This window comes from Aeribacillus composti (assembly GCF_007827555.1).
Taxonomy (GTDB): domain Bacteria; phylum Bacillota; class Bacilli; order Bacillales; family Aeribacillaceae; genus Aeribacillus; species Aeribacillus composti.
Genome location: NZ_VISS01000005.1, coordinates 51,813 through 109,483, shown reverse-complemented (window position 1 = coordinate 109,483; position 57,671 = coordinate 51,813). Strand labels below are relative to the sequence as shown.

The following is a 57,671-nucleotide window of genomic DNA, read 5'->3' as shown; positions in this document are numbered from 1 at the left end:
TTCGGCTTCTTCAAAAAACAAATTAGATATTAACTGAAGAGGCCGCATAAAACGTTCATCATTTATGCCGCTGATTTGAATGCGCATGTGATCACCTTGTCGAATAGAATAAAACTCCTTATAGTGTACTAAAGGGGATTTTTTCAGTCAATACGAAAAAAACATCCTAAGAAGCGGATGTTTTTTATCTGTTTTTAATTTTATTTAAAAATTTAATTGGGTATTGTTTTCGGAAATGCTCTTTTACCATATATGAAACGCCTTGTTCATCATTCGACCTCGTGATCCAGTCTGCTGCCCGTTTTACTTCAAACGGAGCATTCCCCATCGCAACCCCCAAACCTGTCTGCTGGATCATATCCAAGTCGTCAAGGCCGTCGCCGATTGCGACCATTTCATCCAGCTTAATGCCTAAATGATTGCCAAGTACCTGCAAGCCATTCAGTTTAGATATTCCCTTTGGAACAATTTCAATTTTTCCGTCATGAACCTTGATCACATCTACATCATAAAAAGAATCAAGTATCGTTTTTTCCGCCTCTTTCAATTCCTCCTTCGTATCAAAATATACATCAATTTTTGGGGCAGCTACTGGCTCATCAATTAACGCATCAGCAAGAGATTCTACAAATTGTATTGGATAAAAAAGCGGATCTGACGAATTCAATAGCATTTTGCTTACAAGATTTGAAGAGATTTTTTTCCGGTTGCCGATCGAAAAACGCTCATGAATGATTCGAATATTACAATTAAAATATTCGAGCACTTGCACAATATTAAATGTTTTTTCTTCTGAAATTCGCTTCACATATAGAGGTTCATCTAAACGGTTTCCGATGAACGCTCCCCCATGAGTAATTAAGTGGCTGTCTATTTTGAGCGCCTTTGCAACTTTTTTTGCCGATTGAAAATGGCGGTTCGTCACCAAAGTAATATATACATCCTTTTTTTGAACAAATTCTATCGCATCCTTCGTAGAATGCTGAAGGCGTCCATTTGAACGGAGGAGCGTTCCGTCGATATTTAAGGCAAGCAAGCGGTAGAGCATGTGTTGTCCCCCTTCTCTTGTTGTTAAATTCTATTATGAAAATATGTCCTTGTGAGACAAATTAGAACTTTTGTGTACTAAAGGAAGGGGAAACATTATGACACCGATTCGTATTGAACAGAAAACATTTCATTTAGCACTAGGGCAACAGCGCCAATGACCGTCGCTTGATCTCCCAGCTTTGACAACACAATTTCTGTTTTTTTCGCTTGCTCTGTCAAAGCTCTTTGTTCAACCACTTCTTGAATCGGAGTTAAAATAAAATTCTTTGCCTTTGCCAATCCGCCCCCAATAATAATCCGCTCTGGATTGAATAAATGGATAATGTTCATGATGGCAATTCCTAAATACCTGCCAGTCTCCTCTAATATGTCTTTAGCAAGCAGGTCTCCTTCTAATGCAGCCTCATAAATCAGTTGTCCGTTCACATTTTCTATCATTCCGTTTGTCCGTTCTATTAATTTCGTTTTATACCCAAGCGATATTTTGTTTAATGTACGCTGTTTAATCCCTTCAGACCCAACAAGCGCCTCTAAACATCCGTCATTCCCACACGAACATTTCAAACCGCTGCTTTCTATAAACATATGGCCGATTTCACCCGCTAGTCCGTTCGTTCCATGAAACAGCTTCTTATTTAAAATAAAACCTGCCCCAACTCCATGACTGATCTTAATGCATACAAGATTGCTAATTCCCACCCCGCTGCCAAACCAGTTTTCGCCTATTGCCATGGCACGAACATCATTTTCAATTTTGACAGGAAGACGAAATTCTTTTTCAAGCTCTTTTTTTAACGGTACATTTCGATGCTGCAATTGGGGAGCAAAACCGCTTGAACATTCATCTGCGTCAATCCTGCCATGAATACCGATGCCAATTCCTACAAATTTTTTTAATTCTATACAAGCTTCATCCATCATAATGTAAAGCTGTTTAGCAATCATTTGGAACAAACGTGAACTCGTCATCTCTTCTTTCATCGTGATTGTTTTATATAAAAGTGTTTGAGCGTTTAAATCCGTGATGGCAAATCGGATTTCCCTCGGGCTGATATCAATACCGAAAACATAAAAATTTGATGAGTTGATTTTCAGCAAAATGGGTTTTCTTCCCCCGCTGGAAGATCCGGTCTGCCACTCTTTTACCAATCCTTCTTCCAACAATTCATTTACAATATTTGTGACTGTCGGAGGTGTTAATTTTGTTTCTTTCGCAATGTCAGATCTTGAAATCGATCCGTGTGTCCGAATTGTATTAAGAATTAAAGATTTATTCAATGATTTCATTAATTGGAAACTGCCGACAATTTTTTCATCTTTCATGACAACCACCCCGAAATATACAGAGGCTCGTAATGTAAACCCTTACATTTTAGTATCTCAATGAATCAAGGTTTTCGCAAGTAATATTTTATTAGAAATTCCTACAGCTCGATGCTGAAAGAGGAAATGAATTAAGAGTATGAAAGGGGATTTTTCCCCTTTCATTTTTTCATAATTTATTTTTCTAAATAATGGATTTCAGAAATTTTAACAGCTGTTTTTCCTCCAGGTATGTCTAAATCAATCGAATTTCCTCTCATTTCAAGCAGCAGCTGATTACCGATGGGAGATAAAAATGAAATTTTCCCTTGGTCAGGATCAGCTTCTTCAGGAAAACAGATTGTATATGTTTCTTCATCCTCTTCTTCCAAATATACAATTTTCACTGTCGCCCCAATAAAAACTTTTGTGAAAATATCTTCATCTTCTTGATTAAAAAGCTGTTCCAATTCCCTTACATATTGCAAAAACTTTTTTTGATTATTCATATAAAATCGGCCGATTGGAGAAGTTCTGTCATTTTGTTGTTTCTGAAAAAGCGTTAATTGTTCTCGCAATGCCGTTTTTAAGCTGGATAGCGTACTATGGCTCATAAAATATGCCACCTCCTTTTTCTTTAATAAAAAAATGGAAAATGAGTCTTTGATTCATGATCTGTTCCCTCCAATTTTGAAAATGAAAAAAGAGATGCACAAAAAGTACATCTCACTCTAGACTACCAAATATTTTACTTTTTTCAATAAAATCCTTGATTTGATATTCTTTTCTTTTACTATTCACTTTTTTTATAAAGCTCATCAAGCGGCTCCAAAATAATGCTGGTTATCCTCTGTAAAAGCATATTCATGCTTTCCTCTGCTTTCAACAATGCAGCAATCTTGCCGTTTTGCTGTACTAATTGAACGCATTTTTCTGCATGAATAATTTCTTCTTCAGTAATTTCTTTTCCGGTTACTTGTTTTTCATGCAGGTTTAATTGAGTGCTGCGAAAGTTGTGGAAAATGTTTTTCGCTGATTCATCGTGTTGGACATCATCATACAATTTTTTTAATTGAATATATTCCTTGCTTTGTTCTAATGCTTTTTTCAAATCGTACGCGGAATTATATAAAATATTAGACACTCCTAATCCCTCCTCGCTCCGCGAGCCCTTTTAGCTAATATAAAGGATGACAAGGCCGCCTGTCAAAAAAGTTTTAAAATTCCCTTACACCCTGAGGAATTTTTTAGAAGTTCGGGAAGCTACGGTTTCATTTCATGAAGAGGAGAGTTATTAATTGTGCCGATTCTCCTTAGCTTTACGTCAACATCCACATGAACCTGTATATCTTTAAAATGAGAGTGCCAATCTTTTTTAACTTTATGCCAAATCGACGGATGGCTGCGATGAAGGGCTTCTCCAAATCCAAAAATATCTACTTCATATTTTTTCTGGGAAGCTTGAATAGCTGTCAGAATATCTTTTTTAACCTTTTCCTCAGCTTTTTTCTGCAAAAGGTTTATCGTTTCTATTTTCTCCAAATCCATTCGTTCGCATTGAACCTCGGCTACCGCCCCATCTATATGCAGCTGAACGGTGCCTTTAAACTGATGACCGTCAACTTTTGTTTGAATCTTGCTGTTTGTTCGGATCGTTTCAATTGCCACCTTCTTCTCTTTGCATGGCACATTAATGACTGCTCTTTGCACTTTTCCTAATGCATAATGGAGACCATTGCTTTCCTTCTCCGTTAACCAGTCAACTAACTTATCTTTTCTCATGATAGCTACACTGCCAAATTTGAGATACGCATCAGCTTTTGTTTTTTCAACATTTTCTATTTTTTCTCCAGCTTCAGGATTGCCTATTATTTCTACACCTATCACATGAGGTTCAATGCCTTTATAAACTAACTCGTTGACAAATTGATTGATTTCTATTGTTTCGATAGGCCCCCATGATTTTTCAGATAACTTTAATGAAGAACTTAATTTATGTGCGGGAATTGTCTCCAGCTGGCTAAGTACTTTTAAAATGTTTTCAGCTCTAGTGTTTTTAGCGATAGAGAGATAAAAATCTGTCCGAAATTCTTTCCCCCTTACTACATAATCAATAATTTCCCCCATTCCTTCTTTTGCTAAATCCTCTCCAATAATCAACATGCGGAGATGACTTGAATAAACGGCTCTTGGCGAGAAAGTTGTCACTTTTCTCATCGCCTCAGACAATGTACGCGCTTTCGACTGGAATGTTCTAACAGGAGCTTTTGTTATTCCCCCTTGTTTTACAGTTGCTACCTGTCCCGGGTTGATCACTTGTATCGTTACAAGTAATTCATCATCTACTTTGTCTATTCCTAATGCTGAAACGATTGCGATGTCATTTAACTCCCTCCGATCCCAGCAGCCTGCCAGCAACATGATGGACGCCAATATGAATAAAAGACTTGTCAACCGCTTATTCATCTATTTCCCCTCACATGACGCTGACGTTTTTTCATTAGAGCTGTACCCAACAGGATGAGAGGAAAAAGAAACCCGATCGTTAAAGAGTACAAAGGCCAAATATTATGTACAAACTCAAAAAAGTGAACGATGTTCGGATGGAAGGCGATCGCATACACAATCAGCATCATAGAAATAGGAAGAGTAATCGAACGATAATCTTTTATTTTAAATAGTTGAGAGAGACCTAAAACAAAAGCATAAAAACTGATGGTTAGCTTATAAAAAATAGATAAAAACCAAATTCCCGCCATAATAACCTCTACGCGTTGAAAAAATTTTCCTATTTCAATTTTTCTTGCCAGGGCATAGCTCGGATATATTTGTCTGGCTGTATTTTCGACACCTAAAACAAGAATAGAAAACATGACAACAAATGTAAGCAGGATTCCTCCAATTATAACGCCTACTAAAAATCCTTTTTCTGCTCCTTTTTGATGATTGACAAAGGGAGCAATCATTAAAAAAACGATTAATTCTAAATACGGCAGACTAATAAAATGATAAAACCCAAATAAAATCGGTTTCATTCCTTCTCCCAATATCGGTTGCAGGTTTCCTATTTTGATTTGAGGCAAAATCGCGATGAAATAGATTGCTAAAAGGATGAATAGCCATAATGAAATGATTTCTGAAGAACGTCCAATCACTTCTAATCCTAAAAGGGTTGCCATAACAACGACTCCCATAAAAACAATATGGATAGCATCGATCGGTGTATCAGGCATCATTTGAGTAGTTGTAAAATCGCCGATTTCCCTGAGCAATTCACCGGATAAAATAAAAGCATACATGAGAAATAATGCAACCGCGAATTTTCCAATCCATTTTCCGAGCAAAAGCTCGCATATTTCTACAAGAGTCATATTTGGAAAAATTGAATATATTTTAATGTACATAAGCACTAAAAGAATGGAGATGATGACCGTAAAAATGATTGCTATCCAAGCATCCTGTTTCGCATCATTCACTAATGCAGTAGGAGCAACGAGAATTGAACTTCCAATCGTAAATAATAAAACTAACATTTTATATTGATTTGCTGTTATTTTCCCGTTGTCTAACATACCTTCACCAACCTCTTATTGAAATATTTTGTTCACTGCTTCGCTTAGCGGCTGGTAGATCCATGTGAGCAATTCAATCGGATTTGGAATAGGAAAATTAATGCATCTGGCAATACTTAATCCTGTTCCTAAAAAAAGAAAAATGATAAACACAATAAAATCCTTCCAGAGCTTATGTTTTAATAGCAGCAGAGCTTCGATTATAAAAATACATGCAGAAACGAAAAGAATGCCGATTATGTTCCACATTCATTTAATACCCCTTTAGGTAATCTATTTCTTCTTTCGTTGATTTTCGTTTTGAAAAAGTGATTTCTCTCTTTTCGTATTTTGCTGTGAACTAAAAACTCGTGGTCGAAAAATAAGCAGACGGCGGGGCAGACGAATAAAAACGTCCTTTTGATCTGCCAGCGTAAACGGAGCCATTGGACTTAAATAAGGGACGCCAAATGAACGAAGACTGCTCAAATGAAGAACAAGCGCCACCAATCCAAGGATAATTCCGAACAAACCGAAAGATGCGGCAAGCCCCATAAAAACAAATCGTAACATCCGCACGGTGATCGCTAGGTCATACGAGCTGACCATAAAACTTGAGATAGCTGTAAATGCTACAACAATTACCATTGCGGCGGAAACAATTCCCGCGTCTACTGCTGCCGTCCCGACAACTAATGTTCCAACAATTGAAACGGCTTGTCCGATAGCTCTTGGCATTCGAAGTCCTGCTTCCCTTAAAATTTCAAGCATAATTTCCATTAGAAATGCTTCAATAAATGCGGGAAACGGAACGCCTTCCCTTTGGGCGGCAAGACTGATCAAAAGCTGTGTCGGCAGCATTTCCTGATGAAAAGTTGTAATAGCAACATAAAGAGACGGTGCAAGGAGCGCAGTGAAAAAACCGAAAAAACGGAGAAAACGAATTAATGAACTTATATCTGCGCGTTGATAATAATCTTCAGGGGATTGCAGAAATTGCACAAAAATTGACGGTACAGTTAAAACGAAAGGAGTGCCGTCCACTAAAATGGCTACGCGGCCTTCGAGAAGATGTCCTGCCACGATATCAGGACGTTCCGTATTATAAATAGTTGGAAATGGCGTGTATGAGTCATCTTGAATCAGCTCTTCGATATAACCGCTCTCTAATATTCCATCAATATCAATTTGTTCAATTCTGCTTCTGACCTCCTGCACCACTTCTTCTCTCACAATCCCTTTAATATACATAATGCTGACTTCCGTTTTTGTTACTTTTCCGACTTTTTTTGATTCAATCCATAAACGATGGTCTTTTATCTTTCTGCGAATAAGGGAAGTATTGACACGCAAATTTTCCGTAAATCCTTCCCGAGGACCGCGAATAGTTGTTTCAGTTGTTGTCTCTTGGACTCCCCTCTCCTTTCCGCCTTTCATTTCAACGGCAAAGCCTTGTTCGTATCCATCGAATAATAAAACAACTTTTCCAGACAGAACAGCATTCGTGATAACGTTGAAATCATGCACATCTTCAATCGAACCGACGGTCAAGACCATTTCTTTTATATAATTGAGCAGCGTCAAACCTGCCAGATCTTTCAGATCCACTTCATTTCTTCTCAATTCAAACATTAACGATTCCATAACAAAATTATGATTCGCTTCACTGTTAATCAAACCGTCCGTATAAATAATCCCGACGCGGATTTCCCCTTGTCTTCCTATTCTTATTTCCCTTGTAACAATGTCGCTGCTGTTGCCAAATGCTTCTCTAATTTTTTTTAAGTTTTCATGCAAGCTGCGTTTGATCGTTTCTTTGCTTTGCGGTTGCTCGCTGCTATCTTGCTTTTCCTTGTCTGCTAATAGCTGTTCAAATGACTTTTTATCGATCGATTTCTTAAAAAATTTTAAAAAACTCATGCCGAATCCCCCTAACGGTTTTTGAACCTTTTACTTGTAAAGTGCCCAATTGTTCTTTTAATATGTAAAAAATCCCATGAAGCAGGCGGTTTGCCTGTTTTCATGGGATTAAATAAACAGAATGATAATCGATTGTACGAACCCGATTATACCACCAAGGAGAGCGCCTAAGTAGGTAATCATTTTAAATTCCCTTTTGGAAATAGTCAGTACAACTTCTTCGAGACGTTCAACCGAGAAGGATTCTACCTGTTCCGTCACAATTTCATCGATATCGAAAGCTTTCATAATCTGTTCCACACTGTTTTGCAAATAAAGAACAGAGCTGGAAATGACAGCTGGCAGCATTTTTTCCGTAATTGCTTGTTTATACGGCTGGATAAGCTCTGAAATTGGTTTATCCAATGTTTCGTAGATACGTATTTTTTCCGAAATAAGTTTTGCAATGGACAAGCTTGTCTTGTCTTTGTCCATCCTGCTTGTAACCTCAGAAACCGGCATATCAAGCAATCGGCTCCATTCTTTAAAAAGAATGGAAGCAATCAGATCAATCGTTCCTTGATGACGAAAAAACTTTGCTGCTTCTAATTGAATTTTATCTGCGATATTCAAGTTCCCTAAAAACATTTGAATCATGCCGCCAAACGTTCCTTTTTGTTGAAGAAAGTCATCGATCATTCTTTGCAGCGCTTGTTTCCCTTCATCACTTTCAACATATTGAACGCCTTTCATTGCAATCCATTCTGCAAGATTAGGAATTTGCAATTCGATGTTCTTCTTCCATTCTTGCGGCAAAAACTGACTGACTTTTTGATCTGTATTGAAAAAATGAAGTATGCTTTTTTCAATCGCTCGTTCAAGTCGGGTGGTAATCATTTCCTTGCTGTTGGACACTCCATACTCTTCCAGTAATTCCGTTAAAGTTTTTTGTTTGGCAAGCCAAGCATCTATCGATTGAAGCAGGAATGATTGTATTTTCTGCTGGAAGGAGACCTCCTCCATTTTCTTTTTGATTCCTTCTGGTGTAACTAAATGCTCGATCACCATTTTTCCTAGCTGCCTAGCCAGCTCATCCCGGCGTTTCGGAATAAGGCCTGGCGTAAAGGGAAGCTTTTTTCCAAACAAATAGATTGGTCTATATGGGCGAAAAAGCATTTTAATGGCAATGTAATTCGTAACACCGCCAATAAATGCACTAATTACGACCATCATAGCTGATGTTAATATAAATTCCATTTGCATCTTCCTCACTGTTTATTCACAAGATCAACTGCCAGACATACGATATCATAGCATGATTTACCTAAGTTAATATTATAAATCGGTTAACATTTGTAAGCAAACGGGGTAATTCAAATGGCAGAAACAAAAATTTTGATGCTTCCACTCGAAGAAAAAAACGGTTTCTATATGGAAATAAGCGATTCTTTGCAAAAAGCTTTGACCCTTCCACTGATCCAAACGTTTTCCTTACATTGCGGCCAAGAAACAGTTAAAACAAAAGCCTCCTTCATCCGAAACGAAAAAATCGTTCTTTATGCCAGTGAAGAGATTTACAACGCTCTTCATCTTCCTATAAAATCTTTAACGCTTCGTCTTCAGTATGATAAATTCACCAACACCTTCAAACTCGGACCGGTCATTTGTGTATTGATTGATTCTATTCAGGACGATGAAAAAATCCTGTTTGGAAATATTGATGATTTTTGTAAAGAGATGGCGAATTACTGTGCGGAAATTGGCGCATTTTTTTGTATTTCAACATTAACTGATCTGCAGCAAAATCAGAAGAAAGGGTTTCATTTATCTCATCAAAATTGGAAAAAGGAAACCATTCCTTGTCCTGACGTGATTTATAATCGGATTCGATCAAGAAAATTAGAGTATTCTCAAAAATATTTGAAGTTTTTGCAATTTGCAGCTGCAAACGATATACCGGTGTTTAACCACCGCTACTTAAACAAATGGGAAATTCATAAAATTTTTGCGTCCAACCAGCATCTTCTTCCCTATCTTCCAAAAACGATGCTTTTAACAAAAAAATCAGATTTGCAAGTGTTTGTAAATGATTTTCAAGACGTATTTATTAAACCGATTAACGGCAGTCAAGGGAGAAGAATTATTCGCTTGAAAAATAAAAACGATCTTTTCGAAATATACTTTACCCATCCCGGTAAAAGCGAGCAGCCAATTATTTTTCATTCCTTTCAGGAAATGTATAAACATCTCTTTCCATATCTCAAAAGAGAACCGCATATTATTCAGCAGACAATCGACACAATCAAATTGGATAATCGACCGCTTGATTTCAGGTTTCTATGCCATAAAATCAATCATCAGGGCTGGAAAATAACCTCTTCTGTCGCCCGCCTTTCCGCTAAAGATCAATTTGTTAGCAATTTAGCTAAAGGCGGAGAGCTGTATAAAATAAAAAAAATCTTATCTGACATTTTTGACAAAAGCACTTGTTTACATCTTTGCAGCATTCTTTCAGAAATAGCACTGGAAGCCGCCAAAACAGTTGAAATGAACGTGGAGGGAGAATACGGGGAATTTGGAATTGATATGGCTGTAAGTGAGGATCAGAAACCATGGATTTTAGAAGTCAATACAAAGCCATCCAAAAATATTGAATACTCTCTCAATCCTTCCATTCGTCCGTCTGCCAAAGCAATCATCCGTTATTGTTTCTTGATAAGCGGTTATGATGTTTCATAACGATTCATATAATAATTGGGTAAATATAGATAAACGGAGGCAGGCGGATATTTGTGGCAGAACCTCTTTTGTCTTTCGGATTTTTAGTCAATAAATATTTTCATGAAGCAGCCTATTTTAAAAATATTTCAAAAGCGGCAAAAAAATTGAATATGAAATGTATTATGTTTCGCCCGTTGGACGTACAATTCGCAAATGGTACGTTAACGGGATTTACATTCAATTTGACATCTAATAAATGGGAGCGAAGTACTTTTCAGCTTCCACATTATATTTATGACCGCTGTTTTTATGGCAAAGATGCTGCTTCCATTCAAAACAAAAAAGCCGTTCAAAAATTAAAAATACAACAAAATGTTTCTTTTCTAGGCTACGGATTCCCAGATAAATGGAAACAATATAAAACATTAAAAACTGATCCATTCATTTATCAATATCTTCCTGAAACAGAATATTTCCAACATCCCGATCAAGTTTATACATTTTTGCAATCATATGAGGAATGTATCTTAAAACCAATTCACGGCAGTTCAGGAAAAGGAGTGCTTGTAATTAAAAAGGAAAAGGAGACGCTATTTCTATACTTTTTCATTGGAGCGAATCAAAGGATCGTCCGTTTGAAACATTTCAATCAATTGAAACCATTTCTTGCGAAGAGACAAGTTGACTCATACATTCTTCAACGATTGCTCCCTTTAAAGGACAAACAGCAGCGTCCATTTGACTTGCGCATTTTATTTCAAAAAAACGAGTTCGGTCAATGGATTATGCAAGGAAAAGGAATTCGAATCGGTCAAAAACATACGTATGTATCCAACTTGTCAAAAGGCGGTTCTGTCGTTTCCCTTGAACAATGGGAAAAAGATATTCCAAGGCAGCGATTGAACCATATTTATAACCAAATCGAACAGCTTGCTCACCATCTTCCGCAAAAAATTGAAAAAAATTTTGCTCCTTTATTTGAGCTTGGTGTGGACATCGGCATTGATTTGCAAAATGAAACGATATGGATTCTAGATATTAATTCTAAACCAGGGAGAAATGTCGTTTTAAAAACAGATCCTGCGAGAAAAACAGTTCTGTACGAAGCTCCTGTCCGCTATGCCCGCTACTTGCAACACTCTCTACAAACCGGGGTGGAAATAAATGATTTATCAAATTAAACAGGCAGACCACCTAAACCAAACCGTTTTGCTTCCTAGCTCTTTTTCCCATGTAACGATCGAATCGATCTCTTTCGGCAAACGGAAAATAGCGTGCCGTTCTATTCTCCATGACGAAGACAGCCAAAGCATTTATATTTCAAAAGATATTGCCGAATCTCTGCTTTTACCTAAAAATATTAGGATCAAAGCTTTAGTCCATAGTGAAACGCTATTTTTAGGCCCCGTTGTCGGCATTTTCACAGCAGGTTTTTATAAATCCCTTTTGCGCCCATTGGGCGACAGATCGATATTTTTTTCAAAATTAGTGGTCAACGGCTGTTCAACAGGCGCTTTTTGTTTTGTATTTGGGATACATCAAATTCATTGGGATTTAGAGATGATTGAAGGCTATTCATTCAATGAATCCGGATGGGTAAAAATAACCGTTCCATTTCCAAATGTCATCTATGATCGTCTTCCAAATCGGAAGGTAGAAAACTCAGACTACTTTCAGTCTGCGAAAAAAAACTTATTTATGCGCTCAATTCCGCTTTTCAACTCAGGCTTTTTCAACAAATGGGATGTCCATCATATTTTATCCAAAGATGGGACAGTAAGGCATTACTTGCCGGAGACATATCATGCTCCGTCCATAAAAACAATTGAACAGCTGATTAACCGCTTTCAAACGATTTATTTAAAACCTGAAAACGGAAGCCTTGGCCTAGGAATATTTAAGCTGGTGAAAAATCGGAAAAATGGATCAATTCTTTGCTGCTATTATGATGAGAACGGAAAAGGCCAGTTGAAGCTGTTCTCTTCTATTGAAGACTTTTTGCAGCGTTTTTTTACACAGCGATCATTAGATCAATATATTGCTCAACAAGGCATTTCTCTTCTTCAATCGAATGGAAATCCTGTCGATTTCCGTGTGCACACAAACAAGAACGAAAACGGAATCTGGCTTGTCAGTGCAATCGCTGCGAAATTGGCGGGAAAGGGAAATCCTACAACACACGTAAAAAACGGAGGAACAATAAAATCTTTGCATGAATTATCATTGCCGTTGAATAAAGAGGACATTTACCGTTCACTTTCCACCGCGGCCCTTTCTATTAGCAAGGCAATTGATCGCAAAATGGACGGTGAAATCGGAGAAATCGGTTTTGATATCGGCATCGACAATAACGGGAACATATGGCTATTTGAAGCGAACTCGAAGCCTGGCCGCTCCATTTTTATGCATAAAGATTTGCAGCAAGAAGACCGGCAAACATTGCGCTTTCCATTCCAATATGCCGAATATTTAATGAAAAAAACAATTTCAACTGAGGAGATCTATGATGCCCCATGAAATGCTCGTCGGAATTTTAGCTGGTGATAACGATCGAAGCGGTTCTTTTTATGGAAACATTTCGTTATTTAAAGCTATACAAAGACATTTGGCTGAGCAGCACAGTTCAAGCTTTGTTTTTACACCTTCTGGCATGAAAGAAAAATCGATCGTCGGCTATATATATGAACCGAACGAAAATCGCTGGTTGAAAAAAAAGTTTCTATATCCAGATGTTGTCTATAATCGCTATCCGTTTCGCGATACAGTTCAAAAAACAGATTTCGTTTTCCGCTCTTTAAACAAAAAAAACATCCCATATTTCAACAGACATTTTTTTAATAAATGGGATGTCATTACTTGTTTGCAAAAAAATAAGCACCTTCTTCCTGTCATACCTGAATCGCAATTAGTAACATCGAAACAAGATTTTTATACATTTTTTGAAAAATACCCCTCCGTTTATTTAAAGCCTGTTGGACAAAGCCAAGGGAAAGGAATCATTAAAATAACAGCCGAATCCAAACATAACTACATTATCAAAACGGTAAATTCTATAAAAAATGAATCTCCATTGGAAAATATTTGGAAAGAAATAAAACATTTCATTTTAAACGAGCCGTATATGATGCAGCAGGAGATCGTCTCCGATCAGATTAACAATCAGAAATACGACTTGCGCATTCTCGTTCATTACAGTCAAAACCAATATGTTATTTCGGGAATTGGCGTGCGCGCATCTAAAAACATTACAACACATGTAGTACATGGAGGCACTATCCTTCCCTTCTCCTTTGTCAAAAACCGTGTCGATACAAAAAAACTGGAAACTATTTGCCATGAAATTGGCAGCACACTCTCTCAATGTTTTCAATTCATTGGGGAATTTTCTATTGATGCTGGAATTGATACAAAAGGAAATATTTTTATTTATGAGGTTAATTCGAAACCGATGGTGTTCGATGAAAAAGACATATTCCAAAACGGAATTGTCCAGCTAAGCAAATTGTTCCATCATTTAGCAAAAAATCGAATCGATTTCAAAAAAACTTGATAAAAACGGATGCACAAGCACAAATTTTTGTAATCATCCATGATATCATACATTCTTTTTATAATTTTACCTTTTCCTGAGCAACCTAATGAATAATTCCAGTGAATAAGGAGGGTAATACGGTTATGGATAAGGATAAGGAAGTAAAAGATTCGCTATATGAAGGTCGTGATCAATCGTTTATGGACATTGACAGAATGATTAATGAAGGTCTTTCAGGAGGATCTGTTCACTACCGTTACAATGCGACCAATATTGAAGAAGCAAGGGACCTCGAGGAAGAAGAACCGCCATTTGACATAGAGAAAATTAACGAAAAGTAAGCCTGATGTTTGAAAAACACATCAGGTTTTTTAAATTTTAGCTGTAAAAGAATTCAGAGCATAAAGCTTAAAAGGCCCCTTTCTTTATGTTTCCTGAATGATTGCATGCTCTTCTTCATGGCATTGGCTGCAATATAAAAGATGTATACACTGATGATTTTTTAGTGAATCTCTTTTTCCATCTAAAAGCTTCATCAAGTCCATTTCCATATAAGCACTGTAGTCATCTAAATAATCAGTTATTTTCCCTGCATCCAATAAAATGCCTCCGCATTTGGAACAATACTTATGAAGTTGCTGAAATCCATTGCATAACGGACAGGCTCGCATGTGAAAACTCCTTTATTTGTTGTTGATTTATGTATAATGTTCCCTTTCTAGTCTGATTTACAGAGTAACGACACAAAACAGAAATTACCATTTCTCATTTCGAATAGATTTTTACATCCTACTCATACTACTTAATGAACACCATACATCCCGGTGGGTTAAGCCGAGTTTGGCAGTGAATCTTTTGATTCACGCTGGTGCAACTCCAGCTAACCCAGCCAAAAAAAATTTCACAAGGAGTTGAAAATTATGGCTCAACAAAACCGCAGCAACAACTCAAACCAACTTTTAGTTCCTGGTGCACAACAAGCGCTTGAACAAATGAAATACGAAATCGCAACAGAATTCGGAGTAAATCTCGGACCAGACACAACTTCCCGTGCCAATGGATCTGTTGGTGGAGAAATCACAAAGCGTTTAGTTGCACTTGCTCAACAACAAATTGGCGGTTTCCAACAACAATAACTAAAAAATTTATATTCATGGCTATGGAGGCACTACCCGTGTCTCCTTTTATTTGAGAATAAGGAGGTTTTTCAAATGACAGTTGGTACAAAATTGATGGAAACTATTTCAAGCTGTGAAAGTGCGGTTGCAAACTTACATAGCTTCGCACTGGAAACAGAAGATCAACAAGCTAAGCAGTTATACCAAAACCTTGCAAAACAACAACAGGAAGTGCTTGATCATTTAAAAGCGAGACTAAATTACATTCAAAACGAAGAGCCGCAATTTAAACAGCTATAAATCAGGAGAGGACCATTCACTCTCCTGATATTTCCCATTTTGTGCTTGAACCCTTCCAATTCAGCTTCCTCTTTCTATTTCTGTTAATTCTAATCCTTCCAAGCTTCATTCCATTACAGGAAAATCGCACCTCTCTTCAACTTTCAAATCCACTCACGAAGTGTCGTGTTTCCCTGATTTCGTTCGAGCAGTTGTTATAAGCATTTAAAATCTGATCTTTCTAAAAACAATTGCAGTAATAAATCGTCTATAAAAACCTTAGATATCCGTTAGATCATCACACTGTGATAGACTGCCAAACAATCGAATTAATATTCAAAAAACAAAAAAATTATGGTAGATATTCCATCTTTTTGCTAAAATATCTAAATATCGGGGGGAAGGGAATAAAAACTGAAGATCATTTTGTTAAAGAAAGCGTCATCATGGAAGTCTTGACTGCACGCGCATTTTGTCGATTATAAAAAAATTCTTGATTCATGCCGCCAGTTGCAACATCATCTACAGGTTATTTGCTCGGAATGTGCTTTTCGGCGAATATGAGTTTTACACCATACTAAAATCTTCGCCTTTATAAAACATCATTCATTTTTGAATATAAAATTTAACAAATTAGAATAAAAATTAAAAAATAATCGAAAAAATTATTATTTAGCTGCCGATATATACAGTGGACACTAATAATGAATTTTGAAGGGGAAATCAACCAATGTTTAAAAAAAGAAAACAAGTTCCATCACTTTTTGAAAAACAAGTAGATCTTCAACAAGTAAAACTTGAAGTGACTGATGAAAAATATCAAAGACAATTAGCGATGGTTGGCCTAACAAAGGATGATCTTATTTGTACTCTTATATTAAAAGATGCGATTGAAGAAAACATAAAGTTTATTATCGATGCATTTTATGATGCTCTCCATCAAGAACAATTTTTGATTGACTTAATTAATAAATACAGCTCGATCGAAAAGCAGAAGGAAAGATTGAAAAAACATGTGCTGCTTATGTTTAGCGGATCCTTAACAGATGAAGATATAACAAGAATGAAGCGGATTGCTGTAGCCCACGTCCGCATTGGATTAGATACGATTTGGTACATGAGTTCATTCCAGCAATTACAGAAATCTATTTTTTCCGTTGTTGCGAAAGCGTGTCCATCGAAGGAAGATTATCATAAAGCGGTGGTCACCATTGCAAAAATGTTAAACTTTGAACAGCAAATTGTGCTGGAAGCATATAATGAGGAGTATTTAAAAAGACGGCAAAAAATCGAAAAGGAAAAACAGGAGCTTCATGAAAACATCGCCCAAACCTCCATTCGTCTCGCTGATCTTATTGAATCAGCCAATTCAGCTATACAAAAAATTAACGAACGATCCAAACAATTTGCCTTAATTGCAGTTGATCGTTTTGAAACAGCGGCATCAACCGAAGCAGAGGTCAGTTCAAGGAGAGAAGACTTGAATTTTCACTCCGGTTTAATGGTCAATATAAAAGAACGGACTGATGATATTGCTTTAAAAATAAAGTCGCTTGAACAAACTTCTGAAAAAATTAATCATGTCGTCTCGATTGTTACTTCTATTGCTGAACAAACTAACTTGCTGGCTTTAAATGCCGCAATTGAATCGGCGCGCGCAGGGGAATACGGGAAAGGATTCGCTGTTGTTGCTAGTGAAGTGAGAAAGCTGGCGGAAGAAACAAAAAATTCCGTGCTTGGCGTTTCCAATTTAATTGAGGAAATCAGAGCGAAAATTAACGATACCGCTTCATCTATTGTGGAAGTAACAGAGCTTACAAGCAATGGTTCGCAAAGAATGAAAGAGATGAACCAATTCTTCGACAATATTTTGTATGCCTTCGACAAAAATAAAGAACAAACTGAAAAGACGAAAAATGAACTCGAAAACTTTGCTGAAATCATTGATGATATAACAAATTTCATTGCGCAAATCAATGAGACTTCAGAACATTTAAAAAAGCTGGCCAATCATATATAAATTCTTTTTCAGACGCTTGAGCCCCATCATTCCGAACTTAGGAGAGATGGGGTTTTTATTGGTACTGAACCATAAATAGATAGATGAAAAGGAGGGCGGCCGGGAGATGTTTGCTTCATAAATCACCATACCGCCTGTACCGTCGGCAAATCCGCTTGTTGCAAATGTTTTTCCTTCTTTTTCTGGATGAATCACAAAAAGCTGAACAAGTACTTTGGTTCTGTACAAATTTAATAGTACGAGGATCTATAAAAATTGTTTGCGCAGTTCTAACATCGTTATCGTTTTGCTTGGAGATTAAAAAAATAAGGATATATGCTCGTATATTGAACATATATCCTCATATTCTTCCAAATGTTATGTGGTGTTTTTCTATACCCCAAGATATTTATGTTGTATTTCATTATTTTTCATTAATTCATCTGGGCTGCCCTGCCATACAATAGTACCTTTGTTCATAATTAAAATTTCATCTGCTACTTTGCATGCGAGTGATATATTTTGCTCAACCATTAAGATCGAAAGTCCTTCCTGCTTCAGTTTTACAACTATATCGCCGACCTGATCGATAATGACAGGGGCTAATCCTTCCGATGGTTCATCCATTAATAAAAAGCTGGGATTTGTCATCAAAGCTCTTCCGATTGCAAGCATCTGCTGTTGTCCGCCTGATAGCTCAGTACCCATATTTTTTTCTCTTTCTTTTAAAACAGGAAATAATTCATATACCCTTTCCAAATCCCAATTATTATTTCGGTCTATTAAATTTTTACGGGCAGCCATTGTCAAGTTTTCACGAATGGTAAGAGAAGGGAAAATCCGCCTTCCTTGTGGAACGAATCCAATTCCAAGGCACGAAATTTGATGAGGCAACAGGTTATTCAGCTGCCGTTCCTTAAATTGAATTTTTCCCCTCCGCGGTTTAAGCAGCCCGGCAATCGTATGAATCGTTGTTGATTTACCTGCTCCATTTCTCCCAAGAAGAGCAACACATTTCTTGCTTGGAACTGAAAATGAAACGCCTTGAAGAATATGACTCGTTCCGTAGTAAGAATGGACATTTTGAAGCTCAAGCATGAGCTTTTGCACCTCCCCCAAAGTAAATTTCCCTTACTTCTTCATTGTTTCGAACTTCTTCGGGAGTGCCGCTTAATATCACTTCTCCGTGATGAAGAACAGTAATTCTGTCAGCAATGGAAAATACAACATCCATATCATGTTCAATAATTAGTATAGATACCGTCCGAGGAAGCTTTTGAATCATTTCAGCTGTCTGTGCAGTTTCTGCTGGAGACATTCCTGATGTCGGTTCATCCAAAAGCAAGATCTTCGGTTTAGACGCCATCGCTAGCAAAATCTCAAGAAGCCGCTGCTCTCCATAGGAAAGATTGTTCACCTTGACATTTCTGCGTGTAGAAATCTCCCATTGTGCAAGGATTTCATCTGTTTCTTTTTTGAGGTCGATATGCTTTGTCAACGCATGAAACATTTGGTAGCGATATCGTTTCGTTGCTGTTAAAGCAAGATGAAGATTTTCTTCGACTGTCAAATTTCCGAACAAGTTGTTTTTTTGAAACGTTCGCGACATTCCTAAATGAACCAATTTACTGGAAGGCATATTGCTTATTTCTTGCCCTTCCAAAAATATTTTTCCTGAGTCAATTGGCAGGACATTTGTAATACAATTAAAAAGAGTTGTTTTCCCCGCACCGTTAGGGCCGATGATAACATGGCGTTCTCCTGGCTGAACTTCCAATGACACGTTTTGAAGAACTTGTAATGTTTTGAATGATTTGTTTATATTTTCTACTTTTAATATACTCAATTGACTACCTCCTCTTTTTCAACATGCTGCGGAGCGTAATCATCGCTATTTTTTCGTTTTTTATAAAAAATCTTAGATTTCAATAAAGCAAACCAATGGATAATTCCACCTTTGCCAACCAGCACAAGAATCACTAACAGGGCTCCCATTATAATTGGCCACCGTTCTGTGTACGTGCTGATAAAGTTCTGTAAAAAAATGAATAGGCCAGCTCCGATTGCCGGACCAATCAGCGTACCAACTCCTCCAATTATTACCATCATCATAACTTGACCCGAAAACATCCAACTCGATACATCTGGGCTTACAAAAAGGTTGTAAAATCCGTATAAAGATCCTGCAAATCCTGCTAGGGCTCCGGAAAATGTATATGTTAAAAGCTTATAAATGCGTACATCGTACCCCAATGCACTCATTCGTGCTTCGTTTTCCATTATTCCTTTGACAATTTTACCGACTGGAGATTCAACAAAAAATCTAAGCAGTAAATAAACAATAATAAAAGCTGCTGCCATTACGGAATAAATCCCTATAGGACTGACAATTTCGCCAAAACCGAGATTCAAAGGAGCGGAAACTTTCATGCCGTCTGCTCCGCCAGTCCATTGCTTTAATTGCCAAGCCAGAGCAAACAGCAATTGTCCGAAAGCAAGAGTAATCATTAAAAAGTAAAATTTCGAAGTGCGTATAAATATCGCGCCAGTAACCAATGCAAGAAGACCAGATAAGCAGATAGAAAAAAATAGTAACAAGTAGGAATTTGGAATATGCGGTCCGAGAAGTGCCACGGTATAGGCTCCAATTCCGAAAAATCCTGCATGACCTAGTGAAACCATTCCTGCATACCCCATTATTAAACCAAGACTCATGGCAAAAATAGCCATAATGAAGATTTCGGAAACAAGATCTATCCCATACACACTTAAAACGAAGGGCAGAACGAAAGCAATAAGCAGAAATACAATGAAAATTAAAATATTCTTTTTCAACTATGCCACCTCCCTTCCAAATAGCCCTTGAGGACGGATAATTAATACTACAACCATGAGAAGAAATACGATTAGCATTGATAATGAAGGAAACCAAATCTTGCCGAAGGTCTCAATCAATCCGATGAGAATTGCACCAATGAAAGAGCCTTTCCACGAACCTAAGCCGCCGATCACTACAACAATTAATGATGTAACGAGAATGTCTGATTCCATACCTGTATACATCCCGATTAACGGTCCTCCTAATACTCCGCTCAACGCAGCTAGTCCTGCACCGAAAGCAAAAACTCCAGTAAATACGACCCCAACATTTATTCCAAGAGCTGAAACCATTGCCCTGTCATCCACACCTGCACGAATAATCGCGCCGATTCTAGTTTTGCTCTCAAAATACCAAAGAAGCAACGCTAGCAGACAGCCAATTAAAACAACAAACAACCGATAAAAAGGGAAAACCATCGGTCCAATGGAGATCGACGAATCGAGCAAAGCAGGGACAGCCATCGTTTGAGGCTCTGTACCCCAAATCCACTTTGCGGTATCCGCAATAACGAAGGCTAAACCAAATGTGAGCAGCACCTGCTCAAGCTCTTTCCCATAAATTTGCCGAATAAATAATTTTTCAATAATAATCCCGATCACTGCCGTAACAGCAACTGATAGCAATAAAGCAATCCAAAAACTGAATTGTTGATTCATAAAGGTAAAGGCCATATAGGATCCAAGTAAAAATAATGTACCGTGCGCCAAGTTAACAATATTCATAACTCCTAAAATAATCGTCAACCCTGCTGCTATCATAAAATACAGCATCCCATACGCTAATCCCGTTAATAGCTGTACAGAAAATATAGACAATGACAAAACGATCCCCCACTTTCTCAATTTATGAAACGACAAATTGGGACTGGAGAACTTTGCCCCAGATCCCAATCCTGTTACATGGACTAATTTGCAGGAGCTTTTTCAGGCATCGTTACTTTTTCGACTGTCTCCAGTACTTCAGGGACAATTTGATTATCCTTTTTTGTGTTTTTTGCGATGTAGAAATTCTGTATTGGGTTGTTCGTTTTTGGATCAATCGTAATTGGTCCGCGTGGGCTGTCAAAGGAAATCCCTTTAAGGACTTTTATTAAATCCTCTGCATTTGTGCTTCCTGCTTCTTTAATCGCTATATCTATGACTTTTGCGGAGTCATAGCCTCCCACTGAAAAAGTGTTTGGCAGCTTTCCGTATTTTTCCTGATATGCCTCTACAAACTTTTTGTTTTCCTCATTTTCTAGCCAAGGCGAGTACAGTATGCCAGAAATGATTCCTTCTGCTGCTTCACCAGTAGGCTCGAGGATCAGTTGATCGCCAAATTCCATTGGACCTGACAGCGGAATTTTTCCCTTTAAGCCAAAATCATTGTATTGCTGAACAAACCGAATTCCATCGCTGCCTGCCATGAATGTAAAAACTAGTTCAGGCTTTACTTGGGCTACATCAGTAAGATACGTTGCGAAATCATTCGTTCCTAATTTAGGGTATATTTCTTTTACTACCTTACCGCCAGCAGCTTCAAAAGCTTCTTTAAAAGCGGAAACAACTTCCTTTCCTGCAGGGTAGTCGGGTGCAATCGCTACCGCTGTTTTTCCAACATTTTTTGCTAAATATTCTCCAGCACTGCTGCCATTTTGCCAGTTGGAAAATGACAGGCGGTAAATGTAATCGCTTTTTTTGCTCCAGGAAAGATCGTTTCCGGCAGCATTGGCATCAATTAATATAATTTTGTCTTTCTCCACCTCGTCTCTCAATGCGTAAGCGACTGCTGAAGAAATTGGTCCAACAAGTATATCTACTTTTTCATTCTTGACTAATTGGCGATATTTCCTTAAAGCAACTTGCGGGTTTGCTTCATCATCTTCAAATTTTATTTCCACCTTTTTTCCGCCCAACTTGTTATCATTTTCTTCAAGATAAAGGTTAAATCCATTTTTAATGCTTTCCGCAAGCGGAGCGAATGTTCCAGTTGAAGAAAGGATGACGCCAATTTTGATTGTATCTTTTTCACCGCTGGAATTAGACTTGCTATTGCTTACAGCCGATCCTGAACAACCTGATAAAATCAACATTATAGTAATAAAAAGAACACTCCAAAATTTACCTTTTCCCACCATTTTATACCCCCCTAAAAGCATTAGTTAAACGCTTTCATTTTTTGAATTGCAAGGTTATAAAGCTTTTCCCTCCCTTCTTTATATTTTTTAATATTCCAAATTTTTTTATTATTGTTTTTTATATTATTGCTTGCAGATTGTCTTCACAACATCGTTGTTTCAGAATGTGCAACGAAAGAATAATTTTTAAATTTATAAAGTTGTCCAACAGCGGTTTCCAATCATTGTGAATTTATCCAGCTTGATCTGTTAATTCCCAGCATGGCTGCAATTAAGCAGCTTACTTAATTTTCTGCGTATGTAAATTCTTGTTTAATAACAACAATATGCTATCCATTCGTTCACCAAATTTTGCTAGGTTGTGCTTTTAAAAGCAACAAACAAGAAACGATTTGGATGCAGCGGACTTATTTATATTTTTATGATTAAAAACAGTAATTTAAACTTTGCTATATGTATATTTCTCTTCTCAACACAAATAATATTTTCTGTAAAAAAATCAAAGGAGGAACAATCATATGGCTCTCATTCCTTACGATCCTTTTTCTGAGATCAACCAATTTAGACGAAACATGAATCGCGTTTTTTCTGAAGGCTTCCCGCATTTTTTTGAAAACTTTGAGACTATGAATACCCCCCGGCTTGATATTCATGAAACTGCTAATGAAGTAATTGTTACGTGTGATTTGCCCGGCCTTGAAAAAAAGGAAGACGTTGACATTCATCTTGATCGCAACGTTCTTACGATCAGCGGCACAATTCAAAGAAGCAAAGAAGTAAAGGAAGAAGAAATGCATAGACGCGAACGGTTTGTAGGGCGGTTTCACCGCGCTGTTGCATTGCCGGCAAATGTAAAAGAAGAAGAAGTGAGCGCGACATATAAAAATGGCGTTTTGGAAATCCGTATTCCAAAACAAACCGAAAACAACAAAAAGAAAATTGATATTCAGTTTCATTAATTGTTTCGTGAGGTTGCAAAATTTCAATCAGCCTCACTTTTTTATTGCAATTTTCGCCAAGTACGATTATGATGAATATATAACATCAAAAATCTATATATTGTGTAATCAAAAACAATTAAATACTATATATTGAAAACCTAACGACAAAGGTGCTGTTTTCAGCTTAAAAGGGAATCCGGTGAGAATCCGGAACTGTCCCCGCAACTGTGAGTGCTACGAAATGAATAATCCACTGTACGTTTCGTATGGGAAGGATTCAAAGTAGGATGAAGCACGAGTCAGGAGACCTGCCTTTGTCCGAACGTTTCTAATTCTTCGGGGGTTGGGAAGATGAAACGATGGTTTGAATGGAGTAGTTTCGCCTTGTAAACCGCCTCCCTTTTAATCATCGTTTGATCCGCTCAGCTTCCTGGGCGGTTTTTTATTTTGATAAGGAGGATGTTTGATGAATATTACGAAAGCATTAAATCTATACGAGGTTTTTCAAAATCATTTTAACAGGAGCGATTGGGAGCTTTATCTAAGGCAGCTTGAAAAAAAGTTTCCATCCCTTTCCTTTCATGAATACAGCGAGAGAGTGTCGACAACCCTACAATACCAGCAGATTGATGATCTTGAAAAATTTACAAACCTGCTGATTATTGAAGCTTTAGCAAACATTTCGGAAAGTGAGCCGGATTGGACTTTTTTAGCTGCACACGTATTTCTTGAAAAAATTTACTATGAAGCGAGCCAAAACAGAAATTACAACCAACCGGGCTACGGCGATTTTTATTTGTTAATCGAAACATTAACCGATCTTGGAATCTACAGCCCTCTTTTGCTAGAGCATTATTCAAAAGAGGAAATTATGGAGCTGGGAAATGCCATTGATCCTGAGAAGGACAAGCTGTTTACATACATCGGATTAAGGACCCTTTACGACCGGTATTTAGCTAAAGATTTTCATAAACGAACATTTGAGCTTCCACAGGAACGTTTTATGATCATCGCTATGACGTTAATGATCAACGAGCATCCGTCCAAACGTTTGCATCTTGTAAAGGAAGCGTATTGGGCATTGAGCCATTTATATATGACGGTTGCAACACCTACATTGGCTAATGCAGGAAAATCAGTCGGTCAGCTTTCAAGCTGCTTTATTGATACGGTAGACGACAGCCTTCAAGGCATTTATGATTCGAACACTGATATTGCCAATGTTTCTAAAAGCGGCGGAGGCATTGGAGTTTATTTAGGGAAAATCAGAAGCCGCGGAAGCGATATCCGGGGGTTCAAAGGAGTTTCATCAGGTGTCATTCCTTGGATGAAGCAATTAAATAATACGGCAGTGAGCGTCGACCAGCTCGGCCAAAGAAAAGGAGCAATTGCCGTTTATTTGGATGTTTGGCATAAAGATATTTTCGCCTTCCTAGATGCAAAATTAAATAACGGAGACGAACGGCTGCGCACCCATGATTTATTTACAGGTGTATGCATTCCTGACCTATTTATGGAGCAAGTTGAAAAGCGCGGGGACTGGTATTTGTTCGATCCCCACGAAGTTCGCAAAGTCATGGGATTCAGTCTGGAAGATTATTATGATGAAGAAAAAGGTAACGGCAGCTTTCGGGAAAAATATTTTGAGTGCGTGAATCATCCTTCCTTATCTAAAGAAAAAGTGCCTGCGATTGAAATAATGAAACGGATTATGATCAGCCAGCTTGAAACGGGAACGCCTTTTATGTTTTATCGGGATGAAGTGAATCGAAAAAACGCAAACAAGCATGCCGGCATGATTTATTGCAGCAATTTATGCACAGAGATTGCGCAAAATCAAAGTGCTACTACTGTTGAAGAACAATATGTTGAAGATGGAAAAATTGTCATTGTGAAAAAGCCCGGCGATTTCGTCGTCTGCAACCTTTCTTCCATCAACTTGGCACGGGCTGTCCCAGACAACGTTCTGGAACGTTTAATCCCTATTCAAGTGCGGATGCTGGACAACGTTATCGATTTAAATAACATTCCGGTATTACAGGCAAAGCTTACAAATGAAAAATACCGTGCAATCGGCCTTGGAACGTTTGGCATGCATCATTTATTTGCACTAAAGGAAATTACATGGGAAAGCGACGAGGCAGTCCAATTTGTCGACCAATTATATGAAAAAATTGCGTATTTAACCATTCAGTCGAGTATGGAGCTCGCAAAAGAAAAAGGCGCATACCCTCTCTTTAAAGGCTCGGAGTGGGATACAGGGCGATATTTTGAGATCCGCGGTTATACGTCAAAAAAATGGCAGGAATTAAAGGAAAAAGTGCAGACTTTTGGGATTCGCAACAGCTATTTAATGGCGGTCGCACCGAACGCCTCGACCTCCATTATAGCCGGAAGCACAGCAAGCATCGATCCAATTTTCCAAAAAGTTTATTCAGAGGAAAAGAAAGACTACAAAATTCCAGTTACCGTTCCCGACTTAAATGCGAAAACGACTTGGTATTATAAATCCGCTTATTTGATCGACCAAACATGGAGCATTAAACAAAATGCAGTGCGCCAGAAACATATTGACCAGTCCATTTCCTTCAACTTTTACGTCCTAAACACGATTAAAGCGAAAGAATTGCTGGAGCTTCATTTGACAGCTTGGAAATCCGGATTAAAAACAACGTATTATGTCCGTTCGACATCAAGCGACATTTATGAATGTGAATCATGTGCAAGTTAAGGAGGAATTAATATGGAGCAAACATTAACAAAACGAGTTATTATGGATCCTGATGCACCAAACCGTTCAACAGCAATAGTGAACGGAAAATGTTCCAACGTGCTCAATTGGGATGATGTCGCCTACCCGTGGGCATATCCAAAATATAAACGGATGCTCGCAAACTTTTGGACACCTTTTGAAATCAATATGGCTCAAGATGTGAAGCAATTTCCTGAGCTTTCAGAAAGAGAACAGGACGCATTTTTAAAAATTATCGGCCTCTTAGCTTTATTAGACAGCATTCAAACCGATTATGCCGGAAAAGTTGCTGATTATATTACAGACTCGAGCATAAACGCCTTAATGATCTTGCTCGCTCAGCAGGAAGTGATTCATAACCATTCATATTCGTATATTCTTTCAAGCATCGTGCCTAAAAACGTACAGGATGAAGTATTTGAATATTGGCGGAACGAACCGGTTTTAAGGAAGCGAAATGAATTTGTCACCAACGGGTATAAAGCATTTGCAGAAAATCCGAATGTGGAGAATTTGTTGAAATCGATCGTCTTTGATGTCATACTGGAAGGTTTATTTTTCTATTCCGGTTTCGCATTCTTTTATAATTTAGCCAGAAACCAAAAGATGGTAGCCACTAGCACGATGATTAACTACATTAACCGTGATGAACAAATACACGTAGGTTTGTTTGAAAAAATTTTCAAAGCGGTGCTGAAGCAATATCCTGAATATGATACAGATGAACTGAAACAATTCGTTTCGAAAACATTTATGAAAGCAGCCGAGCTGGAAATCGAATGGGCCGGTGTAATTATCGGCAATGACATTGAAGGCCTGCATTTAAAAGATGTGGAGAGCTATATTAAATTTTATGCGAATTTCCGTGCCAATCAGCTGGGATTCGAACGTCCTTTTGAAGGCTATCGGACAAATCCTTTGAAATGGATACGGGCTTATGAAGAAGTGGACTTAGGAAAATCAGACTTCTTTGAACAAAAATCGAGACAATATACAAAAGTCAACACGATTGATAACGGCTTTGATGAGTTGTAAAAATTTACGTTCTCATGATAACGGGCAGCAGAGACTGCCCGTTTTTTTATCTGCTGCCAAACCAAAAGGAATGCTATGAAAGAATTTTTCGATAAGCAACTACTTTCTTTTAAAAGAGCTTATCTTTTTGGGAACCTAAGCATCCCATTTTTCCATGCCATGGTATAATATGTGCGGAGGGGATCTATGTTAAAATCAACCTTGATCATAATGTCAATTTTGTTAGTAACAATTCATATCGCTATTCTATATTTTTGGATGTTTGATTGGCAAAAATTAGCTACAAAAACAGGCTTTATAAGTTGGTTTGCCTCGATTCTATTAGGCATCTTTGTATATTTTACTTTTCAAACTTTCAGCAGATGCGACAAAGCTGCTGTCGTCATCAGAAACATATTGTTATGTTCAACTTTACTGACCATCTTTTTAGCTTGTATTGCGTTCATTATAGAAGCAATTACAAAGGCGATGCCCTAAAAAGAAATATAGTTTTCACGAAGATTAAGAAAATCATATTGGCTAAAAAGAACTATGTTGTTTTCCACCATTGCGAGGTGAATATAATGATTTATTTATTAGTCGGTTTGGGCGGGATAGCAGGTGCCTGCCTTCGATACAGTGTCGGCCTATGGACTTCCAGCTTTTGGACCGGATCTTTCCCAGCAGCGACACTTTTAGCCAATTTGGCTGGAAGTTTTCTTTTAGGATGGTTGACTGAATATGTATTTAAAATAAAAGGATTTCCTCCCCATTTTGCCGCAGCGATCGGTACTGGCTTAATCGGGTCATTCACAACATTTTCAACCTTCAGTTTTGAGAACATTCAATTGATGATTGCCGATAAATGGGAAACAGCCATTATGTATACATTGTCAAGCTTAATAGGCGGTTATTTATTTGTTTCGTCTGGTTATCATCTTGGCCGAAAAATGCTTTCCCAGCACAACGCACGAACGGCCCGTCATGAATAGGAGTGAAGAGTAATGCTTTTCAACTTTATCGTTGTAGGAATCGGAGGTTTTTTAGGAGCTAATGCCCGCTTGATCGTCACCAATTGGATTAAAAAGAAAAGCAATATGAAGTTCCCTGTCGCGACATTTATTATCAATGTCAGCGGATCTTTCCTGCTCGGCCTTTTGATCGGCATGAATATTTCAGAAGCATATCTACTGTTATTTGGAACAGGATGTTTAGGAGCCTTTACCACCTTTTCTACGTTTCAGCTTGAAAATAAACAGCTGTTAACAGAAAAACAAAAAACAGTGTCCATTTGCTATTTTCTTTCAAGCTATGCGTTCGGTCTTTTGTTTGCCTTTCTCGGCTTCCAACTAGGCGCTATATTTTAAAAACTTATTTGAATCATATTGTCATGGTTTGATTTTTTCTTTATAATACAGATTGTCCAGCGGGATGTAGCTCAGCTTGGTAGAGCACCAGCATGGGGTGCTGGGGGTCGCAGGTTCGAATCCTGTCATCCCGACTCTGTAAATCTCCTAAATCATCATTTAAAACCAAAAACGCCGCTTGAGCTTTTTCAAGCGGCTTATATTTTGAATTACGTCTTTTTAATCCCTTTCCTCAGTTTAATTAATTTATATAAGTTAATCACAACCGTTTTGGTTACAGCATATGTTGGAACAGCCAAAATCATCCCCAAAATTCCCGCGATATTTCCTGCAACAAGCAACAATATAATAATGGTCAGCGGATGTGTATCAAGCTTCTTGCCAATAATAAACGGAGAAATCACATTCCCATCAATTTGCTGAACAATTGTCACGACAATAATCGCAAGAAGTGCTTTAAAAGGCGAATCAAGCAAGCCGACAATAACGGCTGGAGCAGCTCCAATAAACGGACCTAAATACGGAATAATATTGGTGATTGCCACAGTTATTCCAAGCAGCAAAGCATATGGCAGATCAATAATTAAGTATCCGATAAACGTAAAGAGCCCGACAAACATGGAAACAAGCATTTGTCCTTGAATATAGGTAGATAAGGTTTCGCCTGTTTCCTTTAAAATAATCATAACTTCATCGCGGAAATCGCTCGGGAAAAACTTTACGACCTGGTGCGGCAGCTTATGTCCGTCCTTGATCATATAAAATAAAATGAACGGCACCGTGACAATAATGAGTGTTATATTTGTGATAACGCTGAAAACGGACTGAACGCCATTCGTAATATTATTTGTAATTCTCGATGCATATTGCGTAATGGTGCTCTCAATTTTTTCAATGGAAAAATAATCTTGCGTCAATACCCATTGGAACCAGCTTGTTTGATAGAGGTTTTCAATGATTTCTCTCGTTTTTGTTATATAAAAAGGAATGTTTCGAATTAAATCATTAAACTGCTTAACAATCGTAGGCCCTACCAATCCGATGGCGATCGAAATTCCGCCGATAAACACGATATACAAAATCAAAATGGCCAGCACTCTTGGAATTTTTCGCTTTTCAAGAAAGCCAATAATCGGAGCAAACAAAAAGTAAAGAAAACCGGAAATAATTATAGGAAAAAACAAAGTAGTTATAAAGATCACAATGGGCTCAAAAAGAAAAGATATTTTTGTGCTGAAATATAAGATCAAAATGATCAAAAGTATTTCTAACGTCCAAAAATGAAGTTTTGATTTAAACAAAATGCTTGCCTCCCGCATCCAATTTTGCAACATTCGTTCCAATATTTAGAATATCATGTATTTACATATTCTAAGCAATTTTTTTCAATCCTCCTATTGCTTCTAATCCAAATTTTCCGCTCAAATTTAAGGAAAACCTTTTTAAATTTTTATGTTAAGCTTTATAATGTTTGCTCTTCGCAATGTTTCAAACAAAATCACAACAACTGGACCTAAAAATAAACCTAATATACCGAGCATCTTTAGTCCAATGAACATGCTGATCAAGGCGGCAAGAGGGCTTATTCCCATGTTGGTTGACATAATTTTCGGTTCGACAGCACGTCTGACGACAGTGATCACAAGAAATAAGACAACTAATCCTATTCCGAGATTGGTTTGCCCCTGGCTAAATGCATAAATAGCCCAAGGAACCAGCACCGATCCTGTTCCCAATATTGGAAGGATGTCAACAACCACGATAATGATTGCCAAAATCAAGCTATAATCTACACGAAGCAGCACCAACCCAATATAAGCTAGTATAAATGTCAGCAAACTTAAGATAACTTGCGCTTTAATAAAGCCGAAGCCTGCTTTGTAAAGATCATTCACAACATATTTTATTTTATTTCTCGTTTTTTCTGTCAGCATGGTCTCGAGCGAAGCCCATATTTTCGGCAGATCTAAACTGATTAAATAAAGAGCAATCAAGTAAATCAGCGCTTCAATGAAAAAGCCAGGAATGCCGGAAACAAATAATATGAGCGATTCCATCAATTGCTTCACAAGACCGTCAACTGCATTGACAGAATTATTAATGGAAATTTCAATAGACGTCATGACACCTTCTGGAAGGGAAGCGGAATAATTTTCCCACGTATCAAGAAGAGGATTAATAAAATCATGATTGAATTTTCTAACATATAAAGGGATATTTTCTATAAAACTCACAAAGTTTGTATATATAAAGTTTATCAAACCAAAGCCTAGAATACATAATAAGAGTAAAAAAACAACAAAAATGAGCAAAACTGCATAAGGTCTTTTTATTTTAAATCGATTTTGGAGAATGCTGATAGGCTTTTCAAGTACAAGAGCTGTAAGCAGCGCAAGCAATATCGGGATGCTGAACGGTATTAGTATAAGAATGGCAATACCAATGATGATAAGCGGAAGATACTTTTTCATTTTCAATACATCATTCTCCTATCTATTCTATACTCAAAATCATCATGTTATCCTTATTATATCGCGGATTTTCCATTTGAACTATTGAAATTCCTTATTATTTTTATAAATTGTTATTTGTTCCGACATTTTGCAAAACACATTTACTTCAGTAAAAAAAATACTAGACAAATCGCAATTTGACCAATATAATCAAATTAGAAAAACGGAATAAGAATAAAAATTCCCAAAGGGGAGTAGCTTAACAATAAAGTCGTCATTTCGTGGAGGAATCCACCGGCTTTATTGAACAACTGGATGTTGTTAGCGAGACCTTTGCCATAAAAATGGCAAAGGTCTTTTTGCATCTTAAAACAATTTTTGGGAGGATGATTTGAGTTGCTGCTTAGAAAATATATGTCCAAAATCGGAATAGGCTCTGCAACAGTCGATCTCGTACTGGATAAAGAAACGTATTCGCCAGGAGAAAAAGTAACAGGCACGCTCTACATTAAAGGAGGCACTATAACTCAAAAGATTAAGCAGCTGCAATGTGATCTTATGAAAATAAACAATCAGGCTGATCAGCAATCAATCGCCTCCATTACGTTATTCGCTCCTGACATAATCGATCCAGCTGATTGCGCAAAAATTCCTTTTGAATTTGTTTTACCAAAGCATCTTCCCGCAACAACAGACAGTTTAACATACCGTTTTAAAACAACATTAGTGTTTGAAGAAGGAATCGATAGTCTGGATCATGACACAATACAAATTTTAAAAAATAAACCTAGTGGAGGGGAAAACGATGAGAAAAATATGGAAAAGAATTCGGTTCATTTATAACTTTCGTTCATTTTTCCCTTTTATATTTGAATTTTTCTTATCGAAGGAGGTGAATAGGAAAAAAAGCTATTCTCGATCGCTTTCATAATTGGATATTTCCTGTTGCCGTTCGATGCAATCCCAGATTTCCTGTCCTTAATTGGAATTGTGGATGATGTCGTTATATTTACTTTTATCATGCAACAAATGATCAAAATGGCTCCGAAGGAATTACAGGAAAAATATTGTCTTGCATAACAAAGGATAAAAACATCGAAATGAGTATAAAATATTTGAGGAGTGATAAATATTGGAACTATTCTCACCTGAGTTTTTTTCAGCATTACTTTCGATTGTTATCATTGACCTTGTTTTAGCTGGTGATAATGCCATTCTAATCGGTTTAGCAGCTAGAAATGTGCCGAAACACCAACAAACAAAGGTCATTATATGGGGGACATTTGGAGCGATTTTTATCCGGGCAATTGCGACGCTTGCGGTTGTTTGGCTTTTAAAAATCCCTGGACTGCTATTAGTCGGCGGAATTCTTCTCCTTTGGATCGCCTATAAACTTCTCATCGATAAAAAAGAACATAACGTCGATACCGGGAATAGCTTTTGGTCCGCTATGAAAACGATCATTGTAGCAGACGCTTTAATGGGGCTTGATAATGTTTTAGCGGTTGCCGGTGCCGCGCACGGATCGTTCCTTTTAGTCATAATCGGATTGTTAATTTCCATTCCAATCGTTGTGTGGGGCAGCACGCTCATCATCAAATGGATTGAACGGTTCCCAGTTATCGTGACAATTGGGGCTGCCGTTATTGCCTTTACTGCAGCCAAAATGATCGTTGATGAAAAATTTCTAAAAGGCTTCTTTGAAGAAAACCCGCTTCTAAAATGGGGATTAACGATTATTCTTGTTGCAGGCGTTATTTTTGCCGGATATTTAAAAAAGAAAAAAGCTTCCCCTGTGGAAGCAAAAGAAGAAGCATCTTAAAAAATGATGCTGACACCGTTTTTCCTAAAGCCTAAAAACAAATTCCGTGGGGCAAGACAATCTTGCCCCATCATTACAAATATTTTCGATGGACATTCCGGCCGTCAAAATTAAATAAAACAGGTTTATCCTCAATAATCGTTTCTAAATGGACACCTCTCCCCCAAAGCTGATAAATGTATGGAAGCACCTTTTCAAGGTACTTAATATCAAGTTCAATCCCTTCATACCAATGTTTTAAATATAGTTCGCCGTTTTTCATATAATCCCCATCCATTACCGTAATGTACGGAAAACCGCCATTCACCCGCATGCTTACGAGCTGATCCCGCACTTTTTCCCAATCTTTATCAACAATTTTATAGTCTTTGCCTTGTTTTTGAAATAAGTACATGTCTTCCCGCATAACAAGATCTTTTGTTAAATAGTTGCGAAGAAATGAAATATCCGATTCAATTTCCCGCACCTCAAACAGCTTTTCCCTGCCCGAACCGGGTTGAATTCCCCGCTTTTTCATTTCCTCGGTCGGATTGTTATACCTTTCTTCGATATCCTCAAATATTTTTAAACCTAAATAATAAGGGTTAATGCTCGTTCTTGACGGCTGTACGACACCCGCATTTAATTTAGCATATTCAATTGCTTCATCAGAGGTCAAATCCAGCTCTCTCATGATCCGCTGGTGCCAATACGTCGCCCAGCCTTCATTCATTATTTTTGTTTCAAGCTGAGGCCAAAAGTATAGCATTTCCTCTCTCATCATTGTTAAAATATCACGCTGCCAGTCTTCAAGCTCCCGGCTATACTCTTCGATAAACAAAAGCACGTCTTTCTCCGGTTTGGGAGGGAATTTTTTCTTTTTCTTGATTGTCTGTTCACTTTTTTCTTTTTTTTCTCCTAAAGACCAGAGATCATCATACGGTGTTTTGTATGTCTTATGCTCTTCTTCCTCATCAACATCATCCAAGCTCCAAGAAAGTTTTGTCCGAACTAAAGACGGATCAATATGTTCTTGGATGGATAAAACCGCGTCTAAAAATTTTTCCACTTCTCTTTTTCCATATAAAAGTTCATATTTCTTGATTCTTTCCGCTGTTGCCGCCATGCTTTCGACCATATCCCGTTTCGTATTACTAAAGCGGATATTGTTTTTAAAAAAATCACAATGCGCGAGGACATGTGCAACAATTAGTTTATTTTGAATAAGAGAATTAGTGTCAAGCAAAAAGGCATAACAAGGATTTGAGTTAATCACCAGTTCATAAATTTTACTAAGACCTAAATCATAATGGAGCTTCATTTTATAAAATTGCTTTCCAAAGCTCCAATGGGAGAAACGAGTCGGCATTCCATATGCACCAAATGTATAAATAATATCAGCTGGACAAATTTCATATCTCATCGGATAAAAATCAAGACCAAACCCCTTTGCGATTTCTGTTATTTCTTCAATCGCATATTGAAGAACTTTATGATCCTCCTTGTTCATTGTTCATCCCCCTTCTTTTTCCTTACAACAATTTATGAAAACAAACGGGAGATGATGAAAAACATTTTGAACGTTGTGTCAGATTGCACTATTTCCATTTCACATCTTGAACTGCCTGTCACCAAACGAAAAGCTAAAAAGGGAGACATTCCTGTTCAAAAATACACAATCTTATAAAAAAATGGTGCCTTCTCACGGCACCAAATATTAAAAACTTTTTTGGAAAAACTACATTAAATGGTCGAACCTTCAGGCTGCGCAATTTGTAAAGCTGGGCCAAAAAATTCGTAATGAATATTTTCGGAAGCAACCCCCAGCTCCTTTAAATAATTAATGACTGCTTTCATAAATGGCACAGGGCCGCAAATAAAATAATCTGCATTTTCAGATAAGAATTGCTTAAGAATGTCTTTAGTCATATAACCTGTATGATTGGCGCTTTCTTGACGTGACGGCTCCGTATAACAAATAAAGGATGTTCCATTTGGCAACCTGTTCATTAACTCTTTTACTTCCAAACGAAAAGCATGAACATCTTCATTTTTAGCAGAGTGAACAAAACGAACCGGTCTAGAAGGATTTTCTTTTGCTATTGTATTCAGCATGCTCATAATTGGCGTTACTCCAACACCGCCGCTGATGAAAACAACCGGCGAGTTTTGCGTGACATCCAATGTAAAATCGCCAGCAGGCACGCTAATATTAAGCTCATCGCCAATTTGAACATCATCGTGCAGGTAATTCGATACGATCCCTTTTGGTTGATCCGGTTCTGCCTCACGTTTAACAGAAATTCGAAAATATTCTTTGCCAGGAGCGTCTGATAAGCTGTATTGACGATTCAGCAAATATTGATGGCCGTCTATTTTTACTTTTACGGTAACATATTGTCCGGGCAGGAATGATGGCAATACAGCATTATCTTTCGGTTTTAGGTAAAACGATGTAATAACAGAGCTTTCTTTTACTTTATCGACAACAACAAACGGCTTAAAGTCTTTCCAGCCACCTTCCATATTTTCAGCGTCAGCATACATTCGTTGCTCCAATTCGATAAATACGTTTGCAATTTCGTTATAAGCTTCTTCCCACGCAGAAATAATTTCATCTGTTGCTAAATCGCCTAACACTTCTTTCATAGCTGCTAATAAATTTTCGCCGACAATTGGATAGTGTTCTTTTTTAACCCCTAAGCTTCTGTGTTTATGAGCAATTTGCTTCACAACTGGCAAAATCGTCTCCAATTGATCAATGCGCTCGGCAGCAGCATAAAGTGTGGTTGCTAGCGCTGTTTGCTGTCTTCCTTTCTGTTGGTTTGTATGATTAAAAATATTTAATAACTCCGGATGATTGGAAAGCATTCGTTTATAAAAATGACTTGTGATTTCTGTTCCTTGCTTAGCTAAAACAGGCACAGTGGACTTTATAATTTCAATAGTACGTTCGGATAACATAAATTTGCACTCCTTTGTTTTGAAAAAAGATGTATTTTATATATATCTTTAAAGTAGTTGATCTTCGTCTTAAAAGCAATATTTTAAATACATCTTTTGAAAAGATGTCACATTTTTGAACCTAAATTATCCATCAGTGTATAATGGAGCTAGTACGGACAAAGAGAGGGAGGCCAATGCGTCTTACAAACTATACTGACTATTCGCTCCGTGTGCTCATTTACATTGGCACGAAAAACCGAGAGGAATTATCCAATATTAAAGAAATTGCGGATGTGTACGGCATTTCAAAAAACCATTTAATGAAGGTCATTTACCAGCTTGGGAAAAACGGGTATATTGAAACGATTCGAGGACGAAATGGCGGTTTCCGTTTAGCACGTCCTGCATCTGAAATAAATATTGGCGATGTGGTCAGAAAAACTGAAGAAGATTTCCATCTTGTCGAATGTTTTAATGAAAAAAACAGCGAATGTGTGATCACATCCGTCTGCAGGCTGCGCCATGTTTTCCAGCAAGCCTTGCAAGCTTATTTACAAGTGCTGGATCAGTACACACTCGCTGATTTAATCATAAATCAAAACGAATTGAAGCATTTGTTTAATGTGAAGTAGAAAAAAGCCTTTAATGGTCTTTCGTTTTTTGAATGAGGCATTTATACATTTGTTTTGAAAGAAACGGCTGTTGTTATGTCCAACATTTGCAACGGTACAAAAAACAGATTTATTCATACAATAAACATAACTCCTTTTAGGGAGGGATGTTTATTATGAATAAAATGGATTACGACAAAGCATTATATTACACGCACCGTTCGCAATGGGACAATTTGATTATTTTAATGGTGCGCACAAACGACGATTTTCTTTCCAAAAAAATTGAGCATTTTTTACACGCTTATAATTTTGAACACGATTATCAAATTATTGAGCATAAACTATATGCTTTACTTCGTTATATTGACCATGCATTAGAAAACGTAACAGAGGTTGAACCGGAAATCGCGCTGAAATAGTTTCCAGAAAGGTGACTCAATAGTTTAAGCAACCTTTTTTCAGAAAAGTTATTTCTGAAAAATGGGGTTGCTTTTTCTTTCTGTTTTAGTCGTTTAAGTTATTGCTTCAATGCTGAAAGCGGCGATCGTTTTTGCCGAAAGCCCGTTTTTTCAGGAGCCTTTTTTCATGGCTATTGATCCGCTGCTATAATCGGCTATCAACTTTGCCAAAACTCGGGACTTAGCCCGCTTTTTTAAGAGCGTAAACGAAAAAGCGAGGGTGGAAAAACGTCTTGTTTTTCTCCCTCGCTCTTATTTTTAAGACTTATTGGACAGACTGAAGGGATCTCAATCGAAATGGAGTTAAGCTTTTTTAACTGTCAAAATATCATTTACTTTTTCCATTACGGCATTTATTAATTCTTCCAATGCCTTTTCACTATTATTCAGTGAATCGGCCTGAACAGCAAAATAAAATTTCACTTTCGGCTCGGTTCCCGAAGGCCGCAAACAGAACCAAGATCCGTCTTCAAGGAAATATTTCAATACATTTGATTTTGGCAAATCAATTGTTTCCTTTTTGTTCGATTGAAGCAATGTACGTTCACTTGTTAAATAATCCTCGATAATCGTAACCGTTTTACCTGCAATTTCAACAAGCGGATTTTGGCGGAAAGATTCTAAAATTCGCTTAATCTGTTCTGCGCCGTCCTTACCTTTTAAGGTTAACGATTTTAACCCTTCTCTGTAATACCCGTATCGATTGAAAATTTCCATTAATCCGTCATAAAGTGTGAGCCCTTTTTTCTTATAAAATGCACATACTTCAACAGCTAAAACGGCCGCTTGAACGGCATCTTTGTCTCTGGCAAAATCGCCAATTAAATATCCGTAGCTTTCCTCATAACCGAATTGAAATTTGTATTGTTTCGTTTGTTCAAATTCTTTAATTTTTTCCCCGATAAATTTAAACCCGGTAAGCGTATCAATTGTTTTTAGTCCATATTCTTCCGCTATTGCACGGCCTATTTCCGACGTAACAATCGTTTTTAGAACAACGCCATTTTCAGGCAGCAATCCTTTTTTCTTTTTCTCAGAAAGGATATAGTTGAGCAAAATCGCACCCGTTTGGTTTCCTGTTAACACAATGTATTCGCCTTTGTCATTTTTGACAGCAACTCCTAAACGGTCAGCATCAGGGTCAGTTCCGATTAAAATATCAGCATCAATGCGTTTCCCTTCTCTTATCGCTAGCTCAAACGCTGCATGCTCCTCAGGATTCGGCGAAGCCACTGTCGAAAAATTTGGATCTGGAAGCTCCTGCTCTTTGACGACGGTTACATTTTGATAGCCTAATGATTGAAGAGCTCGTCGAACCGGTTTATTGGCAGTACCATGCAGCGGCGTAAAAACGACCTTTACATCTACTTCTTTTGCCAAATTAGGATTCAGTGAAATCGTTTTGATCTTTTCATTATATGCTTCGTCTATTTCCGCTCCAATGATTTTAATCAAGCCTTTTTGTTTTAAAATATCTTCATTTTCAACAGCAACTTCTAATTCATTTTCAACTTCATTCACTTTTTTGATGATTTCATCAGCTATTTTTGGAGGAATCTGACCTCCATCCTCTCCGTAAACTTTAAATCCATTATATTCCGGCGGGTTATGGCTTGCCGTTATTACAACACCTGAAAATGCGTTTAAATAACGGACAGCAAAAGATAATTCAGGAGTTGGCCTTAATTCATCAAATACATAAGTTTGAATACCATGCGTTGCGATAGTTTTTGCCGCTTCCATAGCAAATTGCGGCGATTTGTGGCGGGAATCGTAAGCAATTACCACGCCGCGTCTTTTGGCTTCTTCTCCAAAAGATTCAATATATCTTGCCAATCCCTCAGAGGCCTTGCGGATTGTATAAATGTTCATCCGATTTGTGCCTGGGCCAATTTCTCCCCGCATTCCTCCTGTACCAAACTCTAAGCTTTTATAAAAGCAGTCCTCTAATTCGAGTTCATTGTCTGCTTTTTCTAGTAATTGCTGTTTTAGCTCTTGATCTATATCTTCTTTCGATATCCATCGTTGATAATTTTCTTTCCATTTCGCCATAACTTAACACCCCTCCAGTTCCCCTTCTTTTTCTCTCCTGAAATATTTTATCACAAATTTTATGGAAATGAGATGATCATCCCTATTTTTAGAACTATTCGAAACAGCTTTTACATATTTTCCGCAAATGATCGTCTTTCCATTTCTCCAGTTATTTATAAATTTATGTATTATTTGTATCATTTGAAAAAAAACAAACCGAGCGACAAAGCTCTTTGCCACTGAACGGAAAAAAGAGCGCCAAACGGACGCTCTTTTTTCAGCAAGGCACTCCCATCCCGGGATTGCAAGAGGGGTTATTGAAGATCTTTTTCAGAAATGTTTGTTAATGCTTCTCCTGCCGCTTCATCAGAAGTCTTATTTGTTGCTAAATCTCCTAATGCGACCATGCCGACAACTTGATTATTTTCCACTACAGGCAACCGGCGAATTTGATTTTGTGCCATGATTTGGGCAGCTTCTTGCAGACTCGCGTCTGGACTACAGCATACAGGGTTTGTCGACATAACTTCTGCAACGGTTGTGCTTTCGTTTTTGCCCTGAGCTGTTGAGCGAAGCGTAATATCACGGTCTGTAATAATTCCTTTTAATTGTCCATTATCTGCAACAGGGATCGCACCAACATTATGCTGTCTCATTAACTGAGCAGCTTCCTGAACAGTTTGATTTGATGAAACGGAAATGACATTAGAAGACATGATATCGCGAATTTTATCCATAGTCTCACTCCTTTCGTTGATAGTTTGAACAATATGTAAAAATTTATGAATGATAATAATTCTTAGCTGATGTTTTATTGATTTCATCGCAAAATCATTTTTAATTCAGGGGAAATGTATTATAATGCCTTTAGAAAGAAAACAGAGAGGTTAGTTGGATGGATGATAAGCGAAAAGACAATTTGCTGTTGATAGGCTGGATCGCTTCTTTAATTTCTACCTTAGGAAGCCTGTATTTTTCTGAGATCATGCATTTCGAACCATGTAAATTGTGCTGGTTTCAAAGGATATTTATGTACCCGCTCGTTGTTATACTTGGAATAGCTGTAGTAAAAAAGGATTACAAAATTGCAAGCTATTCCTTAACTTTGTCCATTATGGGAGGCATGATTTCCATTTACCATTATTCTATACAAAAAATTCCTTTTTTGGGGGAACATAGCCTCGCATGCGGAAGAGTTCCTTGTACAAGCGACTACATTAATTGGTTTGGATTCGTTACAATTCCTTTCTTGGCTTTAATTGGCTTTTCAATTATTTTCCTCACAAGCTTTTTCATTTTACGGCAGAAAGGATAACGTTTCCGTTATTTTCAGATTTTTCAAGAGGCGAATGATGCAAATTCTATAGACCAGCAAACAAAACCTTTGGATTTATAGCTTTCAATTATGTTTTTTTACCCATATTAAGACGTAATCGCAATCCGGCAAGTTCATGAGGTCTTAGAAAGATAAACATTTATTTTTTGCGGTTGCCGTCATTCCCGTCATTTATGAAAATCGGTTTACATTTTTTAGTGCAAAGGAACGAAAGGAGTGAATAACGGCGATACTTTCCCCAAAATTTTTAAAATTACGGGGTCTTCTCGCCAAATTATATGAAAAAACTGCTTATATTCGGCGGAATCATTATTGTACTGTTCGCGGCACTGGCAATTGTAACAAATTTGCAAAATAAGCAAAAGGCGGAAGGAAATCCGTACAAAAAGTCGAGCCTGCATCCTGAAACCGTCAAGCTGCTGGATGATCCAAATTATCAAAACATCATACTTCCGGATGAGCTAGAAACAAAATTAAATAATCAAGAAGATGTCATTGTCTATTTTTTCAGTTCTACCTGCCCGCACTGTAAAAACACAACACCGATCTTAATGCCTTTGGCAAAAGAATTAAATGTGGATATCTACCAATACAACCTTCTTGAGTTTGAAGAGGGCTGGGACGAGTATAACATTGATGCAACTCCAACGCTTGTCCATTATGTAAACGGAAAAGAAGCCGATCGTATCGTCGGTTCACAGGAAAAAAGCGTTTTTCGAGAAGCGCTGGAAAATTGGACAAAATCAGAATAAGGAAAACCTGTCTTTTCATGACAAATATGGAAGCTGTAAATGCCTGCTTGGCAATATGGAACAATTGTCTGTCGGAGAAAAACAAAAACTTGCACAAGAAAGTTAAAGCCGCTTTTATTTCAAAAGCGGCTTTTTGAATAATCAAATTTTGTCAATCTTAACAGGAAAAGCGGACAGAATATCCGTAGCTCCAATATTTAGAAATTTTGTTCATACTGCAATAAATCGTCTTCATACGCTTGGCTCCAGCAAAATAATGAATGATTTGCAAATCACTATCGCAAAATAATCAATTTATCCGGAAAGATTTCCAAACATATTTCTTCTTCAAGCTCACAAATGTATTTCCATTGAAGCTGAAGCATTTTTTCACCTTTCAAAAGCTGCTGAACAGCATATAGGAAAGGCTTGTAGTATTACCGATTTCTTATTTCTTACCTTTTAAAAAGTATCAGGATCAGGACCTATCCGCTCATTTTTATTGAGGGAATCGATTTTTTCCATATCTTCTTGAGATAGTTCAAAATCGAAAATAGAAGCATTTTCAATAATTCGATGCTCTTTTGTCGATTTTGGAATTGTCACGACCTCATGTTGAAGATCCCAACGGAGAATCACCTGTGCGATCGTTTTATTGTATTTTTCAGCAATCTCGGCTAAAGTTTCATTATCGAGAAGCCCGCCTCTCATAAGCGGGGACCAAGCTTCAAATTGAATGTTTTGCTCTTTGCAATATTTTCTAAGTTCCTCCTGTGTTAATCTTGGATGAAATTCCACCTGATTAACCATCGGTTTAATCTCCGCACTTTGCAATAAATCCTCTAAATGGTGAACATGGAAGTTGCAGACTCCAATCGCCCGAACTCTTCCGTCTTTATACAACCGTTCTAATGCCTTCCATGTTTCTTTATATTTTCCTGAAACTGGCCAGTGGATTAAATATAGATCCAAATAGTCTAATCCTAATCGATTTAGGCTGTCATCAAACGCTTTTAATGTAGAGTCGTAGCCTTGATCGTCATTCCAAACTTTTGTTGTGATAAATAGTTCTTCTCTCGGTATTCCCGATTCTTTTATCGCAATTCCGACTCCCTCTTCATTTTTATAATATGCCGCCGTATCTATGCTGCGGTAGCCCGCTTTAATTGCTGATTTTACAGCTTGAATTACTTCTTCCCCTTCATTGACTTTATATACGCCTAAACCAAACCACGGCATTTTAACACCATTATGTAAAGTCACCGTATCTTGCAAGCTTTTGACCAACCAACTCCACTCCCTTTCTAGTTTTGGTGCATCATTTCTATTATGCATGATCCTTATCAAAAAGTGAATATTTCGAAAAGATTAAATCATTTCAACTATATCTTCTACTTCCTTTAGCATCGCCTTTTTTGTATTTTCATCGACATAAGGAACTGAATAAAAAAACTTATGAGTGATTGTTTCAATCCCGCAAAAATTTAAAATACCGACATCAACGATTGTCTCCATTGATGCAATTAACTGATATGGCTTTAAATAATTTTCCGGATGAGATGTTGTTTGAAAAATAATCGCTCTTTTATTTTGCAAAAGCCCTTTTGCCCCTTCATCCGTAAACGTAAAAGCGAAGCCATTCGTGAATATTTTTTCGATATATCCTTTTAAAATAGCGGGCATGCCGTTCCACCATGTCGGATAAATAAAAATTAATTGTTTTGCCCACGAAAAATGCATTTGTTCCTCTTGTATCGCTTTGGATACGGCTGGATTTTGTTTTGTAAAGTAATCTTCTTTTAAGACAGGATTAAAATTCATTTCATACAAATCCCGAATTCTAATTTCATGCTGTTTCTGCTGAAGTTTTTGTACAGTAGTCTGCAAGATCGCATAATTAAAACTGTTGGGATTAGGATGGGCGTAAATAATCAGTGTATTCATAAAACTACCTCCAGACGATGTTACTTTTAGTATGAAAGTTCTTGTTGATCTTCATGCACGACAGCACATAATGAATCCCCTTTCATTTTTCATAATTTTTGAAAAGGAAAATAATCTTAAAATAAGGTTGAAAGTTAGTTGGAACTTGGTAAAATAACAGTAATCTAAATCTTTTTTAAAAGGTTGGGAATACTATTTGAGTACAAAAAAAACTTGCCGTTTTATTATTCATGCAACTGGAAAAAATGGAGAAACGTATTTAGCGACCTGTCAAAACAAAAGGGAAGTAAAACAATGGATTACAGCCAATCACTCGAAAGTAAATAAAAAAGAATTGAAAATCATTGACAAACAGAAAAAACAAATAGTAGCCAAAAACATTTTCATTGTGTCCACCGTTCTACTTGTACTTTATCAGCTTTATATACTTCTTTAGGGACATCCAGTCAATTGGCTGGATTTTTATTTTTGATCATTTAGGACAATTTCTTTAGTATAATATATAGAGAATTTGTTCTTTATAGGAGGAACTTGAATGGAAAACTGGATTACAGATTTTATGGAACAATATGGCTACCTCGGGATTTTTTTAATTATTGCGCTAGAAAACATTTTTCCACCGATTCCGTCCGAAATTGTCCTTCCTTTTGGCGGTTTTATGACCACTTATTCGAACCTGACAGTTCCAGGAGTTATTTTGGCGGCAACTTGCGGCTCCGTTGTCGGTGCAATCATTTTATACGGCGTCGGTCTGTTGCTGGATGTTGAGAGGTTGGAAAAAATTGTTGACCGTTGGGGATACATATTGAAAATTTCAAAAGAGGATATACATAAAGCAGACAATTGGTTTGATCGTTACGGCATATGGACTGTGTTATTTTGCCGAGTTATTCCGTTATTGCGAAGCTTAATTTCCATTCCTGCTGGAATGTCCAACATGAATTTCGTTTTATTTTTGATTTTCACTACGATCGGTTCTCTCGTATGGAATATATTTCTCGTATCGGTTGGCGCGGGATTAGGAGAAGCTTGGCCTCTCATTACCGAATACATAGATATTTATTCGAAAATCATTTATGCTGTGATCGCCGTTCTTGTATTTGCTGCAATCATCATTTGGTATTTTTTTCGATTCCGACGCTCCAAATCATAACGCTTTGCCTGAAGCGCTGAAAAATAATATATGCGCGTTTTTTATACTTTTGGCTCGCCTCAATCAAACAAATACCGCTCGCAATGATGATTGAGGCTTAGCTATTCCATTCATCGCTGATAAGCGATTATTTCCACTTGTCTGGCCGAATGAAAGGATATTGGAAAGCTGCTTCGAAAACGCGCTTTCCAATGATTTGTTTTATGCGTCATACAATTCAAACAATGTAGCGAGGCCCAGACCACCTGCGATTCCTAATGTTGCGATTGCCCGTTTGCCTCTCAATCTTTTCATTTCTGTGCAAAGCCTTGCAACAAGAATAGCGCCTGAAGCACCATAAGGATGTCCGATGGCAATAGCCCCTCCTCCCACATTCAGCTTTTCCAATGGGATGTTTAATTGCTTAACAGAAGCCAATACTTGAGAGGCAAAAGCTTCATTAAATTCGATTAAATCGATATCCTCCATTTGGAAGCCGGTTCGTTTCAGCAGCTGTTGCACTGCTGGAACAGGACCAATGCCTAAAAGGTTCGGATCGACACCTGCACTTGTACAATCGACAAATTTCAGAACGGGCAGAAGCCCAAGCTCTCGGCATTTTTTTTCAGACATGACAAGGACGGCACAAGCCCCGTCATTCAATGGACAAGAATTTCCAACAGTCACTGTGCCATTTTCTTTAAATATCGGCTTCATGGCACGAAGCCTTTCCAAGCTCAACCTTTTCCTTGGACATTCATCACGATCCATGCCATTTACAGGGACAATTTCACTGCTGAATCTGTCATTCTCCATCGCTTGAACCGCTTTTTGATGGCTGCTGTATGCAAACAAGTCCTGCTCTTCCCTTGAAATTTGAAACGCTTCCGCAACATTTTCCGCCGCTTCCCCCATTTCAGGATCACCGAACGACTCCGGCGAAAACCGTGCTCTCGTATAGATCTTAGGTGGCTTCATTTCATATAAAGATAAAGGTTTTTCAATTTTCCAAGGGGCAAGGCTTGTACTTTCGACTCCTCCGGCAATATAAATGTCGCCGGCTCCTGATTGGACAAGCCGGCAAGCGAGATTCACCGCTTCCAATCCTGATCCGCATTGGCGATCAACAGTAATACCCGGAACTTGATCGGGAAGCCCCGCTAAAAGGAGTGAGAGTCTAGCGATATTTCCTCCTGGACCGACCGCATTTCCTAAAATAACTTCATCAATTTCCTGCGGATCAATTCCGCTCTCGTCTACAACCGCTTTGATGACTGCAGCAGCCAGTTGTTCAGGGCGGACGTTTTTAAACATTCCCCCCATTTTTCCAATAGGCGTTCTTTTTGCCATAACAATGACAGGGATCGTCATTTTTCTTCCCCTTTCACAATGAATTCAAGTTCTTTTCGCGCAATCTTTCCGCTGGATGTATAAGGGAACTCGTCCACTTCATAAAACGTTCGCGGGCATTTATATAACGGGAGCTCAGATCGGCAATAGCGCTTTAATGCATTGAAGCTTCTATGCTGAGCTTTCTCTTTCCATTTAATAAATGCAACCGGCTTTTGCCCCCAATAATCGTCCTCTACTCCAATAACAACCGCTTCCTCAACCTCATCCCGTTCCTTCAAAACTTTTTCAATTTCTTCCGGATAAATATTTAAACCGCCGCTGATGAACATATTTTTCTCGCGCCCAACGATCGTTAGAAAACCGTTCTCGTCTAAGTACCCTAAATCACCAATTGATGCGCCGTCATCCTTCAATACATTTTTTGTTTCAATCGGGTTGTTGAAATACCCTGAAAATAATAAATTGCTACGTACGACTACTTCCCCAACTTCATTAAAGGATGCTTCCGATCCATCTTTTTTTCTGATTGCTACTTCCACACCTGGAAAAGGAATGCCGACACTTTTTGGCGCTTTTTTAAAAATTTCATCATCGACATAACTGACAAAGCTTAATTCTGATGCGCCATAAAACTCAAACAACTGTCCGTTCGGAAACATTTCTTTTAACTGCTTTCTAGCTTCATAAGAAAGCTTTGCACCAGACGAAATGATTGTTACATTGTTCATTATGCATTTCTCTTCATTTTTCTTCATTTGAAGCAAAGCTTGAATCATCGTTGGAACACCATAAAATACAGTTGCCTCTCTCTTTAACAAAATATTAAATGTTTCCTTTTGAGAAAAAGCCGGGAGCAAATAAAAAGTCGCCCCGATATGTAAGGCGTGAACAGCCGCAAACAGGGACAACGAATGACATAAAGGACCGGGAGCAAGGATGACATCATTTTTTCCATATCCAAAAATTTGTTCTCCGACATTAAAGCTTTCCAGCCAGGATTTATGATTTCTCATATATCCTTTCGGTTTTCCAGTTGAACCTGAAGTAAAGCCGAGATAAAACAATTCTTCATCAAACTCTTCCCACTTCTCGTGATGATCCGTTTGGACATCTTTTTTTATTTCGTCAATTAACATGACGTTCTCCTGCTTTATTCCGGTCCGCTCCAAAAAATCGCGGCTTCCAATGCATACATCCAGCTGGCCGCTTTCCAATACATGCCGGATATCGCGCTTTCTCCATTTTGGATCAAAAGGAACAGCAATCCCGCCAAGTGTAATAACGGCAAAAAACACTTCTAAAAATTCTGAAGTGTTTCCCATTAATATGCCAACTTTTATATTTTTTTTGTTTGTCATTCGAACGAAAGCTGTTTGTATTTTTTTTATATTTTCGTACAGTTCATAATATGTAACTGTCTCTCCATTTATTTGTTTAATTGCCGGTTTTTGAGGATGTTCGTATGCAAATTGACTAATGTTTCTCCCGATCCCCATCAGCTCACCCCTTAAGCAGCCTGTTTATTACGAGCTTTAATCAATGGATACGATTTTTGAATTCTTACTGCCAAAAATGCTGAAATCACCGCTTTTGTTAAATCTCCTGGAATATAAGCCAACGCCGATATGCTCGCACTTATCCAATTCATATTGGCAATCCAAGACAAATAGGAAATGCCGCATAAATAAACAAATAAAATGCCTCCAATTATATTAAATACTAACACTTTCCAAAATGCTAATTTTTCAAAATTCTTTTCAACTAAAAAACCGATTATAAAGGATGCAAAAGGCCAAGATAAAATATATCCACCGCTCGGACCAAATAATACTGCCAGCCCGCCTCTTCCGCCAGCAAGAATCGGTGCTCCGGCTCCTACAAGTAATACAAACAACAATAAACTGATAAATCCTCGTTTGGATCCTAATATTGCCCCTGCCAGCATCACACCCAATGTTTGAGCGGTGATTGGCACTGGCGTGAACGGAAGCGCAATCGGCGGTATGAGGCCGAGCACAGCAACAACAGCCGCGAACATTGATACTAATACCATATCATATAACTTCATATAAATAACTCCTTTCGAAAAAATTTTATAATCACATAATAGTTGAAATAACGATTTTTGTAAACCTAAAATTTATTTAAGTTTACATTAAAATGTTTTTTCATAAAGAAATGACAATTAGGCTTGTTCACGATACAATATCTTTATAATTGCTATTGAGGTGACTCTTGTGCCCGAACTAGAGCTGACTTTTGATACATTAATCATCGCCCTTTCACTGCAGATCTGCATACAGATCGGGCTAAACTTTTTTCATCGTTATGTCCGTACTGGTTATCAAATTTCTGCCAAAGCGAAATTTGAACAGTTCAAAAACAGCTTTTTTGACAGCATTTCAAGAGAGATCCCGTATTTCACTTTCCTTTTTCTTTCATTTCTTATAAAGAAAAGAAAGCGGAAAGAGGGACCGGACGATATGGAGGATCATCTTTTTCCTTCCCTGTTGGAGACACATTTTGTTTATTTATAAGGAGGAAAAAGATGCGAAATATTTTGTATATCGTAGTCATGATCACTTTTGTTGCACTAACTGGATGCAGCGCTGGCAGCTCAAATCAATCAGGCTTTTTCCATCAAACATTCGTTGAACCTTTTTCAATTATTATTAAAACTTTTGCGGACTGGTTTCACGGCAGCTATGGAATCGCGATTATTTTAATTACGGTCTTGATTCGGTTGATTCTTATGCCGTTAATGCTTCGCCAATATAAAGACCAGCAAAATATGAAATTGAAAATGGAGAAAGTCATGCCGGAGATGAAGGAGCTGCAAGAAAGGTTTAAAAAGGCGAAGGATCAAGCAGAACAACAAAAAATTCAAAAGGAAATGATGGATTTCTATCGAAAGCACGACATCAATCCATTGAAAATGGGCTGCCTTCCCATTATTATTCAAATGCCGATCATCATGGGGCTGTATTATGCCATTCGCGGTTCGAAAGAAATTGCAACACATTCATTTTTATGGTTTAATCTCGGAACACCTGACCTTATTTTGACGCTTTGTGCTGCAGCTATTTATTATGTGCAATTTAAAGTTTCCATTAGAACGGTACCTGAAGATCAATTGCAAGGACCGATGAAAATGATGGGAATGCTGTCGCCGCTAATGATAGGAACAGCTTCTTTTGCTTCACCAGCTGCCTTGCCTCTTTACTGGACAGTAAGCGGATCATTCCTTATTCTGCAAACATTACTTGCGCAAAAGCTCTACTATAAACCAATAGAAAAAGAAAAAGGCAAGAACTCTGAACAGTAGAATCAGTAGCCGTACAAAAATACCTTTTGCGAACAATATGAATAAACTAGCGAATTGATCTTTCCTCTTGCGTTAGACAGTAAAATCACCTGTCTAGCGCAGGAGGAAATTTTTTTGGTTGAAGGGGACTGTGAAAATCTTCGTGCTTATCTTCTCTCCAACATGCAAATGAATCTGCTGAAATTTTCCTTCAAAAAATCTTTTTGAACAGCTGTTACTAGAAACTGCAAAACAAAAGAAGGAACCTATGTCAGGTTCCCTTTTCACACTTAGCCGGTTTTACTTTCTTGTTTTTTAAAAAAAGTTTTCATCGCATGAAACACATCTGCTTTTTGCTTTAACACAAAATAGCGGAATTTTGGATTGTTGATGTTTTTATAAGCTGACATTAAGGTGGAGTATCTGTTGTACTGGTTGACCTCGCCGTAACAAAAGATGTTGCAAATTTTCATTAGTTCTTCGACAAGCTTCACGCATCGGCTGTTATCTGAAGTTAAATTATCTCCATCGGAAAAATGGAACGGATAAATATTGTACCGGGAAGGCGAGTATTTTTCTTCAATAAGTGCTAATGCTTTTCGATAGGCAGAAGAACAAATGGTGCCTCCGCTTTCACCTTTTGAAAAAAATTCATCCTCAGTGACAACCTTTGCCTCCGTATGATGGGCAATAAATTCAATATCTACCGTTTCGTATTTCGATCTTAAAAATCTAATCATCCAAAAGAAGAAACTTCTTGCCATGTATTTTTCCCATATTCCCATAGAACCGCTCGTATCCATCATTGCAAGCACAACAGCTTTTGACTCTGGTTTTTCCACTTCGTTCCAAGTCTTAAATTTCAAATCTTCCGGATATATCGGATAAAAACTTCGTTTTCCTGCCATCGCATTTCGTTTAAATGCCGAAAGCATTGTCCGTTTTTTATCAATGTTTCCCATAAGGCCTGTACGGCGAACATCGTTAAATTCTATTTTTTCAGCAATATTCTCATCCATTTCTTTTTGCTGTAAATCTGGAAGTTCAAGTTCCTGAAAGAACGCTTTTTCCAAGTCCATAATCGACACTTCAGCTTCATAATAGTCCTCTCCAGGCAAATCTCCAGCGCCTTCGCCTTTCCCAGCTGCTTGTGCATCATTTGTGCCATCCCTCGCAACGACATCGCCAATTTTACTGTCTCCCTTTCCTTGGCCGACATGTTTGTTTTTGTCATAGTTATATCGAATTTTATATTCATCAAGCGACCGTATCGGAATTTTTACTACATTTTTTCCGTTTGACATGATGATGCTTTCTTCTGAAATAAGATCAGGGAGATTATTGCGAATCGCTTCTTGCACTTTTTCTTGATGGCGAACTTGGTCATCATGGCCTTTACGATGGAGGGACCAATCCTCTCTAGAAACAACAAAGTGATGGTTCCCTTTGGATGTCATTTTTTTCCCTCCCTTAAAAAACTTGGCAATTCTTTTATTATATTCAAACGAATGAGTTCGTTTGGACAAATAAAAGATTATTCTATCATATGCTCGAATCTTCCAAAATTGACATGCTGTTGCACACCTTTTTTGATTAGAAATTTTGAAAAAAATAGCGCCCATTGGGCGAATCATGAACGAAACCAGCTTCAATTGTCAACGATTTAGTAAACTGCCTACATAGCGAAGAAGTTCATTGGCAGATGTTGAATTGTATCCATATTCATCAATGAGTCTCGCTACAACCTCGTTAATTTTCTTTAATTGCTGTTCGTCAGGCGTTTTAGTTGACGTTGTAATTTTCACAACGTCCTTCAAATCTGCAAACAATTTTTTTTGAATAGCTTCGCGCAACCGCTCATGGGAATTGTAGTCAAAACGTTTCCCTTTTCTTGCATATGCTGAAATGCGAATCAAAATTTCTTCTCGGAAAGCCTTTTTTGCATTTTCTGAGATGCCGATTTGCTCCTCAATCGAACGCATCAATTTTTCATCCGGATTCATTTCCTCGCCTGTCAGCGGATCGCGGATTTTGCTTTTATTGCAATACGCTTCAACATTATCTAAATAGTTGTCCATTAAAGTTTTTGCTGATTCTTCATATGAATAGACAAACGCCTTTTGAACCTCTTTTTTCGCAATTTCATCGTATTCTTTCCGCGCGATGGAAATGAAATTCAAATAACGCTCACGGTCTTCTTCTGAAATCGAAGGATGCTGATATAAACCTTCTTTTAACGAACGAAGTACATCTAACGCATTGATAGAAGGCACTTCTTTCCGAATAATGGTAGAAGAAATCCGATTGATGACGTAACGAGGATCGATGCCGCTCATTCCTTCTTCCGGATATTCTTTTTTTAGCTCTTCCACATCTACAGCATTAAACCCTTCAACCAATTCTCCGTCGTAAAGCCGCATCTTTTTCACAAGATCGATATCCGATCTCTTCGGCTCCTTTAAACGGGTTAAAATAGTAAACATTGCCGCTACTCTCAATGTATGAGGAGCGATATGAACATCGGATACATCGCTTTCTTTAATCATTTTTTCGTAAATTCTTTCTTCATCGGAGACCTTTAAATTATACGGGATCGGCATGACGATAATTCGCGAATGGAGAGCCTCATTTTTTTTGTTTGAAATAAATGAACGATATTCTGTTTCATTCGTGTGAGCGACTATGAGCTCATCAGCTGAAATGAGCGCAAATCGGCCCGCTTTAAAATTTCCTTCCTGAGTTAGAGATAGCAGATGCCATAAAAATTTTTCATCACATTTCAACATCTCTTGAAATTCCATCATTCCTCTGTTTGCCTTGTTAAGCTCTCCATCAAATCGATAAGCTCTCGGATCGGATTCTGAGCCGTATTCAGCAATTGTAGAAAAATCTATACTTCCCGTTAAATCGGCAATATCCTGCGATTTTGGATCAGACGGACTGAATGTGCCGATTCCTACCCGTTTGTCTTCTGAGAAAAAAATTCGCTCAACTAAAACATCCTCAATTCTCCCGCCGTATTCTTCTTCAAGGCGCATCATATTAAGCGGAGATAAATTGCCTTCAATTCGAATGCCGTATTCTTTATAAAAGTCGTCGCGAAGATGGTGCGGAATTAAGTGCAAAGGATCTTCATGCATCGGGCAGCCTTTAATTGCATAAACTGCACCTCTATCGGTTTTCGAATATTCTTCTAATCCCCTTTTTAACAAAGTGACAAGTGTAGATTTTCCGCCGCTGACAGGACCCATTAACAACAGAATTCTTTTTCTTACATCCAGCCGCTTAGCAGCGGGATGAAAATATTCTTCCACAAGCCGTTCCAATGCTTCGTCCAGTCCAAAAATTTCCTGGTTGAAAAATTTATATCGTTTTCGGCCATTAATCTCCTCAATCCCTGCATCTTTTATCATATTATAAACGCGAGAGTGGGCGGATTGGGCTATCCATGGTTTTTCTTTTAATATTTCCAAATATTCAGCGAAGGTGCCTTCCCATTTTAAGCGCTCTTCCATTTCTCTATGCTTTTCGATTTTTTTCAAAATATCCATCAGGGACCTCCTCCATCGTTGGTTTGAGCACCAGATTAATACAATTTATGCGAGGATGTCCTTAAAGATGCTTTTTGATTAGCTTAATGTTTGAAAATGAGTTAAAAAATTTTGACAAAATGACAAACCTTAGGGAAATTCTTTCACTCGTTGGGAATGTTAATGTATAATAAAACTAGTAATTTTTGATTACGTTGTACATATGAAGGAGGGATCTTTTTCATGAAAACTGCTTTAGTTTTAGGTGTCTGCATCGCATTTTTAGTTGCTATTTTCACGGCAGGATACAACGATAAACCTGGTGTCAACAAAAAATAATTTTGTGCATATTGATGATTTGTTCACAAGTAGTCCTCCCGGTAATTTTGTGAAGCGGTAAAGCAGGTAGGGAATTTCGGCTTGTTTTAGTTCCATGAAAATAACTCCAAAACATAAAAGGGGTGCTAATAATGGCGGCAGAAAGAGTATTTATCAGCCCTGCAAAATATGTTCAAGGTAAAAATGTCATTACAAAAATCGCGAATTATCTTGAAGGAATTGGAAACAAGACAGTCGTGATAGCTGATGAAATAGTTTGGAAAATAGCTGGGCATACAATAGTAAACGAATTAAAAAAAGGAAATATTGCAGCCGAAGAAGTAGTTTTTAGCGGAGAAGCTTCAAGAAACGAGGTAGAAAGAATCGCGAATATTGCAAGAAAAGCAGAAGCTGCTATTGTAATCGGCGTTGGTGGAGGAAAAACGTTAGATACCGCAAAAGCGGTAGCGGATGAATTAGATGCTTATATAGTGATTGTGCCGACAGCTGCTTCAACTGATGCGCCAACTAGTGCTCTTTCTGTTATATATTCTGATGACGGCGTATTTGAAAGCTACCGTTTTTATAAAAAGAATCCAGATCTTGTACTTGTCGATACGAAAATTATCGCCAATGCTCCGCCACGTTTACTTGCCTCTGGAATCGCTGATGCACTTGCAACTTGGGTGGAAGCACGCAGTGTTATAAAATCCGGAGGAAAAACGATGGCGGGCGGTATCCCTACAATTGCAGCTGAAGCAATTGCAGAAAAATGTGAACAAACTTTATTCAAGTACGGGAAGCTTGCCTATGAATCAGTAAAAGCAAAAGTCGTCACCCCTGCGTTAGAAGCGGTCGTCGAAGCAAACACGCTCCTTAGCGGACTAGGTTTTGAAAGCGGCGGTTTGGCAGCGGCTCATGCTATTCATAACGGATTTACCGCGTTAGAAGGCGAAATACATCATTTGACACACGGAGAGAAAGTGGCATTTGGTACTCTTGTCCAGCTCGCTCTCGAAGAACATTCACAACAAGAAATTGAACGCTATATTGAGCTTTATTTGAGCCTTGATTTGCCAGTCACGTTGGAGGACATTAAATTAAAAGATGCTTCACGCGAAGATATACTAAAAGTCGCTAAAGCAGCAACCGCAGAAGGGGAAACAATCCATAATGCATTCAATGTGACAGCTGATGATGTAGCAGATGCGATTTTTGCTGCTGATCAATATGCGAAAGCATATAAAGAAAAACACCGCAAATAACGTTTTGAATTGGCATTTCTTCATGGGATACCTTGATGACTGCAAAAAAGGCCAGGCGCTTTGACAGCTCTGGCCTTTGTATTTGCTTTTTTAACCTTATGGTAGTCCGCTTCCTTCTCATACTTCCTTTAATAACCGCCAAAAATAATGTATATTTACAATCCGAAAGAAGCCCAAAACTAAAAGTGTTTAAGATAATCCATGAAAGCTTTGCTGTCTTAGCGCCTCATACACTAAAATAGCGGCAGTGTTCGACAAATTTAATGCCCGAACGTTTTCCGTCATTGGAATGCGCAAACACCGATCTTCATTTTCTGCAAGCAATTCTTTTGGAAGTCCTGTTGTTTCACGTCCAAAAATGAAGAAAATCTCTTTGGAAGGATCACTAAAATCATAGCTCGTATAATATCGTTTTCCAAATTTAGTTATATAGTAGAAATCCCCGTTCTGGTTTTGCTGAAAAAAATGGTCAAGAGAATCATAATAATGAATGTTTACAAATTCCCAATAATCAAGCCCTGCGCGTCGAAGCATTTTATCATCCGTTGAAAAACCTAAAGGACGAATTAAATGAAGGGCTGTATTAGTCGCTGCACAAGTTCTAGCAATGTTTCCAGTATTTGCAGGGATTTCTGGTTGAAATAAAACAACGTGTAATGCCACAATGATTCACCTCGAAAACTATTATAACATTTTTAAGAATCCTCATTATCATCAATGATATGAAAAAATTTATATTGAATGTTTTCTGTATAGGCAGTTGAGTCTTCGTACGACCAATATCTCATTCGGCTGTTGGATGTTTGGGCATTGACAAGCGGCATATCGCTTTTATCTTTTGCAACAACAAATGTTGAATGGTCAAATCTGCCGTCGCCTTGAAAATCATAACAAATCACATCCCCGGGCTTAAGCAGCTCAGGAGACGAAACTTCTTCCGCTCTAAGTCCTGTTTTTGATGTGGACAAATACAGCATCAGCGCATGAGCTACAGACCAGCTGTAGCTCCAATTATTATTCGCAAGCCACCATCCTGATGACCGGTTCGGGTAGCCTCTCATCGGCGCATCACCGGCACGTAAACATTGGGAAACATAATTTGTACAATTTACGTCAAAATAAGGATAATTCGGATTTCTGCTGTTCCACCACCGTTCCGCATATTGGACGCTTTTCAACCGATCATATTGAAAAGAAACCCGTTCATCTTTTCCATGCCACTCTTCGTTTGACCAATCATCCTCTTCATCTTTATGAAAACAGTCTTTTAGTTTAACTTCATCAGATATTAAATGACCTTTATTGGAAAACTTCGCTACCCGCTCTTCCCCAATTTCTTCTATATATAAAAAATCACCCTGCTTATAAAGAAGCCTGTAATCACATAAATAATCTACAACGGTTGCCTCATCTTCGATCTGTTTCGGCCATTTTATGAGACAAGTCGCTTTCACTATTTCCGCTTTTCGTTTTGCTGCCAGCTCTTTTTTCTTTTCACACCATTCAAGCTCTGAAGATTGCTGCCGATTGTGATTGACAGATTTGTTCACTAAAAATTGCAGCTTTTCATTTATTTTTCGATAAACAGCCTGTACGTCCACATTTGTCACCACCATTTTCGTTTCTTCTATATACGTATGATGGTGACAATTAAAATCATGCTTTCAACATTTCAATTCCTTTGACAATTTCATTCTTTACTTCTTCATCTTGTTCTTTTTCCAGAGCTTTTTCCAATTCAAAAAGCACTGATTGATCTCCTATCCTTCCAATCGCCCATGCGGCGGTTCCCCGAATAATCGGTCTTGAATCTTCGTGCATCAGTTTAATTAAGTCAGGCAAAGCCGTTCTATCTTTATAATGGGCTAAAGCGATGATCGCATTTCGCTGAATCGGTTTTTTTCCTCTCCATGAACCAGCTATATGGCCGAATTTTTCTTTAAACTCGCGGTTTGAAATATGAAGAAGCGGCTTTAATTTTGGCTTTGCAATTTCAGGATCCGGTTCCATTTCAGAATGGATATGGAAATCCTTTCCTTTATTTTCCGGACAAACAAGCTGACAAGTGTCACAGCCGTAAAGCCTGTTTCCGATTTTCCCACGATATTCATCAGGCAGAAACCCTTTTGTTTGCGTTAAAAAAGCAATACATTTCTTTGAATCGAGCTGCCCGCCTTGTACGAGCGCACCAGTCGGACATGAATCGACACATATGTTGCAGGATCCGCATCGGTCTTCAATGGGGCTGTCGGGAGGAAAAGGAATATTTGTAATCATTTCGCCCAAATATACATAAGAGCCGAATTCCGGTGTAATAATCATGCAGTTTTTTCCGCTCCATCCGATACCGGCTCGCTCTGCTACGGCCCGATCCGACAGCTCCCCCGTATCGACCATCGATTTAACCTGTGCTCCGTCCACTTTTTCTAAAATAAATCTTTCCAGCTTTTTCAACCGATCTTTTAGAATCACGTGATAGTCTGTCCCCCATGAAGCCCTGCAAAATAAACCGCGCCGCTCTTTTTTTGTACTTCTGGGAGCATTTTTCATTTTTGAAGGATATGCCAACGCTATAGAGATAATCGATTTTGCTTTTGGAAGGAGCAGCTCAGGATTTGTCCGCTTTTCGATATCAGGCTCCTCGAATCCTGACTGATATCCTAACTGCTGCTGTACAATTAACCGCTCCTTCAATGTTTCAAAAACATCAGCACTCGCAAAACCGATTTTATCGATTCCAATTTGCTTGCTGTATTCAATAATTTCTTGTTTGAGAACTGCGAAATCCACACCGCTCCACCCCCTTTGTTTTTATTTCAAAAAATATATAAACTATGTTAAGATAAAATGGCTGAAAATAGGAGGGAAATCAATGGAATTTTTTATTGCTGAAGAGGTCAAACAACGAATTCCTCACTTTAAAATAGGCTTAATTGAGTATGATCATATTCAAGTATCCGAATCCCCCCAAATGTTAAAAGGGAGACTTCGTTTCTTTCAAGAATCTATTTTTTTCGATCTAGAAAATAAAAATGCAGCTGAATTAGACGGCATTCGAGAATGGCGGGAAGTCTTTAAGCGTGTTGGCACTGATCCTAATCGATACCGCCCATCCAATGAGGCTCTTTTTCGCCGCGTTCAAAAACAGCAATACTTACAGTCTATCCATTCAGCCGTTGACTTAAATAATTTTTTCTCCTTGAAATATGAAATTCCGTTAGGCATCTACGACCGAAACAAAATAAAAGGATCTATTACGTTAAAAATCGGTGAAAATGATGATTCATATGATGCCATCAACGGCCGCCAAGTAAATTTGGAAAATAAACTAGTAACCTGTGATGCAAACGGACCTTTCGGAAGCCCCTATGTTGATTCCAAGCGAACAGCAGTACAGCTTTCGACAACAAGCGCTTTACATATCGTTTATTTAAAGCCATCGATGCGGACAGAAGAAGCAAAAAAATTACTTGAAGCGATGGCAAACATGTTTGTTCAAATTCACGGTGGAGATGCTCGCCAACAAATTTTCGCTTAAGCCTCTCCCTTTTCTTTCTTTTAATGGCATGGCAGCCATATACAAAATTTCTATAATGAAAAAACGCAATGCTTCGTTTGCTTATAAAAACGAAACACTGCGTTGATGAATGATATGTATGGAGCGGGTGATGGGAATCGAACCCACGACATCAGCTTGGAAGGCTGAGGTTTTACCACTAAACTACACCCGCATACATTATTTCTTTTCTATTTAAGATGAAAAACACGCACTTGTCATGCCTCTTCCTCTTCCAGCTTATTCGAAGAAGTAGATGCGTCGAGGCAACTCGATGCTTATTCATTGAAGCATCGCTCGTGGCTGAGGTTTTACCACTAAACTACACCCGCATACATTATTTCTTTTCTATCAAGACGAAAAACACGCACTTG

The 57,671-nt window shown here is 37.9% G+C and carries 57 protein-coding genes, 2 tRNA genes, 1 pseudogene and 1 riboswitch (1 of these 61 only partly in view); of the genes and pseudogenes, 27 read left to right on the top strand and 33 right to left on the bottom strand.

Annotation, left to right across the window (positions count from 1 at the left end):
* The 10 genes from FB379_RS04300 to FB379_RS04255 form a co-directional block, all read right to left on the bottom strand.
* Nucleotides 1–87, bottom strand: partial view of a coproporphyrinogen III oxidase gene (locus FB379_RS04300; protein ID WP_144597098.1) — the beginning only. The gene continues 1,407 nt to the left of window position 1, outside the view; only the first 87 of its 1,494 coding nucleotides appear in the window; its start codon is at nt 85–87; its stop codon lies beyond the left edge, outside the window.
* A 97-nt stretch (nt 88–184) separates the two neighbouring features.
* Entirely contained in the window at nt 185–1,048 is an 864-nt protein-coding gene (locus FB379_RS04295) for a Cof-type HAD-IIB family hydrolase (protein WP_144597096.1), read from the bottom strand.
* Between the two features lie 95 nt (nt 1,049–1,143).
* On the bottom strand, nt 1,144–2,373 hold the full coding sequence (locus tag FB379_RS04290; protein ID WP_144597094.1) for an ROK family transcriptional regulator: 1,230 nt from the start codon (nt 2,371–2,373) through the stop codon (nt 1,144–1,146).
* A 176-nt stretch (nt 2,374–2,549) separates the two neighbouring features.
* A complete protein-coding gene (locus tag FB379_RS04285; protein WP_063387297.1) occupies nt 2,550–2,966 on the bottom strand; it encodes a GreA/GreB family elongation factor in 417 nt (138 codons plus the stop codon).
* 179 nt (nt 2,967–3,145) lie between these two features.
* Nucleotides 3,146–3,496: a YlbF family regulator gene (locus FB379_RS04280; protein ID WP_066248950.1), complete on the bottom strand. Its 351-nt coding sequence runs from the start codon at nt 3,494–3,496 to the stop codon at nt 3,146–3,148.
* Between the two features lie 119 nt (nt 3,497–3,615).
* A complete protein-coding gene (locus FB379_RS04275; protein ID WP_066248952.1) occupies nt 3,616–4,818 on the bottom strand; it encodes a Ger(x)C family spore germination protein in 1,203 nt (400 codons plus the stop codon).
* On the bottom strand, nt 4,815–5,924 hold the full coding sequence (locus FB379_RS04270; RefSeq protein WP_144597092.1) for a GerAB/ArcD/ProY family transporter: 1,110 nt from the start codon (nt 5,922–5,924) through the stop codon (nt 4,815–4,817). Before FB379_RS04270 ends, FB379_RS04275 begins: the two co-directional genes overlap by 4 nt.
* Before the next feature lie 15 nt (nt 5,925–5,939).
* Nucleotides 5,940–6,173, bottom strand: coding sequence for a hypothetical protein (locus tag FB379_RS04265; RefSeq protein ID WP_066248956.1), 234 nt, complete (start codon nt 6,171–6,173; stop codon nt 5,940–5,942).
* A 24-nt stretch (nt 6,174–6,197) separates the two neighbouring features.
* Entirely contained in the window at nt 6,198–7,823 is a 1,626-nt protein-coding gene (locus FB379_RS04260; protein ID WP_130158436.1) for a spore germination protein, read from the bottom strand.
* 108 nt (nt 7,824–7,931) lie between these two features.
* The gene (locus tag FB379_RS04255) at nt 7,932–9,059 is read right to left on the bottom strand and encodes a DUF445 domain-containing protein (protein ID WP_158640161.1); all 1,128 of its coding nucleotides are present in this window, start codon (nt 9,057–9,059) and stop codon (nt 7,932–7,934) included.
* A 120-nt stretch (nt 9,060–9,179) separates the two neighbouring features.
* Between FB379_RS04255 and FB379_RS04250 the strand changes: the two genes are divergently transcribed.
* The 5 genes from FB379_RS04250 (at nt 9,180) to FB379_RS04230 (ending at nt 14,396) form a co-directional block, all read left to right on the top strand.
* Nucleotides 9,180–10,541, top strand: a complete 1,362-nt coding sequence (locus FB379_RS04250; protein WP_144597088.1) for a YheC/YheD family endospore coat-associated protein — start codon at nt 9,180–9,182, stop codon at nt 10,539–10,541.
* 53 nt (nt 10,542–10,594) lie between these two features.
* Nucleotides 10,595–11,704 carry a YheC/YheD family endospore coat-associated protein gene (locus FB379_RS04245; protein ID WP_094244613.1) on the top strand — a complete coding sequence of 370 codons (1,110 nt, stop codon included), beginning with the start codon at nt 10,595–10,597 and terminating at the stop codon, nt 11,702–11,704.
* Nucleotides 11,688–13,040, top strand: a complete 1,353-nt coding sequence (locus tag FB379_RS04240) for a YheC/YheD family endospore coat-associated protein (protein ID WP_144597086.1) — start codon at nt 11,688–11,690, stop codon at nt 13,038–13,040. Before FB379_RS04245 ends, FB379_RS04240 begins: the two co-directional genes overlap by 17 nt.
* Nucleotides 13,030–14,073 carry a YheC/YheD family endospore coat-associated protein gene (locus tag FB379_RS04235; protein WP_158640160.1) on the top strand — a complete coding sequence of 348 codons (1,044 nt, stop codon included), beginning with the start codon at nt 13,030–13,032 and terminating at the stop codon, nt 14,071–14,073. Before FB379_RS04240 ends, FB379_RS04235 begins: the two co-directional genes overlap by 11 nt.
* A 125-nt stretch (nt 14,074–14,198) precedes the next feature.
* Nucleotides 14,199–14,396 (top strand): hypothetical protein, encoded by a 198-nt coding sequence (locus FB379_RS04230; RefSeq protein WP_144597082.1) that lies wholly within the window; start codon nt 14,199–14,201, stop codon nt 14,394–14,396.
* A gap of 84 nt (nt 14,397–14,480) precedes the next feature.
* On the opposite strand, the gene FB379_RS04225 is transcribed toward FB379_RS04230, so the two are convergent.
* Nucleotides 14,481–14,726: a hypothetical protein gene (locus FB379_RS04225; RefSeq protein ID WP_144597080.1), complete on the bottom strand. Its 246-nt coding sequence runs from the start codon at nt 14,724–14,726 to the stop codon at nt 14,481–14,483.
* A gap of 249 nt (nt 14,727–14,975) precedes the next feature.
* On the opposite strand from FB379_RS04225, the gene FB379_RS04220 reads away from it, so the two are divergent.
* The 3 genes from FB379_RS04220 to FB379_RS18550 all read left to right on the top strand — a co-directional run bounded on the left by FB379_RS04220 (nt 14,976) and on the right by FB379_RS18550 (nt 17,472).
* On the top strand, nt 14,976–15,191 hold the full coding sequence (locus FB379_RS04220; RefSeq protein ID WP_063387285.1) for an alpha/beta-type small acid-soluble spore protein: 216 nt from the start codon (nt 14,976–14,978) through the stop codon (nt 15,189–15,191).
* 75 nt (nt 15,192–15,266) lie between these two features.
* Nucleotides 15,267–15,473, top strand: coding sequence for a DUF1657 domain-containing protein (locus FB379_RS04215; protein ID WP_063387284.1), 207 nt, complete (start codon nt 15,267–15,269; stop codon nt 15,471–15,473).
* 709 nt (nt 15,474–16,182) lie between these two features.
* Nucleotides 16,183–17,472 carry a globin-coupled sensor protein gene (locus FB379_RS18550; RefSeq protein ID WP_199757325.1) on the top strand — a complete coding sequence of 430 codons (1,290 nt, stop codon included), beginning with the start codon at nt 16,183–16,185 and terminating at the stop codon, nt 17,470–17,472.
* 372 nt (nt 17,473–17,844) lie between these two features.
* Here the strand turns inward: FB379_RS18550 and FB379_RS04205 are convergent, their stop codons facing one another.
* The 5 genes from FB379_RS04205 to FB379_RS04185 form a co-directional block, all read right to left on the bottom strand.
* Nucleotides 17,845–18,549, bottom strand: coding sequence for an ABC transporter ATP-binding protein (locus FB379_RS04205; protein WP_094244608.1), 705 nt, complete (start codon nt 18,547–18,549; stop codon nt 17,845–17,847).
* Nucleotides 18,542–19,297 carry an ABC transporter ATP-binding protein gene (locus FB379_RS04200; protein ID WP_144597078.1) on the bottom strand — a complete coding sequence of 252 codons (756 nt, stop codon included), beginning with the start codon at nt 19,295–19,297 and terminating at the stop codon, nt 18,542–18,544. The genes FB379_RS04205 and FB379_RS04200 overlap by 8 nt, the downstream gene beginning before the upstream one ends.
* Nucleotides 19,294–20,286 (bottom strand): branched-chain amino acid ABC transporter permease, encoded by a 993-nt coding sequence (locus tag FB379_RS04195; protein WP_094244607.1) that lies wholly within the window; start codon nt 20,284–20,286, stop codon nt 19,294–19,296. Before FB379_RS04195 ends, FB379_RS04200 begins: the two co-directional genes overlap by 4 nt.
* Nucleotides 20,287–21,147, bottom strand: a complete 861-nt coding sequence (locus tag FB379_RS04190; protein WP_094246385.1) for a branched-chain amino acid ABC transporter permease — start codon at nt 21,145–21,147, stop codon at nt 20,287–20,289.
* 89 nt (nt 21,148–21,236) lie between these two features.
* Nucleotides 21,237–22,448: an ABC transporter substrate-binding protein gene (locus FB379_RS04185; protein ID WP_063387280.1), complete on the bottom strand. Its 1,212-nt coding sequence runs from the start codon at nt 22,446–22,448 to the stop codon at nt 21,237–21,239.
* A 518-nt stretch (nt 22,449–22,966) separates the two neighbouring features.
* Here FB379_RS04185 and FB379_RS04180 point away from each other — a divergent pair.
* The 7 genes from FB379_RS04180 (at nt 22,967) to FB379_RS04150 (ending at nt 28,656) form a co-directional block, all read left to right on the top strand.
* A complete protein-coding gene (locus tag FB379_RS04180; RefSeq protein ID WP_144597076.1) occupies nt 22,967–23,407 on the top strand; it encodes an Hsp20/alpha crystallin family protein in 441 nt (146 codons plus the stop codon).
* Nucleotides 23,408–23,540: 133 nt separating this feature from the next.
* Nucleotides 23,541–23,719: riboswitch (cobalamin riboswitch) on the top strand.
* Between the two features lie 136 nt (nt 23,720–23,855).
* On the top strand, nt 23,856–26,120 hold the full coding sequence (locus FB379_RS04175; RefSeq protein ID WP_066250873.1) for a ribonucleoside-diphosphate reductase subunit alpha: 2,265 nt from the start codon (nt 23,856–23,858) through the stop codon (nt 26,118–26,120).
* A gap of 12 nt (nt 26,121–26,132) precedes the next feature.
* A complete protein-coding gene (locus FB379_RS04170; protein WP_063387272.1) occupies nt 26,133–27,176 on the top strand; it encodes a ribonucleotide-diphosphate reductase subunit beta in 1,044 nt (347 codons plus the stop codon).
* 186 nt (nt 27,177–27,362) lie between these two features.
* A complete protein-coding gene (locus tag FB379_RS18615) occupies nt 27,363–27,653 on the top strand; it encodes a hypothetical protein (RefSeq protein WP_117016941.1) in 291 nt (96 codons plus the stop codon).
* A gap of 86 nt (nt 27,654–27,739) precedes the next feature.
* A complete protein-coding gene (crcB, locus tag FB379_RS04160; protein WP_063387270.1) occupies nt 27,740–28,147 on the top strand; it encodes a fluoride efflux transporter CrcB in 408 nt (135 codons plus the stop codon).
* A gap of 12 nt (nt 28,148–28,159) precedes the next feature.
* Entirely contained in the window at nt 28,160–28,522 is a 363-nt protein-coding gene (crcB, locus tag FB379_RS04155; protein ID WP_063387269.1) for a fluoride efflux transporter CrcB, read from the top strand.
* Nucleotides 28,523–28,582: 60 nt separating this feature from the next.
* Nucleotides 28,583–28,656 (top strand) — tRNA-Pro (locus tag FB379_RS04150).
* Between the two features lie 75 nt (nt 28,657–28,731).
* On the opposite strand, the gene FB379_RS04145 is transcribed toward FB379_RS04150, so the two are convergent.
* Together FB379_RS04145 and ytvI are read right to left on the bottom strand one after the other, a co-directional pair.
* Nucleotides 28,732–29,823 carry an AI-2E family transporter gene (locus FB379_RS04145; RefSeq protein ID WP_144597074.1) on the bottom strand — a complete coding sequence of 364 codons (1,092 nt, stop codon included), beginning with the start codon at nt 29,821–29,823 and terminating at the stop codon, nt 28,732–28,734.
* Between the two features lie 141 nt (nt 29,824–29,964).
* Nucleotides 29,965–30,993 carry a sporulation integral membrane protein YtvI gene (ytvI, locus tag FB379_RS04140; protein ID WP_063387477.1) on the bottom strand — a complete coding sequence of 343 codons (1,029 nt, stop codon included), beginning with the start codon at nt 30,991–30,993 and terminating at the stop codon, nt 29,965–29,967.
* Nucleotides 30,994–31,371: 378 nt separating this feature from the next.
* Here ytvI and FB379_RS04135 point away from each other — a divergent pair, with 378 nt between their 5' ends.
* The 3 genes and pseudogenes from FB379_RS04135 (at nt 31,372) to FB379_RS04125 (ending at nt 32,797) form a co-directional block, all read left to right on the top strand.
* Entirely contained in the window at nt 31,372–31,818 is a 447-nt protein-coding gene (locus tag FB379_RS04135) for a sporulation protein (RefSeq protein ID WP_063387267.1), read from the top strand.
* Nucleotides 31,781–32,055 (top strand): annotated as a pseudogene (locus tag FB379_RS04130) (YkvA family protein). The gene FB379_RS04135 and the pseudogene FB379_RS04130 overlap by 38 nt, the downstream one beginning before the upstream one ends.
* Nucleotides 32,056–32,107: 52 nt before the next feature.
* Nucleotides 32,108–32,797 (top strand): TerC family protein, encoded by a 690-nt coding sequence (locus FB379_RS04125; RefSeq protein ID WP_066250886.1) that lies wholly within the window; start codon nt 32,108–32,110, stop codon nt 32,795–32,797.
* A 73-nt stretch (nt 32,798–32,870) separates the two neighbouring features.
* Here the strand turns inward: FB379_RS04125 and FB379_RS04120 are convergent, their stop codons facing one another.
* A complete protein-coding gene (locus FB379_RS04120) occupies nt 32,871–34,286 on the bottom strand; it encodes a SpoVR family protein (protein WP_144597072.1) in 1,416 nt (471 codons plus the stop codon).
* 233 nt (nt 34,287–34,519) lie between these two features.
* Entirely contained in the window at nt 34,520–35,740 is a 1,221-nt protein-coding gene (hmpA, locus tag FB379_RS04115) for an NO-inducible flavohemoprotein (RefSeq protein WP_144597070.1), read from the bottom strand.
* A 176-nt stretch (nt 35,741–35,916) separates the two neighbouring features.
* Here hmpA and FB379_RS04110 point away from each other — a divergent pair, with 176 nt between their 5' ends.
* Entirely contained in the window at nt 35,917–36,354 is a 438-nt protein-coding gene (locus FB379_RS04110) for an Rrf2 family transcriptional regulator (protein ID WP_144597068.1), read from the top strand.
* Between the two features lie 155 nt (nt 36,355–36,509).
* A complete protein-coding gene (locus FB379_RS04105; protein WP_063387261.1) occupies nt 36,510–36,755 on the top strand; it encodes a YhdB family protein in 246 nt (81 codons plus the stop codon).
* A 342-nt stretch (nt 36,756–37,097) separates the two neighbouring features.
* On the opposite strand, the gene FB379_RS04100 is transcribed toward FB379_RS04105, so the two are convergent.
* A complete protein-coding gene (locus tag FB379_RS04100) occupies nt 37,098–38,846 on the bottom strand; it encodes a phospho-sugar mutase (RefSeq protein ID WP_094244597.1) in 1,749 nt (582 codons plus the stop codon).
* Nucleotides 38,847–39,142: 296 nt separating this feature from the next.
* On the bottom strand, nt 39,143–39,565 hold the full coding sequence (locus tag FB379_RS04095; RefSeq protein WP_063387258.1) for a CBS domain-containing protein: 423 nt from the start codon (nt 39,563–39,565) through the stop codon (nt 39,143–39,145).
* A 158-nt stretch (nt 39,566–39,723) separates the two neighbouring features.
* Between FB379_RS04095 and FB379_RS04090 the strand changes: the two genes are divergently transcribed.
* Nucleotides 39,724–40,143, top strand: a complete 420-nt coding sequence (locus tag FB379_RS04090) for a disulfide oxidoreductase (protein ID WP_063387257.1) — start codon at nt 39,724–39,726, stop codon at nt 40,141–40,143.
* Nucleotides 40,144–40,442: 299 nt separating this feature from the next.
* The gene (locus tag FB379_RS04085; protein WP_117016939.1) at nt 40,443–40,916 is read left to right on the top strand and encodes a thioredoxin family protein; all 474 of its coding nucleotides are present in this window, start codon (nt 40,443–40,445) and stop codon (nt 40,914–40,916) included.
* A 441-nt stretch (nt 40,917–41,357) separates the two neighbouring features.
* On the opposite strand, the gene FB379_RS04080 is transcribed toward FB379_RS04085, so the two are convergent.
* Nucleotides 41,358–42,182 carry an aldo/keto reductase gene (locus tag FB379_RS04080; protein ID WP_094244595.1) on the bottom strand — a complete coding sequence of 275 codons (825 nt, stop codon included), beginning with the start codon at nt 42,180–42,182 and terminating at the stop codon, nt 41,358–41,360.
* A gap of 81 nt (nt 42,183–42,263) precedes the next feature.
* Nucleotides 42,264–42,839 carry an NAD(P)H-dependent oxidoreductase gene (locus tag FB379_RS04075; protein ID WP_144597066.1) on the bottom strand — a complete coding sequence of 192 codons (576 nt, stop codon included), beginning with the start codon at nt 42,837–42,839 and terminating at the stop codon, nt 42,264–42,266.
* 196 nt (nt 42,840–43,035) lie between these two features.
* Here FB379_RS04075 and FB379_RS04070 point away from each other — a divergent pair, with 196 nt between their 5' ends.
* Both FB379_RS04070 and FB379_RS04065 read left to right on the top strand, forming a co-directional pair.
* Nucleotides 43,036–43,275, top strand: coding sequence for a hypothetical protein (locus FB379_RS04070; protein ID WP_144597064.1), 240 nt, complete (start codon nt 43,036–43,038; stop codon nt 43,273–43,275).
* A gap of 99 nt (nt 43,276–43,374) precedes the next feature.
* On the top strand, nt 43,375–43,992 hold the full coding sequence (locus tag FB379_RS04065) for a DedA family protein (RefSeq protein WP_066250903.1): 618 nt from the start codon (nt 43,375–43,377) through the stop codon (nt 43,990–43,992).
* Nucleotides 43,993–44,193: 201 nt separating this feature from the next.
* Here the strand turns inward: FB379_RS04065 and FB379_RS04060 are convergent, their stop codons facing one another.
* The 3 genes from FB379_RS04060 to FB379_RS04050 are packed head-to-tail and all read right to left on the bottom strand — an operon-like array spanning nt 44,194 to nt 47,392.
* Nucleotides 44,194–45,342, bottom strand: a complete 1,149-nt coding sequence (locus FB379_RS04060; RefSeq protein WP_144597062.1) for a thiolase family protein — start codon at nt 45,340–45,342, stop codon at nt 44,194–44,196.
* Complete coding sequence (locus FB379_RS04055) at nt 45,339–46,820, bottom strand: AMP-binding protein (RefSeq protein WP_144597060.1); 1,482 nt, start codon at nt 46,818–46,820, stop codon at nt 45,339–45,341. Before FB379_RS04055 ends, FB379_RS04060 begins: the two co-directional genes overlap by 4 nt.
* Before the next feature lie 11 nt (nt 46,821–46,831).
* A complete protein-coding gene (locus tag FB379_RS04050; protein WP_094244590.1) occupies nt 46,832–47,392 on the bottom strand; it encodes a biotin transporter BioY in 561 nt (186 codons plus the stop codon).
* Nucleotides 47,393–47,872: 480 nt separating this feature from the next.
* Between FB379_RS04050 and yidC the strand changes: the two genes are divergently transcribed.
* On the top strand, nt 47,873–48,649 hold the full coding sequence (gene yidC, locus FB379_RS04045; protein ID WP_063387247.1) for a membrane protein insertase YidC: 777 nt from the start codon (nt 47,873–47,875) through the stop codon (nt 48,647–48,649).
* Nucleotides 48,650–48,918: 269 nt separating this feature from the next.
* Here the strand turns inward: yidC and yhbH are convergent, their stop codons facing one another.
* A complete protein-coding gene (gene yhbH, locus FB379_RS04040) occupies nt 48,919–50,085 on the bottom strand; it encodes a sporulation protein YhbH (protein WP_144597058.1) in 1,167 nt (388 codons plus the stop codon).
* A 198-nt stretch (nt 50,086–50,283) separates the two neighbouring features.
* Nucleotides 50,284–52,179: a PrkA family serine protein kinase gene (locus FB379_RS04035; protein ID WP_063387245.1), complete on the bottom strand. Its 1,896-nt coding sequence runs from the start codon at nt 52,177–52,179 to the stop codon at nt 50,284–50,286.
* A 449-nt stretch (nt 52,180–52,628) separates the two neighbouring features.
* Between FB379_RS04035 and FB379_RS04030 the strand changes: the two genes are divergently transcribed.
* Nucleotides 52,629–53,741 (top strand): glycerol dehydrogenase, encoded by a 1,113-nt coding sequence (locus tag FB379_RS04030; protein WP_144597056.1) that lies wholly within the window; start codon nt 52,629–52,631, stop codon nt 53,739–53,741.
* A gap of 189 nt (nt 53,742–53,930) precedes the next feature.
* Here FB379_RS04030 and trmL read toward each other — a convergent pair whose 3' ends face one another.
* The 3 genes from trmL to queG are packed head-to-tail and all read right to left on the bottom strand — an operon-like array spanning nt 53,931 to nt 56,531.
* Nucleotides 53,931–54,404 carry a tRNA (uridine(34)/cytosine(34)/5-carboxymethylaminomethyluridine(34)-2'-O)-methyltransferase TrmL gene (gene trmL, locus FB379_RS04025; protein WP_063387243.1) on the bottom strand — a complete coding sequence of 158 codons (474 nt, stop codon included), beginning with the start codon at nt 54,402–54,404 and terminating at the stop codon, nt 53,931–53,933.
* Nucleotides 54,405–54,436: 32 nt separating this feature from the next.
* Complete coding sequence (locus FB379_RS04020) at nt 54,437–55,357, bottom strand: amidase domain-containing protein (protein ID WP_186439328.1); 921 nt, start codon at nt 55,355–55,357, stop codon at nt 54,437–54,439.
* Nucleotides 55,358–55,397: 40 nt separating this feature from the next.
* Nucleotides 55,398–56,531, bottom strand: coding sequence for a tRNA epoxyqueuosine(34) reductase QueG (gene queG, locus FB379_RS04015; RefSeq protein ID WP_063387242.1), 1,134 nt, complete (start codon nt 56,529–56,531; stop codon nt 55,398–55,400).
* 82 nt (nt 56,532–56,613) lie between these two features.
* Between queG and FB379_RS04010 the strand changes: the two genes are divergently transcribed.
* Nucleotides 56,614–57,279: a B3/B4 domain-containing protein gene (locus tag FB379_RS04010; RefSeq protein WP_144597051.1), complete on the top strand. Its 666-nt coding sequence runs from the start codon at nt 56,614–56,616 to the stop codon at nt 57,277–57,279.
* Between the two features lie 119 nt (nt 57,280–57,398).
* On the opposite strand, the gene FB379_RS04005 is transcribed toward FB379_RS04010, so the two are convergent.
* Nucleotides 57,399–57,472: transfer RNA gene (locus FB379_RS04005), tRNA-Gly, on the bottom strand.
* Between the last annotated feature and the right edge of the window lie 199 nt (nt 57,473–57,671).

Excerpts from the sequence above, each read along its gene's own strand:
- FB379_RS04250 (WP_144597088.1), top strand. The coding sequence starts at position 9,180 with ATGGCAGAAACAAAAATTTTGATGCTTCCACTCGAAGAAAAAAACGGT.
- FB379_RS04095 (WP_063387258.1), bottom strand. The coding sequence starts at position 39,565 with ATGGATAAAATTCGCGATATCATGTCTTCTAATGTCATTTCCGTTTCA.
- FB379_RS04225 (WP_144597080.1), bottom strand. The coding sequence starts at position 14,726 with ATGCGAGCCTGTCCGTTATGCAATGGATTTCAGCAACTTCATAAGTAT.
- FB379_RS04075 (WP_144597066.1), bottom strand. The coding sequence starts at position 42,839 with ATGAATACACTGATTATTTACGCCCATCCTAATCCCAACAGTTTTAAT.
- FB379_RS04255 (WP_158640161.1), bottom strand. The coding sequence starts at position 9,059 with ATGGAATTTATATTAACATCAGCTATGATGGTCGTAATTAGTGCATTT.
- hmpA (WP_144597070.1), bottom strand. The coding sequence starts at position 35,740 with ATGTTATCCGAACGTACTATTGAAATTATAAAGTCCACTGTGCCTGTT.
- FB379_RS04060 (WP_144597062.1), bottom strand. The coding sequence starts at position 45,342 with ATGACGATCCCTGTCATTGTTATGGCAAAAAGAACGCCTATTGGAAAA.
- FB379_RS04100 (WP_094244597.1), bottom strand. The coding sequence starts at position 38,846 with ATGGCGAAATGGAAAGAAAATTATCAACGATGGATATCGAAAGAAGAT.
- FB379_RS04205 (WP_094244608.1), bottom strand. The coding sequence starts at position 18,549 with ATGCTTGAGCTTCAAAATGTCCATTCTTACTACGGAACGAGTCATATT.
- FB379_RS04010 (WP_144597051.1), top strand. The coding sequence starts at position 56,614 with ATGGAATTTTTTATTGCTGAAGAGGTCAAACAACGAATTCCTCACTTT.
- FB379_RS04065 (WP_066250903.1), top strand. The coding sequence starts at position 43,375 with ATGGAAAACTGGATTACAGATTTTATGGAACAATATGGCTACCTCGGG.
- FB379_RS04020 (WP_186439328.1), bottom strand. The coding sequence starts at position 55,357 with ATGGTGGTGACAAATGTGGACGTACAGGCTGTTTATCGAAAAATAAAT.
- FB379_RS04260 (WP_130158436.1), bottom strand. The coding sequence starts at position 7,823 with ATGAGTTTTTTAAAATTTTTTAAGAAATCGATCGATAAAAAGTCATTT.
- FB379_RS04105 (WP_063387261.1), top strand. The coding sequence starts at position 36,510 with ATGAATAAAATGGATTACGACAAAGCATTATATTACACGCACCGTTCG.
- FB379_RS04175 (WP_066250873.1), top strand. The coding sequence starts at position 23,856 with ATGAATATTACGAAAGCATTAAATCTATACGAGGTTTTTCAAAATCAT.
- FB379_RS18615 (WP_117016941.1), top strand. The coding sequence starts at position 27,363 with ATGTTAAAATCAACCTTGATCATAATGTCAATTTTGTTAGTAACAATT.
- FB379_RS04290 (WP_144597094.1), bottom strand. The coding sequence starts at position 2,373 with ATGAAAGATGAAAAAATTGTCGGCAGTTTCCAATTAATGAAATCATTG.
- FB379_RS04220 (WP_063387285.1), top strand. The coding sequence starts at position 14,976 with ATGGCTCAACAAAACCGCAGCAACAACTCAAACCAACTTTTAGTTCCT.
- FB379_RS04235 (WP_158640160.1), top strand. The coding sequence starts at position 13,030 with ATGCCCCATGAAATGCTCGTCGGAATTTTAGCTGGTGATAACGATCGA.
- yhbH (WP_144597058.1), bottom strand. The coding sequence starts at position 50,085 with ATGACATCCAAAGGGAACCATCACTTTGTTGTTTCTAGAGAGGATTGG.
- FB379_RS04285 (WP_063387297.1), bottom strand. The coding sequence starts at position 2,966 with ATGAGCCATAGTACGCTATCCAGCTTAAAAACGGCATTGCGAGAACAA.
- FB379_RS04270 (WP_144597092.1), bottom strand. The coding sequence starts at position 5,924 with ATGTTAGACAACGGGAAAATAACAGCAAATCAATATAAAATGTTAGTT.
- FB379_RS04055 (WP_144597060.1), bottom strand. The coding sequence starts at position 46,820 with ATGGGGATCGGGAGAAACATTAGTCAATTTGCATACGAACATCCTCAA.
- FB379_RS18550 (WP_199757325.1), top strand. The coding sequence starts at position 16,183 with ATGTTTAAAAAAAGAAAACAAGTTCCATCACTTTTTGAAAAACAAGTA.
- crcB (WP_063387269.1), top strand. The coding sequence starts at position 28,160 with ATGCTTTTCAACTTTATCGTTGTAGGAATCGGAGGTTTTTTAGGAGCT.
- FB379_RS04295 (WP_144597096.1), bottom strand. The coding sequence starts at position 1,048 with ATGCTCTACCGCTTGCTTGCCTTAAATATCGACGGAACGCTCCTCCGT.
- FB379_RS04085 (WP_117016939.1), top strand. The coding sequence starts at position 40,443 with ATGAAAAAACTGCTTATATTCGGCGGAATCATTATTGTACTGTTCGCG.
- FB379_RS04090 (WP_063387257.1), top strand. The coding sequence starts at position 39,724 with ATGGATGATAAGCGAAAAGACAATTTGCTGTTGATAGGCTGGATCGCT.
- FB379_RS04180 (WP_144597076.1), top strand. The coding sequence starts at position 22,967 with ATGGCTCTCATTCCTTACGATCCTTTTTCTGAGATCAACCAATTTAGA.
- FB379_RS04035 (WP_063387245.1), bottom strand. The coding sequence starts at position 52,179 with ATGGATATTTTGAAAAAAATCGAAAAGCATAGAGAAATGGAAGAGCGC.
- FB379_RS04050 (WP_094244590.1), bottom strand. The coding sequence starts at position 47,392 with ATGAAGTTATATGATATGGTATTAGTATCAATGTTCGCGGCTGTTGTT.
- FB379_RS04120 (WP_144597072.1), bottom strand. The coding sequence starts at position 34,286 with ATGAACAAGGAGGATCATAAAGTTCTTCAATATGCGATTGAAGAAATA.
- FB379_RS04265 (WP_066248956.1), bottom strand. The coding sequence starts at position 6,173 with ATGTGGAACATAATCGGCATTCTTTTCGTTTCTGCATGTATTTTTATA.
- yidC (WP_063387247.1), top strand. The coding sequence starts at position 47,873 with ATGCGAAATATTTTGTATATCGTAGTCATGATCACTTTTGTTGCACTA.
- crcB (WP_063387270.1), top strand. The coding sequence starts at position 27,740 with ATGATTTATTTATTAGTCGGTTTGGGCGGGATAGCAGGTGCCTGCCTT.
- FB379_RS04275 (WP_066248952.1), bottom strand. The coding sequence starts at position 4,818 with ATGAATAAGCGGTTGACAAGTCTTTTATTCATATTGGCGTCCATCATG.
- FB379_RS04110 (WP_144597068.1), top strand. The coding sequence starts at position 35,917 with ATGCGTCTTACAAACTATACTGACTATTCGCTCCGTGTGCTCATTTAC.
- ytvI (WP_063387477.1), bottom strand. The coding sequence starts at position 30,993 with ATGAAAAAGTATCTTCCGCTTATCATCATTGGTATTGCCATTCTTATA.
- FB379_RS04170 (WP_063387272.1), top strand. The coding sequence starts at position 26,133 with ATGGAGCAAACATTAACAAAACGAGTTATTATGGATCCTGATGCACCA.
- FB379_RS04030 (WP_144597056.1), top strand. The coding sequence starts at position 52,629 with ATGGCGGCAGAAAGAGTATTTATCAGCCCTGCAAAATATGTTCAAGGT.
- FB379_RS04240 (WP_144597086.1), top strand. The coding sequence starts at position 11,688 with ATGATTTATCAAATTAAACAGGCAGACCACCTAAACCAAACCGTTTTG.
- FB379_RS04185 (WP_063387280.1), bottom strand. The coding sequence starts at position 22,448 with ATGGTGGGAAAAGGTAAATTTTGGAGTGTTCTTTTTATTACTATAATG.
- FB379_RS04215 (WP_063387284.1), top strand. The coding sequence starts at position 15,267 with ATGACAGTTGGTACAAAATTGATGGAAACTATTTCAAGCTGTGAAAGT.
- FB379_RS04230 (WP_144597082.1), top strand. The coding sequence starts at position 14,199 with ATGGATAAGGATAAGGAAGTAAAAGATTCGCTATATGAAGGTCGTGAT.